Source organism: Bradyrhizobium sp. SZCCHNS3002, assembly GCF_032377435.1.
Lineage (GTDB): Bacteria > Pseudomonadota > Alphaproteobacteria > Rhizobiales > Xanthobacteraceae > Bradyrhizobium.
Genome location: NZ_JAUHHY010000015.1, coordinates 1 through 56847, shown reverse-complemented (window position 1 = coordinate 56847; position 56847 = coordinate 1). Strand labels below are relative to the sequence as shown.

Sequence of the window (56847 nt, the reverse complement as noted above, 5' to 3'; positions counted from 1 at the left end):
CCGGCATGAGCGTGACCAACGTCTTCGGAGAGCGGATCTGGGTCGAAGCCGCGGGCAAGGGCGCGGATGAAGATTGGCAACGCTGGTCGATGTTTGCGCTGGCGACGAAGGGGAGCGACGACATTCCCGCCGATCTCAGCCTGTTCGTCGTGCCCAGCGTGCCGAAGATCCAGGAGAGCGAACCGCTGGAGTCGGTGGAACTGTTCCGCGACGAGATGGCCAACATGGTGTGGGGCGTCGAGTCGCGGGTGATGTTGGCTTCGGGCGACAGCAAGAGCGGACGCAGCGCTGCGCTCGACACCCGCCGCTATTTCCGTCGCCTGGTGGAGGAGAGCCTGCCGCCGGCCCCACTACCTGCGCCGCCGATCGAGAACGACGCCGCGATCCGCTATCGGCTGATGAGCGAGATGCCGGAGAACTGGATCCCGTTCATCCCAGTGCACATCGACAACGACAGCCGCGAGATTCAGCTGCGTCGCGCCGCGCTGCTGCGGGTCATCGACCGCGACCCGGATCCGCCGGTGCGCGTCGAACCTCGCACCGATCTGCTGCGCCACGGTCTCGACCTCCCGCAGCAGCAGGGCTACAATCTCCATGAGGAGGAGGTGCCGCGCGCGGGCATTCGTGTCACCCAGAGCTTCCAGCGCACGCGCTGGTACAACGGCCGCACTTTCGTCTGGCTCGGCATCCGCAAGGAGACCGATCGCGGCGAGCGGTCGAGCAAGCTCGCTTTCGACACGATCCTTCCGAAGCGGAAGGCATGAACGCATGAAACGTCACCGTCGAATCTGGCGTGGCGCGGCCGCCGGCGGTGGACGGGCGCGGGTCATTCCCAAGTCGGTCGTTTCTCGCGCGACGGCAGACGCTCGGTGCCCCAAGACTACGTAGTGGCCGGCGAGTCTGACTATCCGAAGGCCCATTCCCGACCTGAGCGCTTCCTTCATGACACAGCAGGAGCAACGGAGAGCGAGCACGAGGAACACCGTTCGAGGTTGAGCGCGGAGAGGTTCGCATTGATTGTGTCGAATCTGAAGCTGCTGCGTTATTGTACGTTGCGGCCCGAGCCTCTTCGGCAGAGGCCCATAGCCATAAGGACAGAGATCACGCGGCCTCGCTTACGGCATGGGGCAACTGCCGGCTCTGCTCAAACCTCGTGACAGGTAGTCCCACCGCAGGCTGTCAGCCTGGCTCGTGAGTTCTGTGCAGCGCAGTCACCAAGGCCGCGATCACGCTTATCAACGCGTTCGTACCATGGTCGTTCAAGAACGAATCTCTCTGCGTCATAGTTGAAATCACACCCCAGTCTGCCCACGTGGAGCGCGACGATGGTGCTGGTCGGTGACACCGTCGCACTTAAGGGGAGAACGGTGATCGACACTCCGAAGTTTGGATCCCTTGAAGCCGTCGAATCCGCTAAAGCTCGACAGAGATTCGCAGGCTTGCATCGCATTCGTCAATTCAGCACGAGAATTCAGTGACCACTGCTCTTCGTACGCCCCGTGGCTCAACGCCGCGCAAGAACACATCAGCAAAGCGCTCCGCGTCACCAAAGGTCGCCCTGCGGAAGAAGACATCTGTTGCGACAACAACGAAGGCTCCGATTCGGACTGGCATTTCCTCCTCGTCTCCATTGGGCATGTTGGCGCTGTATCTTACTGCGCAATGGCGTGCTTCGGGCCGAGGCGGACTTGTGTTCCTCGCCGAAAATGAGAGCCGAGCCGAGCTGTTGGGTTCGATCATCCCAGTTATCGAGCCGGCTTGTGATGTGCTCGTCTATCCCCGTTTGAACACGCTTCCGTTCGATCAGCTTGAGCCGTCACGTGATATCGCGGGTCGGCGGAGCTCCGTCTTGAGACGCCTTGCCAGGGCAAAGAAGCCGATCCTGCTGATCACGACGGTGGAGGCCATAATGGAACTCCTGCCGTTGCCTGCGAACTGGTCTCGTATCGGATTTCCACTTCGGACCGGGGCCGTCTTTTCCGAGGAAGACCTTGAGGCCCGTCTGAAAGCTCTCGGGTACGACCTGGACGACAGTCCGGATTATCCCGGTGGAGTTTTATTTCACGGCAACACCTTCGAGATATTCCCTGCCGGCGCGCTCGGACCTTTTAGGATCGAGCATTCCGGAGGGAGAATCCGGCGTATTGCAGCGATCAATCCGATAGACCAGGAGGTGATTTCCGAAGCGAAGGAGCTCCTGATTGACCCGATGTCCGAGCGGCTGGCGTTCACGGGCCGGGCGCGAAGAAGGTCCAGCCTATTGGACTATTGTGCGCGCGCCAAATGGATCGCCGACAGCACCGTGCCCAGGCACGCCGAGACCTGGTTGAGCACGATCGACGATGCGGCCGCCCGCAGTGAGCGTGACCGTGCCTATCTCAGCCGGCGCGAATGGGAGCTGGCGGCGAAGAAGATCACTGTCTTGCCGCCAACCACTCCGTATCGTGCGACGCCAGAGTTCTACAAGGCAGCCTCTCCGCGGAAGGCCCTCCGTGCATTTATCGAGGAAGCCCAGCGCGGCAGCGCACGTGTGCTCTTCGTCGCTGCGGTCGAAGCGGATTTGCGTGTGATGGCCCGGATGAGCGCGATCAAGGCCGAGTGCGTGCCCGATTGGACGCACGCGACCGCAAGGGGCAGGCAGCAGGCCGCATTGCTGGCAGGCTTCGATGCGGGCTTTGTCGTTCCTGGAAAGAAGCCGCTCGTGGTCATCACTGCTGCCGACGTGCTCGGCAGCAGGGCGCACCAGCCGCAACCGACGAACTGGGCGTGGACGCCCGGCTTCGATTCGGGAGATCTCCCCGAACTCGGATCCGTGGTCGTTCATCTGCAACGTGGACTCGCACGCCTTGGCGGCTTGCGATCCATGGGCGCGGGCGATCTTTCGGCGCGCGAGATGGTCAGGTTGGTATTCGCCGGAAACGACGCCGTTCTCGTCCCTCTCGCAGAATTGGCCCTGATCTGGCCCTACGCCGCCGAGCTCGGAGACACCTCGCTGGACAAGGCCGACGGCAGCTCGTGGCGGCCGCGGCGAACGGCTGCCGAGACGGAAATTCACGTGGTCGCAAAGGAGCTGGCCAAGCAGATGAGTCAGCGCCGGCGGCGCCCAGCTCCGAAGCTCGTGCCGCGTCCTGCTGTCTATGAGAAGTTCGTCGCGCGGTTTCCCTATTTCACCACCCCCGATCAGGCGAAGGCCATCCGCGACGTTCTGGATGATCTTGCATCGGGGCACCCGATGGACCGGATCGTCTGTGGAGACGTCGGCTTTGGCAAAACCGAGGTGGCGCTGCGAGCAGCGGCAGCCGCCGTGCTGGCCGGAAAGCAGGTCGCTATCGTCGTGCCGACGACAGTGCTGGCGCGACAGCATGTCGAAACCTTTCGAAAGCGCTTTGCGCCTCTTGGCATCGATGTTGGAAACCTGTCGCGGGTTGCCTCGACCGCCGAAGCGCGAAAGGTCAGGGAGGGCCTCAAGAGCGGAGAACTCAGGATCGTCGTCGGGACCCTCTCGCTCGCATCCAAGGAGGTGAGATTTGCCGACCTTGGTCTGATCATCATTGACGAGGAGCAGCATTTCGGCGCTGCTGAGAAAGCCATGCTGTCGGGCCTCAATAAGAACGGCCATCGGCTCTGGATGAGTGCGACACCGATCCCCCGCACACTTGCAGCGGGCTTGACGGGCTTGCGGGACCTCAGCGTGATCGCAACCCCGCCGGTCCATCGTGTTCCGGTTGCCACCAAGGTGGCACCGCTCTCGGACATAGCTATCGCCGCTGCCCTGGTTCGTGAGCACAGACGTAACGGTCAGAGTTTCGTCATTTGTCCGCGGATCCAGGATCTCGATCCCATGCTCGCCAGGATCCACGCGCTGGCGCCGGAACTACGTATCATGACCATTCACGGCAAGTTGCCAACCGACGAGATCGACGAGAGGTTGATGGGGTTCGTCGAAGGTCGTGCCGATGTACTACTTGCAACCAACATCGTGGAAAGTGGCCTCGACATCCCACGTGCAAATACCATCGTTGTGTGCTGGCCGGAAAAATTCGGCCTGGCACAATTGCATCAGCTCAGGGGGCGAGTAGGACGGGGCGGCATCCGGGCGTTTGCGCATTTCCTGACGGAAGGCGGCTCCGAACGCTCGGAAAAACGGCTTTCCGCTCTTGAGGAATTGAGTCGTCCGGGCGCTGGCTTCGCGATCAGCGCTCGCGACCTCGACCTGCGCGGTGGTGGCGACCTTCGCTCCGATCGACAATCCGGCCACACGCAGGTGTTCGGACCGACGCTTTACGGCCACCTTCTGACGCTTGCCCTGGAGGGAGACCGCGATGGAATGTCCGCGCTCTGGATCCCTGAGTTGAATCTTCCCATCCCTGAGCTGCTTCCCTCGAGCTATGTGCAATCGGAGGCGGTCAGGCTGGAGATCTACGCTCGAGCCGCTCGGTGCCGGAGTGATGACGATCTGGAGGAGCTCGAGGATGAAACGCACCGTCGATTCGGCAAGCTGCCATCCGAGGCCAGCAATTTCTTTGCTGTCGCCAAGCTCAGGGTAAGTTGCAGGCAACGGGGGATCATGCGTCTCGATGTCGGTCCGGATGCAATTGCCGCAACGATGCTCGCAGGGAGGATCAAGAAGTCACGCTCACGGTCGCTGCAGCGCGAGGGCGATCGCGTCGTCTACCCCGGGCGCAGCGATGAACCTGCTTTACGAAGGGTCGAGCAGTTCTTGGATCTGTTGGACGAATGACGAGGGATTCGTCACTCAACTTGAAGCGATGTTGTGTGCCCTCCTCGGGGGCCCCGAAATGAAAGCGATGGCGCTTCACCCTTGGCAAGGACGATTGAGAGAACCCGTGTTGCGGGACACAGAGACGATCGTTCGAGCTGTTCTGAACCGGCCGGTCGGATGCGGTGGATCGTTCAAGTTCAAAGCTGCGCTGGCGGCCGACCCAGCCCGGATCCCAACAAACGAATGAGTCAGCGACAGAACCAGCTTCACCTTTTTGCGGCTTTGGTGACCACCAGTCCTCATAATATGCAGAAGGACGCTATTTGGGTTTTGGCCCAATCAGCCCCATCTGAGCGGATGTCGCCGGCTCGTCTGTTCGAGTTCCTGTTGCTGAACGGGTGCACGCGTCGACCCGCGCGGTAGCGCGTCCGCGGCGAAACCGGAGACGTGCGCCGGGCGGATAGGCTCGCGCCAGCTGATTGTGCTCGATCCGGTGTTGCATCATGTCCCGTCGGGTCTGGCGCTCGTCGAGCATCAGGACCAGATCCGAGCACGGCTTGGTCGAACACAGCAGCAGAAAGCCGGCTTCAGCGTCCTGAGGGTAGACCGTCAGCGCATCGGAGCGGTCCACGGTGCCCGACACCAAGCGCGCGGCGCATGCGAGACACCAGCCCTGCTCGCAGATGTAGGGGGTCTCGATGCCGGCGTCGATCATGCTGTACAGCAGATATTCGTCGGATGCGGCGTCGAATGTGAACGTCCCCTCCGGACGTTCCAGCCGTATGCGAAACCGCCTGGTGCCGCCTTCATTGGTCATGGCCGAGAGCTCCGTCATCGCTCACCACCGGCTGTCGGGCAATGCGACGTCGCCGATGCGGCCGCTGGCGTAGCAGTGCGCGGCCGCGATGATCCGCGCCGCAACCGCCAGCTCGCTTCGATCGCGCGGCGCGTAGACCACGAGGCTCTGCGGTGGCACGGCGCCCGCCATGTAGCGTGCGAACGGATGCACCGTGCCCCAGCCTTTGGCCGCGACCTTCTGCGCCCATTCCGGTCGCAAGGTCAGGTGCAGCGACCCGTCGGGGCGAACGATGAGCCACACCGGCGCGAACACGAAGGCCTCCGGCTGGCCCATGGCATGGATGTCATCGAGCGCGAAGGCGCGGCCTGCGGCGTTCAGCGGCGCCGGCACCTCTTCGACCCCGGCCAGCGCGCATGTGCAGGACACGAGCTGTGCGGCGTATCCGGCGGGCGAGGTGCCGTCGAGCTGGTGGCAGGGCCATGTCGGTGCGAGCCGCGGTGCGCTGCCGGAACGTGTGGCGAGACGACGCAGTCCCGGTGCCATCGCCCAGACGGGTGCAGCACTGCGCAAGCCTGCTCTAGCCGAAGCTGTCATAATGAACCCGCGTGATCGGAACATCGACGGCGCGCAGCAGCGATCTGACCGCGTTCACCATGACCGGCGGGCCGGCGACATAGAACTCGGCCGCCGCGTGATCCAGGACTGCGCTCTGGATGACATCGGTAACGAAGCCGGCCGCATGCGGCCAGTCGGATGGCGCGTGTTCGACCACGGGCAGGTAGCGCCCCTGCGGAATGCGCGCGATCGCCGTCTCGAGCACGTCATCGGCGGCGAGATCCGCCGGTGTGCGGGCGCCGTAGATGACATCCACGGGCGATCCGAAATCGAGGCGCGCCTCCGCGGCCTCGCGCAGCATCGCCAGGATCGGCGCGATGCCGGTGCCTCCCGCCACGAACACCTTGCGTCCCTGCTGTCGACGCAGCGTGCAGGCGCCGAATGGCGCCTCGATGGTGATCTGTGCGCCCGAGGCCAAAGCGGCGAGCGCGTTGCTGCCCTTGCCGCCATCGTAGCGCTTGGCAATGAACTGCAGGACTTTGCTGCCCGGCAGGTTGCACATCGAGTAGCAGCGCCTTAGCTCTTCGCCGAGATGCAGGATCGCATACTGACCCGGCCGGAAGTCGATCGGCTCGGCCGTCTCGAAGCTGAACTGGCGGATCTCCGGCGCGAGATCGGCGACGTCGCGCAGGATCGCCTGTTGCTCGACGCATCGCGGCGCTGGCGCGGACCATTCTCCGGGACCGCGCGCGATGGTGACGTCCGAGATCGCGCGGGATTGACAGGCTAGGATACGGTTGCGTCGCGCGTCGCGCGGATTGATCGCCGGAGCGCCGGGAAAGATCGGATCGACCTGACCGTCGACGAGCGTCACCTTGCAGGCGCCGCAACTGCCCCAGCCGCATTCGTAGGCCAGCGCGATGCCCCGGCGTCGTGCTGCCTGCAGGATGGTGTCATGGTCGGCCGCGTCGATCGCGACGCCGTCGGGCTCGATGCGGAGTTGTCGGGTCATCCACGCCATCCTTCCAGTCCCGGCGGTCGGCGCAGCACGCCGACCGCGCCTGCCAGACTACAAGCCGCAATCCGCGATCAGCCTCGCCTGGGCCGTCATGGTCCGCTCCAGGATCGCCCGTGCACCGTCGGCACCGGGCGCGGTCGAAAGTGCCTCGCTGAGCCCGCGCGCGGCGCGTTCGCCGAGCGGCATCCACTTCGCGACCCACTCCCGCAGCAGAACCGCGTGCTCCGGGACCTTGCCGGTGGCGTAGCGCACCAGCGCCTTGGTGGTCTCGACCGCATAGGCTTCATCGTAGTTGCGGAAGTCGTCGTGCAGCAGCGCCAGCAGGTCGTCGTCGTTCGTGCGCGCCAGATCGGCGATCTCGCGATTGAAGACGTGATCGAAGATCGGCCGCAGCACCAGATTGCGGGACACGAACGCCTCGCCCCAATCGTAGGCGATCAGCTGCTTCTCGATCAGCTCGCGCAGGCCCTGCCATTGCGGCGCCTGCGTCCAGACGGTACGGGCAATTCCGCTGTCGGCGAGCTCCTCGCGTCCGGTGTCGAGCGCGAGCGCCTTGGCCAGATAGGCCTGGCGCTGCACCCGGCGCATCTCATTGCCCATCTGGAAGTAGAAAGTGTTGGTCACGAACGCCGACGGCGCCATCTGCGCGACATAGGCCGCGCTCATCTGCATCGCGTGTCCCGGGAAGCGCACCGGCAGATAGGCCTGGCCGAGGAAGTCGAGCCACGGTGCAGACAGCTTACGATAGATGTCCTGGCGCTCGAACTCGTCGATCAGGTTGTCGCAATACACCTCGCGGTCCTTCTGATCGCCGACGTAGCGGCGATAGGTGTAGGTGAGGGGATCGCGATAGCCCTCCCAGTCGTCCAGCGCGAATTTCGAGCCTTCGCGATTCCTGAGGTAGAACTGGTTGATCGACCAGTTCTCGGACAGCTCGAATGGCGCCGGCGCGCGGCGAAAGTGGCTGTGGAACTTGTAGGTGACGGCCTCGTATTCCGACGGCAGCCGGCGCTCGGTCCACAGGCTCCAAGTTTTCTTCTGCTTGCGCGCAGCCGGCTTCGCGGTCATTGCGGTCATGACGTGTCCTCCCGGGATTTGCTATGTGTGGATGGTCCAGACCCACTCGTCGTCCATCGATTCGAGTCGCCCGCCGAACGACACCAGGCTCGGCTCGATCTCGGCGAGCCGGAACGGCCGCCCCAGCGCCGCCTGCATGCTCTTCTGCGTCAGGCGGAAGTTGCGGTCGGCCTGGACGCGGACGTAGCCGCCGCGGTCCTCGATGACGATCTCGACGTCCGGATTGTCCTGCTCGCTCGCCGCGATCACGGCGTCGATGATGTCCTCGTCGACGCCCCTGATGACGGGGCCGACCAGTTTCGGAGCTGCTGTCGTGGTCATGGGCTTGTCCTATGCGTCCTGCTCGGTCTTGTGACGGAGGCGGCGCAGCCGGCCGTCATTCGGCACGCCAACCAGAATGGCTTCACCGTCTTTCTTCACGGGGTAGCGAAAGAGGCGGCAGTCGCGCGGGTTGAGGCCGCGGCCGTCATCCATGCTGAATTCCCATTCATGGGCCGAACATGTGATGGTGCCGGATTCGAAATCGACCTTGCCGTCCGCCAGCAGGATCTCCTGGTGCGGGCACATGCCCTGGAAGCAGCGCAAGTCGCCGCCGGGCAGATGCATCACGATCACTTCCTCGCCGTCGACCTCGACGCCGATGAAATCGCCTTCCCAAAGATCGTCCAGCGTTGCGACCTGCGTCCATGTCACGTCGGCATCGTCAGACATAGGCCACCTCGATCCAATCCATCGGCTGGATGCCGGATTGCGCCACCGTCATCGTCGACGGCAGCTCGCGACCGTTGTAGTAGACGCATTTTGGTGCCTTCTGCTCGGCGACGCGAAGTCCGACCGCGTGTTGTGCGACCTTGTCTGCCACGATGCTCATGTCGTCGCCGTCGTCGACAGGGATCAGCAGGACGACGAAGTCGCCGCGGAAATTGGCTTGGAGCGGAAACAGGGCCATGTGTGCCTCCCGGATTGTTGTTATGTCGGTGGTCTTTTCGATTGGAGACGTCGCTCGCGAGCGGCGCCCCTTTCCGTGCTGGCCGTCCGTCCGGCCGGGTCACTCCGCCGCGAGCTGCGACGCGCCATCCCAGGCATAGGCTTGGGCATCGTTGCCGGCGACATCGGGGGTGATGCCCATATATTGCAGGGCGCCTTCCAGCGTCGGTGGCTGGATATGGCCGGCCAGGAAGCGGTCAACGACCGAGAGATGGGTGTCGTAACGTTCGGGCTGGCTCTTCCACACCCATTCGCAGACTTCGCAGCAGAAGTTCAGCTTGCGTCCATTATGCGTGGTGATCCGCGGCGCCTGGCCGATGCTCGGGCTGCAGATCGGAATGTGGCAGCAGTTGCAGACGATCGGCAGCGTCGCCGGATAGGTCTTCTCGATCCGGCCGGTGCGGACATTGTCGCCGATCACGTCCCACAGCTTGCCGAATCGATCGTTCCAGCCGGGATACTTCTGCTCGAGCCAGTCGCGCTCGGCGGCGGACACGCCGGCGTCGGGATTCCACCACACCGTCGGCCGCCAGAACCAGACGCCCATGTGATAGGCGTGATGGACCCAGTCCAGCTCCGGCAGGAAGTGCTCCTCCCAGTACCATGGCACGTTCATGCCGAGGTCCTTGAACTGGTCCATGAACTGCCGGCAGATCCAGTCCTGCATGAACTCCTTGAACGACATCGTCCGGCTTTCCAGCGGCGTGTAGTAATCCATGGAGATGCCGGTCAGCAGCGCGAACAGCTTCCACGACCGCCAGAACATCTGGTCGACCATTTTCTGCGCCTCGGCCTTCTTGCCGTTCTGGATCATGATCTTCAGCGTCGGCTCACCCTGCTGCGAATGCCGCGCCTCGTCGGTCTGGATCGAGGAGATCAGCGCACCGAACTCGATGTCGCCGACATGCAGCGCGTCGGAGGCCATGCCGAGGAACTGCAGATTGGTGAAGCCGGTCTCGAACGTAAATGTGAGCTGGATGGCCGTCGACACCGCATCATTGGCGGTGAACATGTCATCGAACAGGCTGCGCGCCGCGATCACGCCCCATTCGTTGGTGTGCATCGCCTTGTGAGCCCAGTCGAATTGCGGGTCCTTTCCGAGCAGGCAATAGGGGAAGTAGATCTGCGCCTGGCCGTGGCGGCATTCGTCGAGCGTCCCGAACGCGGCCATGTTGCGCCAGGCTGCGGCGCGGCCGAACCGTGCCATGCGCGCCTCGCCGATCGAGGCGAAATATTCCGGAACCGGGATCGCGCCGTAATGCGCCTTGATCGCCGACTTCCAGCCGGCGTCGAGATTGTCGTACAGATTGGAGCGCGCGATCGTCGAGCGGATCGAGTAGATGCCGTCGTCCTTGCCGGCCTGGTTGTGGACGTATTCGCGATAGGTCAGCTTGTACGGCTCGTCCCAGACCCACCATTCCTCGCCGTGGATGCCGAAGCTCTTGGACAGCTCCTCTGGAAAGACCTCGTCCTCGCTGACGTAGGAGAAAGCCCAGTTCATGTCGCGGGCCGTGTCGTAATAGTCCCGCCGCTGCAGCTTCGGCATGCGTTGCTCCTCCCGAGCTATGTGATCGCGTTCGTTGCTCTTCGTTGCGGTCCGCTGCCGCCCTTGATGGGCGAACGTTGTGCGGCGCGTGGCGATGGCGTACGAGTCAGGCGGTTGGACCTGATAGATCGTCGCGCGATGTTGTACGATCCAGTGTAGGACGCATTCTTTGGTTTTTCTTTAGGTCGCGGATGCGCACGAACATCGAGCGTATTCGGGCGCGATCGGGAGCGCAGGCGACCGCATTCCTGCTGCTACGCAGGTGACGAGATGATGCAATGCGAAGGGAAGGCGGCGGCGAGGATCGGCGCGGCCGTATCGACCAAGCGGGCCGATCTGTTCAAGCGAGCAGCTCGATGCCCGTCATCGTCCCGCTGCCGATGATGCGTGCGGCGGGATCAAAGACCGGTGCAACTCTCCGGCCGTTCAACGGCCGAGGCCGACGACCTGAAGCACCAGACCGTCGAGCTTATCGGTGATCGAAATCTGGCACGCCAGGCGGCTCTCCGGGCGCACGTCGGCGGCCTCGAATTCGAGCAGGTCGGCCTCGATGTCACCGGCGGGGCCGACACGGTCGAGCCAGGCCTTGTCGACGTGACAATGGCAGGTGGCACAGATGCAGGAGCCGCCGCATTCGCCGATGATGCCGTCGACGCCGTTGCGTTTCGCCGCCTGCATGGCGCTTTCGGTGAGCTCTGCATCGACTGTCCGTACGGTGCCGTCGGGCTCGATGAAGGTGATCCTGGGCATGAATCTTCGGGTCCCTAGATGAACTGCCGGCCGCCGTCGACGATCAGGGTCTGGCCGGTGATGAAGGCCGCGGCGTGTGACGCGAAGAACAGCGCACCGCCGACCATGTCGTCGACATCGGCCGCGCGCTTCAGGGCGCCGCGGGACACGCCATATTCGGCGGCGTTCTCGATCAGGCCGAGGCTGGCCTCGGTGAGCGTGAAGCCCGGCGCGATGACGTTGACAGTGATCTTGTCGTCGCCGAGCTCGCGCGCCAGCGCACGGGTCATCGCGATGACGGCGCCTTTCGATGAGACGTAGTGAAGCCACATCGGTGATCCGCTCATGACGGTCGCCGACGACACGTTGACGATCGCGCCGCCGCCGGCGCGCCGCATGAGCGGCGCGGCCGCCTTGCTCATCATCCACACGCCCTTGATGTTGACGCGCATGACCTGGTCCCACTCGGCTTCGGGGATCGCCTCGAAGCCGCGACGCGCGAGCCCGGCATAGATCGCGGCATTGTTGACCAGCACGTCGAGGCCGCCCATGCGCGCAAGCGCGAATTGCGCCAGCGCCGCGGTGGACGTCTCGTTGGCAACGTCGACCTCGGCGGCGTGCGCCTTGTGGCCGCGGTCGCGGATCAGCCGCGCGGTGTCCTCGGCGCCGCCGAGACGGATGTCGGCGGCCACGACCTCGGCGCCGGCCGCAGCGAAGGCGAGCGCGAAGCCGCGGCCCAGCCCACCGGCGGCGCCGGTGACGACCACACGTTTCCCATGCAGCTGGAACGCACTCATGCTGAAGCCTCGATGTGCAGCAGATCCGTCATGAAGGCAGACGCTGTGCCCTCGGCGATCAGTGCCTGGGCCATGGTGGTGCCGGCCTCGGTCAGCATCGACGGCAGCACGAAGCTTTCCAGCATCGCGAGCGTCTCCTTCGGCGGCGTATCGAACCAGCCGCCGATCGTCGCGACCCCATGGCCGGTGAAGCGCCACAGCTTGTCGGCGTCCTTCATCAGCGCATCCTCGTGCGAGATCGCCTTCTTGCGGGTGTCGTGGCCGTCGATGATCGCCAGGATGGTCTCCACCTGCAGCCCTGGAATCGCCAGCCGTGCGAACGATTCGGCCGCGATCTTCACGCCCTCGATCTCGTGGGCGCGCTGCAGCTCGGGATATCTGGGATTGGGACCGACGGCGGCGGCGAGCTGCTCGGGCGGGAATTTCTTCCAGCCGACGTCGTGCATGAGGATCGCCGGCAGCACCACGGAGGCGTCCGCTTCGGGATGGATCCGCAACAGCGCCTGGCCGAGACGATAGGAGATCAGCGTATGCTCGTCGTTGGAGCGCACGTCGAGCCACGGCCGCGCCGCGAGCCAGACCGGCCAATCCTGGTCGCGCAGAAAATGCATCACCGCAGCTCCGCGTCGTAGGTGAGATAGATGGTCTTGTATTCGAGATAGTCCTCGATGCCGTAGCGGCCCTTCTCGCGGCCGATCCCGCTCTGCTTCATGCCGCCGAACGGCGCGCGCTGGTTCGAGCGCTGGATGTCGTTGACCCACACGGAGCCGGCTTCGAGGCGCTCGGCCAAGGTCAGTCCTGTCGCCAGGTTGCGCGAGAACACGAAGGCGGCCAGTCCATAGACTGTCGCATTTGCGAGCCGCAGCGCCTCGCTGCGTTCGTCGAATGGGGCGACACCAAGCACAGGACCGAACGTTTCCTCGGTCATGACGAGCGCGGAGGGGGGCGCATCGGCGATCACGGTCGGCGGCAGGAACCAGCCCTTGTCGTAGAGTCCGCCCGTCAACCGGGCACCGCCGGTCAGCACGGTTGCGCCATTGGCACGGGCATCGGCGATCTGCCGCTCGCTGTTGCGGTAGATCTTCTCGTTGACAACAGGTCCGAGTGCGCAATTCGAGGTCAGCCCGTTGCCGACGTCGAGCTGCGCGACCTTGTCGGCGAGCGCAGCGAGAAAGGCCGCGTAGATGGGGCGCTCGACATAGACGCGATTGGCGCGGTAGCAGAACTGGCCGGAATTGGCGAACGCGTGACGGGCGATCGCAGCGGCCGCTGCGCCGATATCGGCGTCGGCGCAGACGATGGCCGGGCACTGGCCGCCGAGCTCGAGCGTGATCCGCTTCATCGTTCCTGCGGCTGCAGCGGCAATCGCCTTGCCAGCTCGGGTGCCGCCGGTGAACGCAATCTTGCGCGGTGTCGGATGCGCGATCATCTGCATGCCGAGGTCGGGGCCGCGGCCGGTGACGACATTGAAGCAGCCCTCGGCAAAGCCGGCGGCATGGAAGATCTCGGCGAGCCGCAGTGTCGACAGCGGCGTGTCCTCGGCAGGCTTGGCGACGACGGTGCAACCGGCCATCAGTGCGGCGCCGAGCTTGAAGCAGAGCAGCGTCACCGGATAGTTGAAGGGCGTGATCGCGACGACGACGCCGACCGGCTCGCGGGTGATGACGATCTTTTCGCCGGCCACACCCGTCAGCGGCATCTCGGCGTGCAGGCGCAGGCCTTCCTCGGCGTAGACGTCGAGCAGTTCGGCCGAGCGCTGAATTTCGCTGATGGCTCCCGCCAGCGGACGGCCAAGCTCCCTGGTCAGCAGGCGGCCGACCTCACCGGCACTCTCGCGCATCAGCCGCGCCGCGTTCTTCTGCAGGCGGGCGCGCTCTGCCACGGGCGTCGTTTTCCACGATTGGAATGCGATCTCGGCTGCGTGGATCGCGGCATCGACATCCGCGGGCCCGGCCTCCGGAACGCTGTCGATCGTCTCGCCCGTTGCCGGATCGACGACGTCGAAGGTCGCGCCGCCTTGGGCTGCAACCCAGCGGCCGCCGATGAACATGTCCATGTCCGCGCCCCTCGCTCAGATCAGGTCGAGCATCAGCGCGGCCCGGGTCTCGCCCAACGCCGCCTCGGCCATCAGCCGTCCGGCTTCGGTCTCGAGCACGGCGAGCTGGGTCGTCAGGCGCGACGCATATTGACGTGGCGTCATCTTGAACCAGTCGCAGGCCACCGCAACGCCGGTGGTCGTGTAGCGCCACAGCTTGTCGGCGTCGCGCACGATCCGGTCGTTCAGCGAGCGCGGGTAGGGACGGGTGTCGTGGCCGTCGATGATCTCGCCGACCGCGACGATGACCGACTCCGGCCAGTCGGCCTGCTCCAGCACCTCGCGCGACATGCGCACGCCTTCGCTCTCGTGCAGAAAGCGCACGTCTGATTGCATCATGTTGGGGCCAAAACCCTTCTCGATGATGTCCTTCATGTCGATCGCGTACCAGCCGATGTCGTGCAGGATGATCGCGAGCGAAACGATGTCCTCGTCCGCGTCCGGATAGTGCACGAGCAGCTTGCGCGCGTAGGCATAGGACAGGGGAATGTGGACGTCGTTCTTGCGCGCGCGCATGTACGGCTCGCTGATGCGCCAGACCTCGTCATAGCGGTTGCCGACATCGGACCTATCGAGCATTGCAATGTTCCATATGCGGAGAGAGGCCGGCGCTGCCGGCCTCTCTCGATTGGGTCAGGACAGGATGGTCACTTCGCCGGTCGAGCCGTTGACGCGCAGCATCTGTCCGTTCTTGATCGAGGAGCTGGCGCGTCCCGTGCCGGTGACGGCGGGCAGGCCGTATTCGCGGCACACGATCGCGGCGTGGGACATCATGCCGCCGATGTCGGTGACGATCGCGTTGATCTTGCCGAAGATCGGCGCCCAGCTCGGCGCGGTGACCGGCGCGACCAGGATCTCGCCCTGCTGGATCTGGCCGAGCTCGTCAGCGGAGCGCACCACGCGGGCGCGGCCCTCGACGAGGCCGGGGGAGGCGGCCATGCCGGACAGCTTGGTGGTGTTGGCAGCGCCATCGAGCCATCGGCCGATGCTCTCCGTGGTGATGCCCCACAGCATGATCGTGAACGGCTCGGTGATGACGTCGGGCGGATTGTTGAGCGCGGGCTGCGGCGGTGTCGTCGCGAGCGCAGCCAGGATCTTCTTCCGCCGCTCGATCTCCGGCGGCCAATAGGTCGGACCGATCGCCGGTGCGCCGACGGCCCAGCCATTGCCGTAGTCGAACAGCGCGTCGCGGACCTCCTGACGATTCAGATAGAACAGGTCGTCGGCGTCCTTCCAGAAGCCGGCATCGCGGAAGATGGCGCCAAGCTCGCGCATCTTGCGCCAGAATACGCTCATCGACCAATGCTCGATGTAGAAATTGTGGTTCTCGACATAGGGAAACACGGTCCGGGCCAGGCCCAGCTTGCCCTCGAAGGCGGCGCGTGCATCGCCGTCCAGCATCTCGGCATATTCGGACGTGATGCGGTCGCGCTCCTTGGCGATGGCCTCCGTCGGCCGGTCGATCTCCTCGCCCCGCTGCACGCGGACGACGTAGTCCCTGACATAGCCGAGCGGGATGTCGAGATGCTCGATCCAGTACTTGTCGGTTGAGTAGAAGCCGTTGCCGGAGGTGAAGTTGAACCAGGGATCCTGCGCCTCGCTCCAGGCCTTCAGCCATTCGCCGCCGTTCGGCGCACGGCCGACCGCGGCCAGCGCCTCGTCGACCGATCCGCTCTTCAGGGCATCGGCGACACCGAGCGTCACGGCGAGCTTGGCGAGCTTCTTCAACTCGTCGTCCGGACGAAACAGGTCGACTTCCACGCCTTGTACCATCTTGGCGATCGCCTGGTCGGGAATGGTGGGGAATTGCCCCTTCATGAAGCTGAAGAAGTCGAGATAGGCCGCGTAGCCGAGATTCAGGAACTCGAAATGATACTGCCAGGTCTTGTAGAGCAGCTGGATCGCCCGGTCATAGGTCTCCATCAGCGCGTAGGTGTTGTCGAGGCCGACTCCCGCCGTGATCCACTCCAGCGGCACGGCTTCGGGCAGCGGCTCGAAGTTGAGCGCCTCGAGATCGGCGATGTTGGCTCGGACCTTCTTGTCCCAGTTCGCCAGCAGGCGATCCCAGTTCTGGAAGTAGTAGCCGGCGCGCTCCATGAAATGCGGTACGCGGCCTGCGATCAGCTCGGGCGCCACCGCCACCGGGCTCATGTAGCAATAGCCATTGTGGATGCGGTATTCGACGCCGTTCGCCGGCGGGATCAGATAGTGCCGCGTGTTGTACTGGCCGAGGCACTTGACCGCGAATTCGACCGTGACGGCGTCGAACGGCTTGAACGGGCTCGGCCAGTGCTGCGAGTCGCAGAACCAGAACTTGCCGTCCTCCTTGTCGCGCAGGCTGTTCTGGAACTGGAGATAATAGGGGTAGAGCTTCTCCCAGCCCTCGGCGCCGACCGGCGTCTTCAGGTCATAGGGACTTGGGAATTTCGCATGCGCCGTCATTGTCGTTTTCCCCTCGGTTATCTGTTGTTTGTTGTCGTGATGCTCACCGCTTGGCCTGGACCGGGGCCAGCAGCGTTCCAAGTACACCCGCAATCCCGGTCTCGTAGATCGCGGTCGACTGCTTCTTCCTCTGGCTCCAGACGGTCTCCGGCCGGCTCTGCAGCGCGACGAGGTTCTCGTCCTCAGGGAGATCGGCATCGATCGCCCATTCGACGTCCTGCGGACAGCCCATGCTGCGCTCGAGCGACTTGGCGAGCCTGGCGACGGCGAGCACCTGGGTATTGGACAGGGAGGGCAGGGTGCGACGTTCCGGCGCGATCACGCGCTCGACGGTCCGGCGCTCGGCGCGATCGGCGACGAGCTCGAAATCCTTTTCGGCGATGCGCTGCTTGATGACCTGCAGAAGCACCTTCTCGACGACGAAATTGTCGGGCGTGATTTCGCCGGAGACCACGGGCTCGCCGAGCCCGAAGGCGGAATCGATCACGATCTTGGTACGGTCGCCGTTGATCGGATCCAGCGTCATCGCCACGCCCGCGGCGGCGGCGTTGACCATCTTCTGGACGCCGACCGACATCAGCACGTCGATCTGGCCGAGCCCGTTCTCGGCACGGTAGGAGATCGCGCGCGCGTTGAAGAGACTGGCCCAGCACGCCTTGACCTTCTCGACCACGGCGTCCTCGCCGACCACCCAGAGATAGGTATCCTGCTGGCCGGCGAAGCTGGCGTCGGGCAGGTCCTCGGCGGTCGCCGACGAGCGAACCGCCACCGGCAACTGACCGTCGGGCGACATCCGGCGATACGCCTCGCGGATCGCCTGCTCGACCGAGCCCGGCATCGGCTGCGCCATGATTGCGTCGCGGATCTCGTGCGACAACTTCTCTTCGTCATCGACATCGTCGAGCACGATCCGCGACAGGCGCTCGCTGATCGTCGCCTCGAGTCCGTTGCTTCGAAGATGAAGGGCGTAGGCGTCGGTGGCGACCGCAAATCCCGCGGGAACGCGCACGCCCTGGGCGATCATGCGCGCCAGGCTCGCGCATTTGCCACCGATGCGCGGGAAGTCGTCCTCGCGTGCGGCTTCGAACGGCACGATGAAGGATGCGGCTGCGTTGGCGCCCATGCGTCTGTTCCCCACCTTATGGCCCGGATCGGCCCCGGACTTGTTGTTGCTTGTGAAACGCGGCCAAGTGACGATCGTTGCGTCAGGCCACGTCCCATTCGATCCGAAGCGCCGTCGGCACGCGGAACGAGATGTTGTGAACGAAGTCGATGGTCTGGTCGGCAGCGAGCCGGAGACCAGGAAGCCTGCGGGTCAGCTCGCCGAGCGCGATCGCGAATTCGATGCGGGCCAGCTGCTGGCCGACGCAGGTGTGAATGCCGTAGCCGAAGGCCAGATGGCTTCTCGCGTCGGTGCGCCGGACGTCGAAACGGGTCGGCGCGGAGAACACCGCCTCGTCGCGATTGGCGGAGCCGATGAGCAGGAGGATATTGGAATCCTTCGGCACCGGCACGCCGCCGATCTGGGTGTCATTCAGGGCGCGCCGGCGCCAGGCCACGATGGACGGGCTGAAGCGCAAGCATTCCTCGACCGCCTTCGGAATGAGCTGCGGCTCGGCGATGATGGCTTCCCAGTTGTCGCGCCGCTGCAGCAGCTCGCGCATGCCGTTGGCCATCAGGGTCGTCGTGGTCTCGTGGCCGGCGAACAGTACGCTGTAGAGAACGCCGGCGATCTCCTCGTCGCTGATCTCGGCGCCGTCCTTCTGCAGTCGGACCAGATCGCCCGGCAGATCGTCGGTCGGATCGTCGTGGCGCTGACGCACCAGCGCGCGGCAGTAGGTCCAGTATTCGACCATGTTGCGCGCATGCACGATCTGCTCGTCGTCGCTGAGGTCGCCCCACGTCAGCAGCGCGCGGCTCACCGCCCAGGACTTCACGCGCGGCACGTCCATATTGGGAATGCCGACCAGCTTGAACAGCACCAGCGCCGGCACATCATAGGCGAACTCGCGGAAGAAGTCGGCATGTCCGCGATCGGCGAAGGCATCGATCGCCTGGTTGACGATCGCCTTGATCTCCGGCTCGATCGCCCTGAACCGGCGCGGCCCGAAGCAGCCCTGGACCAGCTTGCGGATGCGGGTGTGATCGGGCGGTACCCGCGCCGACAGGCCGGAATAGGCGGTGAAGCCGCCCTCGCGCATGATGCGCTTGCCTTCCTCGCACATCGGGCGAAGCGGGGCCTGGGCGTTCTCCGAGGAGAATGTGCGCCAGTCGTCGAACACAGCCTTGATGTCGGCGTGGCGCGCCACCACGAAATATTTCAGCTCGTCGGAGAAGAAGACAGGCGCCTCGGCGCGGGCCCATTCATAGAACGGGAACGGATCGCGCATCTCGAAGGGATCGAAGTCTTTGGCGGCGTCGCTGTAGGGACACCGCGCCAGCTGAGCTGCCGAACCTGGCATGTCGTCCTCCCATTCGCCGCCCTTGGTGGCGACGTTGTCATGGGCTCACTCTAAGCGGCGGCCTTTGGGTTTTCTTTAGCCCTTAACTCTATGACAATTTGAGACAAATCGTCAATTATGCGGGCGGCGGCAGCCCCATGGCGCATGGCCTGGCCGGCAAAGGTCGTGTTGCCGAGCCGGTCGCGAACGAGCGGCCTTACGCCGTGAGCTTGCGGTGCAGCTCCTGAAGCGAGGCGCTCTTCGGCCGGTTGTCGAAATGCTTGAGCGAGTCGAGGTACAGCTTGAACTGGCGGTCGATCGCTTCGCGTCGTCCTTGCGCCTTGAACACCTGCATTGCCTCGGCATGCGCCATCTCGCACAAGGGATCGATCGCCAGCGCCTTCTGGCAATGCGCGAGCGCGGCCGAGTGGTCGTTGCGTTCGAGATAGATCCGTGCCGCGTCGCGTTGCACCTTGAAGAACATGTCGCGCAGCCAATAGCGCTTGCTCCAGCACCAGTCGCGCTCGCCATCGTCGGCGTACTCGACCGGAATGTCCTCGAACAGGTCTCCGGTGTACAGACGGTCCGCCGCCTGCAGACAGATCAGCGCCTCGTCGCTGGCGCCCGCCTTGATGTGACCCTGGGACTGACGGCAGAGCTGCTCGAAGGTCGAGATGTCGAGCCAGCTGCGCTCCGGGGGCACCAGCACGTAGCGCGATCCCTCGCGTCGGACATAGTTGCGCGTCTCGTCGCGTCCGTTGGGCTGGCCGAGCGCCAGCCGCAGATAGCGCACGGTGTGATAGAGGCGGTTACGCGCGGCCTCAATGTCCTCGGCGTTGGGCCAGAGCAGATCCGCAAGCTCGTCGGTGGCTGCGCCATGGCCGCCCTTCTGCAGCAGATAGGCGAACAGGGTCTTGGTCTTGCGGGTCGCTCCGCCGGGCGGGTCCCAGTTCACCTGGCTGCCGTCGTTGCGATAGATCCGCAACCGTCCGAAGCAGCGGATCTTCCAGCGGTCGCGGCTGTCGAGATGAACTGTACTGGGCTCTTCTGCCGATCGCCGCAACAGCCACATGGGGTCGGCGCCTTCGGCTGCGTGCAGCGCGGCCGCCGATGTCCCGATCCGCAACTCCGGCGCGATCGCGCCGAGCCAGAAATCGACCTGCTCACGCAACGCGCCGCGCGTCTGCAGCCGCGACGGCAGCCAATGCGGATTGTCCACCAGTCCGGCGCTGGTGAGGATCTGCGGATGGCCGCGCAGCGCGACGAGCAACTGCTCGTCGATCAGCACCCGGCGGTTATAGAGAGAGGCGATCGAGACCTCGGACTGCTGGGTGAGCGTTTCAGCAAGTGCGGGCCAACCCTCGAAATTGGCCGTCGCCGAGTTGGTCTCGAGGCCCCAGCTCATGTCGACGACGAGCAGGGCGGGGCCGTGTCTGCGGGTCGGCGCCACCCACCTCTCGATTCGGCCTGCGACATCTCGAAACGAGATCGGCACCCGCAGCAACGCCATCTCGACAAAGCTCTTGCCCTCGACGAATCCGCTCTTGTTGATGCGCTTTGCGAGCTTCTCGACCCGCGCGACCGCGTTGACGTCCGCCGCGATCACGAAGATCCGGCACGGCTGTGCGACAGTCTGGTAAAGCTTGAAGAAGTCCGCAAAAAGAAGCTTTTGCTGCGTCGCGAATAGGGCGAGGTTGACAGAACTATTCTTGGTCATGGGTCCTCACCCGCGACAACCCCATTGCCGTCAGCAGACTGGAGGTAGTCTAAGAGCGGCCGCCGGAAGGTTGCAAGGCCCTGTTTCGCGAGCATTCCAGCAAGCTGGCGAGATCCAAAGGCCGTGAAATGCGGCAGCGAAATGAATAGCCTTCAGCGACGATGCATGTTCGGGTTCGAGGGAGGGGGATGCGGATCGAGCAAGCCAGCGGAGCTGATTGTCTCAACGCGAGGCTCCTCTAGACCGGCAGGCGCTCGTGGATTGCCGCTCCATGACCTCTCGGATGAAGGGGGACGCCGCTAGAACTGTCGGGCTGGCAGCGAGTTGATGATTGATGTTCGATGGAGGCCAGCCGCGGGATAGGCTTTATCCCTCAGCTTGTCATATGAGAAGTCTGGCTCCGTTGTCTGCAGCTTGCGAACCATCTCGAAAGAAAGCTCACGGTGCCCATTATGGGCATAGAGAGCTGACAAATATCGCAAGGGTGGAGCAAAGGTCGGAGCAAGAGCATGGCTGGCTTCTGCAAGATGGACGGCCTTGTCCAGTTCTCCCGCCATGGTCCCCGCAATGCAGCTCAGGGCATCGAGCTGAAAACGGAAAGGCGCCGCACCAGCGATCGTACGGGCAAGCAATGTGTGCTGAAAGCCGTCCTCTGGTTTGCCGAGATAGCTCTTTGCGATTCCCAGACAGGCCCAGGCGATCGGGTTGGCGTGGTTCAGTTCGCGCAGCCACCCACGTTCCATCTGCCACCTTCATTCGATGGGACCGAGGGGGCGAACGAAGACCGTGAGTGGTGCGCTCAGTGTTATCGCAGCCGAGTCTGCAGAGCGCAGCATTGAGCGTATTGTCGCCAATCGGGCGACGATAGGCGAAGCGCCAAAGTCGCGGTGGCGAGCATGAAAAACCCGCCTTCATCTCAGCGTTTGTAATCCTTGTCTGCCGGCTTCAGGTGCTGGAGATACGGGCGGACTCGGCCAGTTCGATTCCACCCACGACTCGCGATACCATGACCTCCGCGAACTTCCATCAAGAATACCGGCAGAGGGGGCGGACGCCAGCGATGGGCAAATGCGGCTTGTCTTTGATGTTGAGGGGTAAACGGCCGACGGCGGATGCGGGCGAACGGTCCAAATGGTGCCCTGGCCGGAATCGAAGCACCGCGAAGAATGCTGTAACCAAGGCTTCCTGGAAGCACCCGAAGTCGGTACTCACAGCCTTACTCACATGATTTATGATTCCATAGGCCATTCGGCTCTCTTGATGGAGCCGTCCACGGCGGTTCATCTTCATCAACGTTGTGCAATGAGGATTAATGAGCTGCGTGGTCAGCATACCGGCGGACTTCAACGTCATCAAAGTTGTCTCGCCGGCAACGAATCGATGATCGATGACCGATGCAGGCCGGCCGCAGGATAGGCCTTGTCGCGCAGCTTGTCGTATGAGAAGTCCGGTTCGCTGGCCTGCAATCTCCTCACCATCTCGGAAGAGAGATCGTGCTTGCCTTCGTGCGCATAGAGCGCTGAAAGGTAACGCAAGGGTGGTGCGAAGGTCGGCGCCAGCGCATGACTGGCCTCCGCCAGATGGACGGCCTTATCGAGTTCGCCCGCCATCGTCCCCGCGATACAGCTCAACGCATCCATCTGGTATCTGAATGGTGCAGTTCCGGCGATGGTGCGCGCAAGCAGCGTATGTTGGAAGCCCTCGTCGGGCTTGCCGAGATAGCTCTTGGCGATTCCCAGACACGCCCAGCCGATCGGATTGGCGTGGTTCAATTGGATGCTGCGTTCGGCCAGTTCGTATGCGGCGACGTAGGACCGCCGCATCATGGTCTGAACGTGCGCGCTCAGGCCAGCGACATAAGAATTGTGAGGTTCGAGTTCGAGGGCGCGGTACATGAAGTCGAGGGCCTCGGCTTGCAGTGTCTGACGGCAACTGAATTGTCGTTCAGCAAGTAGAAAGGTTCGCAGATACGCCCGCCAAGCAAGATAGATCCCGCGTGATTCAATATCGAATGCGGCCGCGAAGAGCTTATCGGCCGTCGCAAAGTTGATCTTGCCGAGCCTGAAAAGATGCAGAATCCCCGAATAGCAGAGATCGGAGGCTACCTCGGCATCCGGCCCTCCCGAACGGACCGTGATGAACTGATCGATGGCGACGTTGACGACGAGATTGACGCACCGCATGACATCCGCATCGTTCAAGTCCAGCGCCTGAATGCCGGGTAGCTGCAGCGTGGACGACCACTTCAGGGAATGTTCCGGTCGCTGCGACAATGCGAGGCGGACGATTTGCCTCGTGTGGCCTCCGAACACGTCCGAATGTAGCGAAAGCGTCTTGCGCGGCGCTGCGCCCTTGTCGTCGCAAGCCGGGTCCATCGTATCCCGACAATCGATGACCTCGGCGACGCCGAGTTCCTGTATGGTTTTTGCTACCGAGTCGATCAGGCTGTCCGCGAGCAACGATGCGTCGGACTCTCCAGAACAGGAGTTGCGAACCAGCACGATCCGATTCCGTGGAATCGAACGTCCGCGCACCGGTTCTTCGAGGGCAATGTCCGCAGGGCGATCGGTCCTTGCTTGGCGCGTAGTGCGGCGATCGCTGAAGTTCTGACGTTGCGATCGAAGCCAGTCCTCGAAACCATCTTCGCCAATATCGATGCCTTCCAGGAGTTCGCCGGAGTCGTCCGCTTTTGTGGCAAGATCGAAATCCGTATCAAATAAGGTCGGATCGAGCGCCAGCACATAGCTGTCCGCAAAAAGCACTCCGTGATCGTTTCCAAATGCCTTTCGAATTTCTGACAGGCTTTGGCGAAGGCTTGCCGCGCCCTGCTCCTTGCCTCGACTGCCCCACAGCTTATCCTGGATCCAGACGCGCGATCTTTTGTTTTCAGGCGATAGCGCCAGCATTGCCAGCAGTGCGCATGCCTTCCGTCCCCGCGGCGTGCAATCTTCACCGTTCGAATTGATGATCTTGGGCGGACCAAATAACCGAAGATGCACCTTGGCTGTCGAACTTCGCATGGATCGCTCTTGAGGGTCCTGCCCTGTCTTTCGTAGCCCGCTACCCTCAAAGGTAGCGGAAGACGTTTCTCAACCATGGAGTGAAATCCTGCGGCAAACACCTGTCAACGTGAAATATGCGTGAAATTGCGTTAATTCCGACTGCGGACGACTTGACCGTTCAGGGCTTCGAACTGAGCATCGCGACGTACCTGAGGTTGTTCGTCGGGTTTTCCCGGGGAGGCGCAAATGGCGCGGATAAGCGGCGAGAGCGGTGAAAGTGGCGAGAGTGGCGAGAGCGGCGAGAGCGGTGAAAGTGGCGAAAGCGCGCGCTCCCGGTCGTTCACGGCAGCACGGGCGCTCATCTCGGGTCGCGAGGGCGTGGTGGGGATGTGGCGGGATGTTGGTACCCCTCCGGCAAACTACGAAGCCAAACCGTACGCGCTGGACCGCTGGTCGACGCCGGTGCGATTGCGAACCCTGACCGCCGAACTGTTATCCGGAATCTACTACGATGTCGGAGATTGCAACGAAACAAGCGAGTCCGTTTGCGTCGAATATCGGGGGCGCGGCGAAGACGGTACATGTGCGTTGATTCACATGATCAGGCCAAGTCCATCCGATTTCGCCAAACAACTGATCTTTGTGCATAACTATGCGGCACTTCGGATGGAACGCAGCGGCGAGATCATGACGGAGATGACGGACATCCTGTCGTTCCTCGGCTCGGTGGGCTTCCTACACCCGGATCGAACTCGGCGGACGTTCGAGCTGCTGACGCTGGTCCTGAACGTGACCGGCCTAATCGAGATGCGGGTCAAGCATGCGCTGACCTGCCGGCGACCGGTCGAGTACTCGCCCCAGATCCAGCCGATGATTCCAACGCCCGGTCACGGCTCACTGCCAAGCGGGCACGCGACGGAATCCTTTGCCGCCGCTTTCGTGTTCTATGCGTTGCTGTCGCAAGCCAGAAGCGCACGCATCAAATTCGATAGCGACGATCCGACTTTCGAGCAACTGATGCGGATTGCCGAACGCATCGCCATAAACCGGACGGTCGCCGGTGTTCACTTCCCAGTCGACAGTGTAGCCGGCATGAAGCTCGGTCTCGCCTTGGCGGAGTTCTATATTGCGCGTTTCTGCGGCGGCCGTTTTCTGAAGACGCATGCTTTCGATGGGCGAGGATTCGACGGCGACTTCTGCTACGAAGATTGGATCTCTGAATTCGTCGACGACCCCCAAGAGCGAAAGGCCAAGTCCGACAGCGGACGCAAAATATCTGGAAATACGCGCGCCGAAGTGCCGAAATCCTGTGATCTGAACCATCTCTGGGACCAGGCGGTCGCGGAGTGTCAGTTGATGATCGGAGTGGTAGGCAAATCGCGATGAAGCTTCATTGGAAAAAGACCGCTTGCGACCGTCCCGATCCCTATCTGGACTGGGAATTCCGGACCCGGCGCAAGCCCAACCCGGATCCCTGGTGCTCTGTGCAAATCCAGATCAGGCCGTTGCGCAGCGCTCTTGAGAGCCTTTACGAGCTACAACGCGCCGTCGATGAGGGCTACGTGCCTGACCACGACGTCCCGGCCGAAGCGTTCACCATTCGAATGAGCGATGATGAGCGAACTCTCCTGCGCGGGTGGATCAAGGCGCTAGAAGGGCCAAAGCCGCCAAAGATCGATGAAGTCGACATGCAGTTCTTCATCTATCGCAAGGAAACGTTCATCTATCGTGGCGGCAGATTCCGCGATCCCGGATTTTATCGCTCTCTTTTCGTGGGGCCGCCGATCATCGGTTTGCAGTTCAACGACTTCAACCCCCAGCCCGATCCGACCAGCTTCGAACCTTCCTTCCTGGCGGCTACCAAGGTTGCTATCGGCATCATCGACGACGGGATTGCCTTTGCGCACGAAAGATTTCGAGATCGCCGTATGGTCTCGAAGATCGCGGCCATGTGGCTACAGGAGACGGAGAAGCGGAGTCCGGCAGACAACGCCGTGGTATTCGGCCGCCGCCTTATGCATGACGAGATCAAGCAGTTGTTGCAGGAATCCAAAAGCGAAGACCGCATTTACCGGAAGGTTGGTGCGACCGATTTCGGCAAGACCCGCGCCTACAATCCACTGGCCGCACGCGTCAGCCATGGGACGCATTTGCTCGATCTGGCTGCTGGCGGAGGTCGGGGCAGCGAAGGAGTTTCGATCCTCGCTGTCCAATTGCCGTCGGTGGCGACGATCGACACGTCGGGGCTGACGATGGGAAGCTATGTGCTGCAGGCGGTCAGGATGATCATGACGTGGGCCGATGCATTGAGCGAAGCCGGGAAGCCAATTCCGCTGGTCATGAACTTCAGCTATGGCCTTTTGGCGGGTCCTAAGGATGGCACTCAGTATCTCGAAAAAGCGCTCGCCGGCATGGTCCGCCACCGCAACAAGCGCCATCAAAACCCCAATCTGACCCGCCTGGTCATGCCGGCGGGCAACAGCTATCGCACCCGCGCCGCCGCAAAACTGGAGCTCAAAAAGGAGGTCGAAACCCTGGATTGGGTCATCCACCCCGATAGTGCAGCAACGAACTACGTCGAGATTTGGCTCGATACCGGCGCCGAAGGCAAGCCGGGACAGGCACCGGTGGAGATCTGGCTGACCGCACAGGACGAGAGGACGAGCCCACCCATTCGGCCTAGCGAGGGTTACATTCACCAGGCGACGATCGGTGGCGGTCCGATCGCTGGGATTTATTTCGACCGCATTCAGCACGGAAAATCCGTACGCGAGCTGATCCTGCTCGCTGTCAATCCGACCGTGCGCAACGACGACTGCCGCGAGATCGCACCTTCCGGTCGCTGGAAGCTGTCTCTTCGGAATTTGACCGGGACGGCGATCACGGCACATGTCTACGTTCAGCGCGACGATACGCCGTTCGGCTACCCGCGGCGCGGCCGCCAATCTTACCTCGATCACGCCGGTGCTTATGACCGAGATCCGCGGACCGGCGACTATCGGCTGCAGAGGGACGGTTGGCCAATTAGGTATGCCGACACCCTATCGTCGATTGCAACCGGCTCGATGAATGAGAGCGACCATGTCATCGTTGTCGGCGCCGCCGAGGCATCGGAGGGGCATCCCCCTTCCGACTATACGTCGAGCGGGCCCACGTTGGTTCGGTCCGGGCCGGACTGCTCGGCGTTCGCTGACGAAGGCAATGCGCTCTGGGGCGTCCTCGCCGCGGGCACGTTCAGCGGCTCGGCTGTGAAGCTCAACGGCACCAGCGTCGCCGCGCCTCAGATCGTGCGGAAGGTGGCAGACGAACTGCGGGCGATGGCTCATCCGGCTGCCGACAGTCCGGATGTGCCGGTTGGCATCAATTCGGCGGTGACTAATCCGGTCACGATTCCCATCGATCCACCCGATCCGCGGCTCGGAAAATACATCTTCCGGCCCCGCTCCGATCGACACATTCCGAGGCGTCGATATCCGGCGGTGAAGGAGCCAAAGGAGAAGAGGCGGCGTTAGATTGCCGCCGACCGACAAAACAAATCACACCATTGTTGTCTCCGCCGAGGCATCTGAGCGTTGTTGGCTAGCCGACTGCATTGCCCGCGGCGCGATCAAACCGAGGCCGTGTTCCGATTGTTCAGCCATTGCTGATGGTGATACGCCCTGGAGTCGCGCTGTTGCGGGAATATTCAGTGGGCGGGGATCAGGACGAAGGCATCATCATGGTCGCCGCGTCGCATACGGCAGGGCAAACCGCCAACGACTTGGCGCAATAGACAGAGTGAGAGCTTGCTGCGCCTTGCAAACCTGCCGCGAAGTCTGGTTCTCCGTCGAGCTCAATCCCGGCTTCGGATAAGAACCAGCCGCCTCTCGTAGCCCAACTGAGTGCCGGACATTCGGTTGGGGCGGCCGGCTACCTCGGTGGTGATAGAAAGTATAAATAATTAGTTGGCGGCTAAGTGAAATCACGAGGGTGTCGTGTCGCTTGCAAGGCGAACGCCGCCGACGGTCATGTCCCAGTTTTAAGTATGCGATGGTATGTGGAATAGATTGGGGCGTCTAATGGCTGATATTCATGAGCGGTATCGTAACGCTGATTGTCGCGCTGTTTGCTGTCGCCAAATATCTCCATGTCAACTGAGTTTTCACGGCGAACTTGCAGCTGTCTGACGCTCACTTCACGCCGGTCAGGCAGAATTTTCCTGCCCGTATTGAAGCGGTGCGACCCAACTGGAAGTAAGGAGATTTATCATGTGCGATAATAGTTGCAATTGTGCGGGATCAAAGCAGCCTTCACGTACTAATATGGAAGCTATCGGCGCCCTCAAGAAGCAAGCTGAGACGAAATTTCAGTCGAAGTTGGCGGCTAGCGATGTGCGGGTGTCGTTGTTGGACGCACGGGGCAATCCTGCGCTGGAAATTCTCAGTGACAACCCATCCGATAAGCGTAGCTTGCTGATTTTCCAGCGGCTTGGGAGCTTTGGCGGTCTCGAGATCGAACTTAAGAAGTTCGACATTTTGTACCCGAAGGCTGACGTCGTTCTATGGTTCAAGTTCGATCCGCTAGACAACGGGGTTTTCAAGGTTGAAGGCACCATTACAATTCACTGCGACGACGTTACGAAGCCAGGCAACTGCAACGTGACCATTGACCTCGGGAAGACGGCGAAAGAGATCCGCCCGTTGATAAATTGGGATTGTCTTAAGAATTGCGCGCCCCAATGTATTTCCTGTGGTGGCGACTGGCAGTGCTGGCTGGGCTGTGCCGGCGGTTGCATTATTCAGTGCCTTTGAACCCGAACGAAGGGAGGGCGAACACGCATTCGCCCTTCTTCGTACGAGCGCGCCGAATACGTGTTGGTTGATGGCCGCCAACCAATCGCGCAGTCATGGTGATGGTGCACTCTTCTACCAACGCCTCTAACCCTCACGCATCCCAGCCTTGCGCAAACTGCCCGTCGTGCTACTCGGCCGCAAAAAATCCCCTTGCGCCGTCGGGCAAATCAGCTCCACATCTCCGGCCATCCCGCCCGCACTGAGAGGGGCGTATCGCGATCGTCACGGGACGTTGCGGCGGGGAGCGGTGGCCGCGGGGCGACGCAGCATCTCATGGAGGTGCGGACGAACGTCGTTTTGCGGACGGTCAAGCCGTGTGGTCCCGACACCCCGACGCTGGTGTCTTGATTGGCGACGATTGCCGATGACGGGGGCAAGCAAGCCCGGTCCCCAGGGAGAGCGCGGAGCAGCCGTTCAAACCATCGCGCAGGGAAGGCCGGGTTGTTTCCGGCTGAGCCTGTGGTTCCTGCCCCGTGCATTTTTTCCGCACGGGGGCCATGGGTGCCAGTCGGCACTCGGCCTTCCCTGCGCCCTCTCAATTCAAGAGGACGCCAGACTGCAGCAGAGCTCGGGCCTGACAGGTCGCGAGATCGCGGTGGCATGGGCGTCAGTAGCTGCGACGAGCGCAGGCTGTTTGACAGGGTTGATGGGAAATCAGAGAGCGCGGCTCAAGCGAGACTTGGGGGGCTCAAACGTCCGGCTTCGCCAAGAGGCTTCGCCGGACACGCTTCGCCCTGCGGGCTACTCGCGCGGCTGCGCCACGCGTAGCCCGCAGGGCGAAGCGTGGTGCCCCTGGCCGGAATCGAACCAGCACTCCTTGCGGAACTCGATTTTGAGTCGAGCGCGTCTACCAGTTCCGCCACAGGGGCATTCGCCGGGCCTGTGCAGGAACCATAGCGAAGCGGGCGGACTATAGCGGGCGGTCGGGCCGGGTCAACCCGCACGGACGTGATGGGCGCGCATCTCGACAGCTTTCGCGGGCCGGAGTAGGAGCCGGAACGGCCCGGCATGGGACCGGAGGCAGCCCCGTTCGGGAGGACCGATGACCAATACTTCTGTGATGGCGCGCCCTGCGGCGGGGAGCATGAGCCCGGCGGTGGCGGCGGCGCTGCTCGCGGCCGGCATCGCGGCGGCGGCCTTGGCCGGCGCCTGGTACATGCAGCTGGTCTGGGGCCTGCAGCCCTGCGAGCTCTGCCTGAAGCAGCGCTGGGCCTATTATGCGATCGTACCGCTCGGGCTGCTGATCGCGCTCGCCGCCAAAGGCGGCGCACCGCGCGCGCTGGTGCTCGCGGGGCTCGGCGTGGTCGCGCTGGCCGCGCTCGGCAATGCCGGGCTCGGCGTCTATCATTCCGGGGTCGAATGGGGCTTCTGGCCGGGCCCGACCGAATGCACCGGGCCGATCGGCAATCTCGGCAGCGCCGGCAGCCTCCTGGAGCGGCTCGACAGCGTCAAGGTCGTGCGCTGCGACGAGGTGCAATTCCGCTTCCTCGGCCTGTCGCTTGCCGGCTACAGCGTGCTGATTTCGCTCGCCATCGCCGCCATCGCCGGCTGGGGCATCACCCGGAAGCGCGCCTAGTCGTCGACATCCTCCTGCGGCCGTCCGAACAGATGGACGATGCCGGGGGTGGCGATGGTGACGAACACGAAGCGCGACAGGTGATGCGCGCCGACGAAGATCGGGTCGATGTGCAAGGTCAGCGCCAGCGCCATCATCGCGTCCATGGCGCCGGGCGCGAACGCGACGATGGTGTCGGAGAAGCGCACATGCGTCACCAGCACGATCACGGTGACGAACAGCGCCGAGATCGCCACCGCGATCGCGAACGAGCCGAGCGCGGCCCTGATATGGCCGACCAGGGTCTTCACCCGCATCCGGGCGAAGCGGCTGCCGATCAGGGCGCCGATGCCGACCAGCGCCACGCCGCGCATCCATTCCGGCAGGCCGCCCTCGACGAGGCCGGTGCCGTGCAGGAGGCCGCTGGCGACCATCGCGCCGAACAGCCAGCTCGCCGGAAACTTGATGAGCTGCATCAGCATCGCCGCGACCAGCGAGGCCACGAGCAATGCAAGCAGGCCGAGCGGCGAGGCGACGCTCTGGCCGAGCGAGATCGGCGCGGCCGGTGCGACGCCGGCCACGGCCAGCACCAGCGGCAGCGCCGCCGTCAGGATGATCACCCGCAGCGTCTGCACCACGGCGATCGCCGGCAGGTCGGCGCCGCGCTCGACCGCGAGCATCGTGATCTGCGACAGCGCGCCGGGACTGCCGGCGAGCAGCGCCGAGGTGCGGTCCCAGCCATGGACGCGCTGCAGATAGAGGCTGGAGCCGAAGGTCGAGCAGAACGTCGCGAGCGCCAGCAGGCCGATGGTCACCGGATAGGCGCTGACATGGTTGATCAGCTCGCGCGAGACGACGGCGCCGATCGAGATGCCGAGCAGCAGCAGAACGGTTTGGGTCAGGATCGGCGGCATCGCCAGCGGGCGGCCGGCGATCGCGGCGATCGCGGTCGCGATCATCGCGCCGGAGATCAGCCCGCCGGGCAGATGGGCGACGAGGAAGATCAGGCCGCCGGCGGTGCCGAGCACGAGGGTCTCGATCGCGCTCAGGGTCTTGGCGCGGCTTGGCAGGTCGAAGGGGAGGGAGGAGATGATCTGGCGCACGGCGCCTTATGCCAAAAGCTGCCTGCGCGAACAATTCCCGCCGTTGCGCAGGCGCCATGCGCGCTTGCGTCCGCGGGCGCTGGTCATTTCGGCTTGTCCGGCGTCGGCAAGGGAGCGGGCGCGGGTGTGGTCGCGGCGGCGGCCGCCGCCTTGTCGCGCTTGCAGGCCGAGCGGAATTTGCCGCGTGCCTTGCCCTTCAGCCCCTGCTCGTCGGCCTCCTTGGAGCAGGCGATGGAAATCGTCCGGCGCGCAGCCTTGTCCAGGGTGGCGAACTTGTCGGTGGCGGCATCGGGCCGCGACGGCAGCGTCAATCCGGGTTGCGAACGGGCGGGGCCCGCGGCCGACAGGGTGGCCATTGCGATGGCCGCAATCGCCGCCCGGGCAGTTACTCTCATGCTGAAGTCCTCGAACGAAAGGCATGGTGCGATGTCCGGCGATGCTGAACCCGCAGTGAATGGAATGAGCCGGATCGCCGCGCGAGGCAAATTATATTTTCGCGCGGCCACGCTCCCGCCTGCTTTGTCGGTCGCAGGCGTCTCGCTAGAATTACCGTCCCATTCAACATGCTCCACAGGGAGATCTGGGATGAGTTTTCACGCAAAATCATTGGTTGCTTCATCACTCGCCACGCTGGCCGTGATCGGCCTCGCGACGTTCGCCGCGGCGCCGGCGCAGGCGCTCACCGCGCAGGAATGCAGCGCCAAGTACAAGCAGGCGAAGGAGGCCGGCACGCTGGGCGGCCAGAAGTGGAACGACTTCCGCAAGGCCCAGTGCGGCAGCGATGCCACCGCGGCCGCGGCACCGGCGGCTCCGGCCGCACCCGCGGCCGAGGCCAAGCCGGCCAAGGAGGCGAAATCCGACGCCAAGGAGGCCGCTCCCGCGCCGACCGGTCCCGCCGTGTTCCCCAACGCGGTGGACCCGAAATACGCCAAGGAGAAGCCCGGCAAGGCGCGGCTGCAGACCTGCGTCGATCAGTACAATGCCAACAAGGCGACCAACGCCAATGGCGGCCTGAAGTGGATCCAGAAGGGCGGCGGCTACTACAGCGAATGCACCAAGAAGCTGAAGGGCGCGGCCTGATCCGGGTTGACGTGACGTTGCCGGCGGCCGGGGGCATCATGCGGCCGGCCGCCGCTCTCGACGCCATGCATCGCCGCGAGACCGCCGGCCGGACCGGGCTCAACGCCGGTCGCGCGGCGGTCCTCGCCGGTGGCGGGGCATTGCTGCTCCGGTGATTTTGGGGCTTGCCTTCCGGTGCGGGAAATGACCCTGCTCTCGCCATGATCTCTGCTGTCCAAGGTGTGCTCGGCCTGGTTTGCGGCGCGATGGTCGGGTTCTCGCTCGGCCTCGTCGGCGGCGGCGGCTCGGTGCTGGCGGTGCCGCTGATGGTCTATGTCGTCGGCGTGCCCGAGCCGCACATCGCGATCGGCTCGAGCGCGATCGCGGTCGCGACCAACGCTGCCATCAATCTCGCCAATCATGCGCGCGGCGGCACCGTGATCTGGCCGATCGCGGCGCTGTTCGCAACGGCGGGAATCGTCGGCGCCTTCACCGGCTCGCTGCTCGGCAAGATGGTCGACGGCCAGAAGCTGCTGGCGCTGTTCGCGCTGGTGATGATGGTCATCGCCATGCTGATGCTGAAGACGCGCGCCCGCATCGGCACCCCCGATGTGAAGATGAGCATGGCCAACGTCCCGGCGATCGTCGGCTTCGGCCTGGGCACCGGCACGCTGTCCGGTTTCTTCGGCATCGGCGGCGGCTTCCTGATCGTGCCGGCGCTGATGGCTGCGACGGGCATGCCGATCATGAATGCGGTCAGCTCGTCGCTGGTCGCGGTGACGACCTTCGGACTCACCACCGCGGCGAGCTATGCCTGGTCCGGGCTCGTCGCCTGGGATCTCGCCGGACTGTTCATCGCCGGCGGGATCGCGGGTGGCCTTGCCGGCACGCGCCTGGCGCGCCATCTCTCCGAACGGCGCGGCGCATTGAACGTGGTGTTTTCGGTCGTGATCGCGGTGGTGGCGCTGTACATGCTGACACGCAGCCTGCTGCATATCTGGAGCTGACCTCAATGAAGCGCGTCCCCTCGACTGCTATCATCTCCGCCAGCAGCCGGCGTGACGTGTTGACGCTTCTTGGCGCAGCCGCGGCGCTGTCCTTGTGGCCCCGCGACAGTCGCGCCGAGGATGCCGATGAGCCCGACGAGGGCGCGGTGCTGCGCGATCCCGATGCGCCGGTGCTCGGCAATGCCGCGGGCGACATCGCGATCGTCGAATGGTTCGACTACAATTGCCCGTATTGCCGCAAGCTCGATCCCGAGCTGCAGCAGGTCATCCATGATGATGGCAAGGTGCGCTGGGTTCTCAAGGAGTGGCCGATCCTCGGGCCGACTTCGGTGGTTGCTGCGCGGATGGCGCTGGCCTGCAAATATCAGGACAAATACGCCAGGGCGCATGACGCGCTGATCGGCGTCAGTTCGAAGCTCACCGAGCCGCGCATCGACGAGCTGCTCGCTGAAGCCGGCGTTGATATCGACCGCGCCAAGCGCGACCTCGCAGCCAACGCGAAGGCCATCGACGCCATGCTGGCGCGCAACGACAAGCAGGCGCGGGGATTGCGTTTCCGCGGCACGCCGTCCTTCATCGTCGGCAAGTTCAGGGTGCCCGGCGTGCTGACCATGGCGCAGTTCGAGCAGGTCATCGCCGACGCGCGCAAGGCCAAGGCGGCCAAATAAGGCGGCCAACTAGCTGGCAAAGCAAAGGCGCCTCGACCGAAGCCGAGGCGCCCTGAAAACGAAGCGTCTTGCGCGTTACTTCGACGAGATGCGAACCCAGTCGTCATGCGCGCGGGTCTTGAGCGAATTCCAGCTGTCCGCCGCGACGTCCCAGTTCACGATGGTCCGGCGCGACTGCGCGCTCGGTCCGTTGGCGACCTCCGAGGTCTGCATCGAATCATGGATGTAGACGCCCAAACCCAGGATGAGGGCCCCCAGGATCATTCCCACGAATGTCCGCATGTCATGTTCTCCAGTGTGACGGCCAACAACGCCGCGGTCGAAACTTGGTTCCGCGCTCGCCGCGGTCCCGGTCCACCGCGATCAGAACATCCTAACTGCGCGATTTTTCAGGCCGCGATTCCGGCAGCGAGGTGACGAGATTGAGGGCTTTCATCTCGTCGGGCTTGAACGTGAACAGCTGGTCATGCGGCGTCTCCATCGCATGCACCCAGACCTTCAGATCGATGCCCATCGCGGCGAGGTGGCGCTGGCATCGCGCCGAGATGTTCTGCGCAAGGCTCATGTCGTCGCCGGACCTCACGGTGGTCCCGGACGCGGGGACTGCGGCGATCTGATGCACGCCGATGATTGCCCGCTCGCCGGCCCGGCGCTCGACACCGCCGGCGAACACCAGCGGGCACGACGACGCGCAATATTTTCCCGCCTCCACTTCGGTTGTGAATTTCCGCGCGCGGATCAGTCGCCCCATCGCCAGCGCGTCGGCGACGGAGCCGCCGGGCGAGTTCAGCACGATCGTCCGGATATATTCGCCATGACGTTCGACTGCGTCCGCGAAGCTGCGCGCGCTGCCGGGCGTGATCGTGCCGGTCGCGAACAGCCGGCCGCCGCTGCGCAGCTCGAACTGAACAGGCTGCTGCAAGGCACGATCCCCCTGGGGCAGCGGCATCAGCCGCTTCATCAGGGGCGCCAGCACCGATGGTGATTCGGCCGGCATGTCTGGCGCGTCGCGCCGAATGTCGAGCTGAGACGGGGCTGCATCCGATGGCACCTGCGGAGCATTCAGCTCGAGCAGGTCCGCCGCGAGAACTGCGGCGGTGACGACGAGGATGCTGCGGAAGACCCAACGCAGAATGCTCTCATCGGGATTGTCCGCGAGCCAGGCATGGACGCGTCGGTTCAGCGCCGAAGCCACGGGACTACTTTCCAAGCCGAGCCGACGACAGCGACGTCACGTTCTCATCCGCCGCGGCCGGCGCCGGCTCGATGGCTGGCGCGGAAGGCTGCTCAGCAGGCGTTTCGGCAGGCCGTCGCTCGGCCGCCCGCCTGGCATCCTCGACCTCGCGCGCGATCTGCAATGCGGTGACGAGATCGCTGGCCGTCAGGCTGGAGGCGCTCACGGCGGGCAGGCCCTCACGGCGGATGGCGGCATGGACGACGCAGAGGATCAGCACCAGCACCGCCGGCATCAGGTCGATCGAGATCGCGCCCGCCCAGCTCGGGATGAAGTCGCCGGCGTAGCGCAGCACTGCTTCGGCGGGCGACAGCGTCTGGAACCGGGTCGGCTCGATCCGCGGCAGCGCCAGGATCTTGTCGGCGGCGTCGGCGAGCGAGGCGGCCTGCGTGGCGATCGCGCCCTCCACCTTGCCGACGACGGCGGTCTGGCGCTCGGCCAGGTCGCCGCTGCGTCCGCCCGGGGCAGGCGCGATGAATCCGGCCGACAGCGACGTCGCGGCGCGCTTCACCGCAGGGGCCACCGAGGTCTGCTGCAGATTGGCGATCACGCCCATCAGGTTGAGCGACTCCGTGGCGAAGGCATCGCTGCGCGTTGCGATCGGGCCGCGGTCGGAGATCAGCTCGCGCATCCTGGTGAGGCTCTTGCCGCCCTGCTCATAGAGAGCGGAGACGCGCTTGCCCGACTCCTGGACCTGCTGGCCCAGTCCGTCGAGCTGCGTCGACATCTGCGCGAGAAGCTGGACCACGGTGCCCGATCCGGAGGTGCCGGTGAGCGAGCCCGCGCGTTCGGCGTCCGCCAGCTTGGCGAAGCGGGAGGAGGCGAGCTGGATGTCGGGCAGCAGGCTTTGCGCAGCGATGGCCTGGCTGTTGGCCCGGTCGAGGTCGCGCGTGTAGTTCTGCACGGTGATCGCAAGATGCTGCTGGATCGCGGCGGCGCCGGCCAGCGCCGAGGCATTCAGCCAGGACGACATCGCGACGATCATCAGCGAGCCCAGCAACATGCAGCCGGCCATCATCAAGCGCCCGATCGTGCTGGTGACGTGCGGCATGAACTGCATCATGAACACCCAGAAGGCGTAGATGCCGACCGAGACCGCGACCGAGTAGATGACCGCCGCAAAGAACACCGTGGTCGGACTGCCGTTGAGCAATTCGCGGACGCCGAGATAGGTGTAGACGCCGGCGGCCAGCGCCAGGATCGCGGTCGTGAGCTTCAGCGTCACTTCGAGACGGCTGACGCCATTGGCGAGCACGACGGAGGTGGAGGAGCGGGCGGAGGAGACTTGCGCGACGGACGCAGGAGACGAGGGCATCAGCGGCGAGGGCATGAGCGGACCTTCGGCGGCCTCATGGCCGCCCGTATGCAGCGCCCCCGCTGTATGGCCGAGCAGAACCAGTGCGGACAAAATCCGCCGACATTGTGTCGGCGGCATTACCGATCAGCCATGTCGTCGGGAGACGCTGGCTCAGCGCATCAGCCAGCGCAGCAGCTCGACATTGGCCTCGCGCGGATAGCAATGGCTGAGATCATCGATCTCGCGATAGGCGACATCGGCGCCCGCCTTGGCCAGGGCGTTGGCGGTATGCCGCGCGATCTCGACCGGGAACATCCAGTCGAGCCGGCCGTGCACGATCTGGATCGGCAGCCCGCGCAGACGGTCGCGGTCGGCGATCTCAGCCATCAGCGGATGGAACGTCGCGGCCACCGGCGCAAGGTGCGTGAACGGCGAGCCTGCGGCCAGTCCGCTGACGTAGCAGAACGTGCCGCCGTCGCTCATCCCGGTCAGCAGCATGCGGGTGGGATCGATCGCGACGCGGCTGCGGACGAGGTCGAGAATGCGCAGCAGGTTCGGCGTATCAGCGTCGTCGCCCATCAGCGCCCAGGTCGGTCCGGCCGCGGTGGGGGCAACCAGGATGGCGCCGAGGCTGCGCGCGGCCCGCAGCCAGCTCCAGAGGAAGTCGCGGCCGTTGCCGCTGCCGCCATGCAGCGCCATGACCAGCGGCCAGGCCCGGTCCGCCGTGTAGTATTCCGGCACATACAGCGAAAAGCCGCCGCGATTGCCGATCTCGTTATGGTCGTGAAATACGGCGTCCTTGCCTGCAGAGGACGTGGCCAGCAACCGGCGCAGCCCGTCGTCGCCGTCGACGGCGGGATCGAGGAAGAATTCGCTCAGCGGCGGCAGCGTCGCGGCGAGCGGAAACAGCGCCTCGAGCGCGCGCGGCAATTGACGCAGGGCCCTGAACACGTCGACCAGGTCGCCCTCGCCGCGCTGAACGGCGCGCAGGCCGGCAAACGACATCAGCGCGGCGTCCGCTGCGGTGTCGAAGGCGATACGGATATGGGCGAAGTCCGCCGGCCACGACGTGAGATGAATCCGCGCCGTGTGCAGCGCCTGCTCCGGATCGCCGACATCAGCCATCACGCGATCGAAATCCGGCGGATTCAGGTAGCGCGCGACGTAGGACAGGGCTTCGAGCGTCTGCAGCAGTGGCGGCAACACGATGAGAATGTCATCCACCACGGCATCCGTCATGCAGGTCTCCTTGATACGCGAACCGCGGGTCTGGCCGTCTCGTCTGTTTGCCGGCGAGCGCTGTCATGCAACGCAAAATCGGCCGTCCGGGCAATGACCATTTTCCGAACGCGTGTTCGCTCCGCGAAGCCGCAATCTCGCGATGCGGCTCCCGCAAGTCAACATGGTGCGGACGTTGCCGTCGCGCGTGACAGGTGAGTCGCGCGCGAATACACGCGCAGACGATAGTTGATTGACAAAATTCGGGCGCGATGTCGCACTTGGTGAGAGCCGACGGCGCAGCGGAGGGTTCCTCATGGATCACCGCCTTGGGTCAAAACTGCCGATCGGTTGCCGAGGGGGGATTCGCATCATGACCAAGTCGCCGTCGGCCGCGTTGATCAACGCGGTGCTCGCCATGGACGTCTACAACAGAGGCGTCAACCCGACGCTCGTGGTCAATTTCAACCGTATCGGGAGCTATGAGCTGGTGGCGGCGAGCGTGACGTCGACCGCCGACAATTTCGAGGCCGCGACCTATCAGCTCGCGGGCGATCCATCGACACGGATCATTTCGTTTCGCGGCACCGACAGTCTCGCCGACGTGCCGTCGTGGCTCGGCGGCGCCGGTCTGGCTGGCTGGCCGACGCAGTTCCCGGATGCGGAGTCCTACTACAAGACATGGGCGACATCGAACGTCTCACTGACCGGACATTCGCTCGGTGGCGGACTTGCCGGCTACATCGCGGCGCTCAACGACAAGGTGGCCTATGCGTATGACGCGATGCCGTTCGAATTCGCGGCGGAAGTCCGTTACGACCAGTTGCACGGCTTCTGGGGCGCGCTGACGTCGCACCCGGTCGACCGCTATTCCGACATTCACATGGTCTCCCTTTCCGGCGAGATCCTGCAATATGTGCGGGCAGCGGCGCCGGTGCTGGAAGCGCCGCTGGCGCTGCTGCAGCTCGGACCGGTCGCCGGCGCGCTCGCCATCGCCGATGCTGCGATCGGCATCTCGTCCGAGCAGAAGACCGTGCTCGGCGCGGGCGCAGATCTCGGTCTGGATCCGGTCAGCCTGCACTCGATCGCGCTGCTGACGATGATGCAGTGGGCGAGCGACAACGGTGCCCAGGATTGGAAGAAGGCGGCGGCTGTGCTGCTGGCGCCGCTGGAGGATGACGCGATCGCTTCGGCGGTCGGCATTCCCACGGCCGGTTTGAGCGGCGAAGGCGCGCCGTCCGACAAGATGAAGGACATGATCGCCTATTCGACCGTCACCGATGCGAGCGGCTACGGCAACAGCGCCGTTCAGGCCCTGTTCAATAGCGGCGGCGTGCTCGGCAACAGCGTCAGCGCCGACACCGCGGCGACCTACCTGAAGAACGGCGGGGTCGAGAAGGCGCTGGCCGAGATCGTGGTGGAATATTCGGCGCTGCTGGCGCAGAACCACGACGAGGTCACGGCGACGCCCGGCGTGATCGGCCATGAGCACGGCATTTTCTATCAGGATACGGCCAACAACCTGCTGGTTGCGGATCTGTCGTCCGACCTGTGGTCGCACACCGACACCGGATCTACGGTGGACATCCTCGGCAAGCTCGCGCTGATCGATGCGGTTGCGAGCTTCGAGGGCGATGACGCCAACCTGATCGACATGGCGATCGGCGTGCTGTGGGGCGGCAAGACCGACAATCTCGACTGGCTCAGCGCGGCGCTGAGCGATGCCGCGACCTCGGTCGCGGTCGATCCGGTGCCCGGCGCGATCATTGCCGCCTCCGACGGTGCGCTGCTGATCGCCGGCGGCGGCAACGACACGCTGGCGGGTACCGCCAATGACGACCTGCTGATCGGCGGCGGCGGCAGCGACGTGCTCAAGGGCGGGGCCGGCGACAACATCCTGGTCGGCGGCGTCGGCGCCACCTACGTCTATGCGCCCGGCGACGGCAACGACGTCATCATCAACGGCGTCGCCTCGCTGTCGAAGCCGACCGGCACGCTCGATTTCGGAACGGCCTACACGGCCGACAATTTCTGGTTCGTCAAATCGGGCAACGATCTCGAGATCGACATTCTCGGCACCCATCAGCAGGTCACCGTCGCCGACTGGTTCCTTGGCGGCTCGTATCAGCTGCAGGAGATCAAGGCCGGCGGTCTCGAGATCGATACCCAGGTGTCGCAGCTCGTGCAGGCGATGGCGACCTACGCCCAGGCGCATCCGGCCTTCGATCCCACGGTAGCATCACAGTTGCCGACGGATGCGCAACTGCACGACCAGATCGCCGCGGCCTGGCACGTCAACGCGTGAACGCAGGCCCGCGGCCGCCTCAGTGCAGCCGCGGCGCCTTGAGCAGCTTGGCGCGGTCGGTCGAGGCGATGGTGACGTCGAAGGTGACGCCCTCATGGTGCACCGTTAGCGGCACGTCGACGCCGGCTGCGCCGAGCGCCCAGAGCTTGCGATAGAACTCGCTCTGGCTCGTCACCTTGTCGCCGTTGATGCCGAGGATCACGTCGCCCGCCTTCAGCTCGGCGCGGGCGGCCGGGCCATTGTCGGAGACGCCGATCACGACGACGCGATCGTCGACCTCGGTCGCGTACATGCCGAGCCAGGGGCGTGCCGGCTTGTTGACGCGACCGAAGCGCCTGAGATCATCGATGATCGGCTTCAGCAGATCGATCGGCACGACCATGTTGACGTGCTCGTCCTTGCTGTCGCGCTCGCGCTCCAGCTGGAGCGACCCGATGCCGATCAGCTCGCCCTTGGCCGAGAGCAGGCCGGTGCCGCCCCAATTCGGGTGGGCGGGGTGGGTGAAGATCGCCTCGTCCAGCAGATATTCCCAATAGCCGGCGAATTCCTGCTTGGCGATGATTTGGCTCGCGACCGATCGCGTCCGTCCGCCGGCGCCGCCGAGCACGACGTGATCGCCGACCTTGGTTGCCGCCGACGAGCCGAGCGGCAGCGCGGGCAGGTCGAGCGACCCGAGCGCCTGCACCAGCCCGAAGCCGGTGGTGAAGTCGAAGCCGAGCACATGGCCCTCGACCACGCGTCCGTCATTGGGGTGCAGCCAGACGGATTCGGCCTCGGTGATCAGGTAGCCGATGGTCAGCACCAGCCCGTCGTCGATGACGACGGCATTGCCGGCACGCTCGGTCCCGAGCGTTTCCGCGCTGAAGGCGTCGGACGGAATGATGGCATGCAGGCCCACGATCGAGGACAGGGCTTGATCAAGATCGTATTGATAGTCTTCGGCGCGAGGCTGGAAGGCGGAGGGCACTTTCCATTCGGTCAAAGAAGGCATTTCGTTCTCCTGCTCTGTCGATACGCCCGGATGTATCGACCAAGCTTCTGCTTCGTGTCGCGTGACGGCCACAGCGTGAACGCGAGCTTAACATCTTTGGGCGGCTGCGCCAGTTCCGCGGGCCCCGCGCCGGCGCTGGGAGGAACTGCCCGTGCCGACTACCCGCGGCCGCAGCCCCTGCCGATCAGGGGCCAGACCAGCCACGCGCCGGCAGCATACAGGCTGCCGACAGTCGAGGCTCCGGTTCTGGCCGCGATGTGGAAACGTCCGGCATCGAGCAAGGCTCCATCGGAGGCGACGATCGCCGAGATCATACGGTCGGACGGGCCGAACACGACCACCGCATCCGGCTTGATCACCAGGGCCATGGCAGCCATGCCCGCAAACCAGGCGAGGGCAACGGCCAGCACGCCCTTCAAGGGAAGGGCGCGGGACGGGGGAGGCCGGTCAATAGTCGTAGGCATGCTCGAACGTATATCCCGCGGCTTCGAAACGGCCGATGTCCTGAACCAATGACCGCACCGGTACGTCGACGCCGATGCGGCGGGCACCGGGACGCGACTGGATCGGGACGCTGAATATAGGCAGCCCATCGAAAGCTGCCAGCCGTCCGTCGCCCGGAGGCACCATGATCGTGACCAGGATGCGGTGGTTGCCCGCGACCTCGCCGAGCGCGGCGCCGTCATGACGGCCGAGCTCCTTGGCGAAAGCATCGAACTTGGCGTAGCGCTCGGTCTCCACCAGCACGCCCTTCATGCCTTTGGCGTCCGTGACCTCACGGATCACCTTCACGCCCGGCATGACTGCAAGCTCGGCGGCAGGCAGGCCGGTGACGACGCTCTGGATGGCCAGCACGGCCGGATCGTAGCCCGCCGCATAGCCGATGACGGCCGCATAGGCGGCGCGCCCGGCATATTGCAGGCTGAGCGAGACGCGCCGCTCCACGGCGCGGAACGACGGCACGAAGGGCGTCTCGCGCCAGAACTGATCGAGCTTGGCGACGAAGGGATAGCGATACCAGGGGGTCTGATACAGGAATGCCGCGTAATCCTTCAGCAGAGCGAGGTTGAAGACGTCCTCTGCCGTCTTGACGCCGTCCGTGGTCTCCCAGCTGATCGCCCCGATGCTCTTCTCGTAAGCGCCCTGCAACGCCATCTCGGCGGTGAAGCTGAAGCCGATGATGTAGTTCGTCAGCTTCTGCTCCGAGGTGGCGGGACCGGAGCCGGCCGCCTGGCGCGTGGCCCGGCACAGGCTGCGCCAGAAGCCGGAGACGCTCGATAGATAGTGGAAGTCGGACTCCGAGGCCTGCCCGGTCACCGCAGCGAGGTCGGCATAGGCGTGGACGATGTACCATTCAGGAAAGGTCAGGAAGCTGTCACCCTGCGACCTCGCATAGGCGGGATCGGTGATGCCGAAGTCGGAGTTCACCACCGGGGTCGGGACGTCGGCCACGCAGACCGTCTCGACGCTGATCACGGTGGTGGCAATGCCTATCGCCGTGGCTGCCAAGACGACGCCGAGAAGATACAGCGCTTTGCGACGCAGGCTCATGCGACGGCAGCCTGTCTACGCCACGGCGACCAGCCGACCGCGATGCCGATCGCGCCGAGCGCGAGATGCGGCAGGCTGGAGAGGACCTTCACCAGCCACGAGGTGTCGCGGATGCCGTCGATGACGATCGAGAGGTCGAGATAGCCCGAGCCGGTGAAGACGCCCATCACGCCGTCCAGGAAATACAGCGAGCCGAACACGCGCAGGAAGAACACCGCGCTGCGGCGGGTCAGCATCGCCGCCAGCGCCCACAGGCCGGAGACGACATGCAGCGCATCCTTGTAGATGTCGAGCTGGAACAGGCCGAACACGCGGCCCTGTGCATCGATGAAGGCGGGGATGTAGTCGGTGGCAGCCGCGAACAACAGCGCCACGGCGAGCGCCAGCGCGGCGATGCGGTAGCGGTCCAGTGCGAAGCCGTCGGCTGCTGATGTATTCATGCGAAATAGGCGTCCCACATCGCGTTGCGGAACAGGAGGTTCGGATCATACTGCCGCTTGGCGGCGACGAAACGCGCGGCCGCCGGATAGGCCTTCTCGACCTGGTCGCGGCGGGCATGCAGACGATAGGGCAGATAGAACGCGCCGCCAATCGCGGTGATGCGGTCGATCAGCGCTTCGGTCGTCCGCAGCATGTCGATCTCGCCTTCGGGCGAGGTCGCCTGCGAGAACGACATGACGGCTGCGATCCGGCGCACCGGCGCGATCGTGAGCGCGGGTGTCTTGTCCTCGGCGACGTAGCGCAGGGTGACGTTGAGGAATTCGGCGCGCGCTTTGGGAATGATCTCGCGGCAGGCGGTGAGGAACTCGCCGAAGCGCTCCGGCGCCACGAAATATTCGTGCAGGATGTCGGTGCGGTGCATGTCCTTCTGCGCCAGATTGGCGACCGGCTCGGCCATCAGCGAGTTGCGGGTGTAGCGGCTGTCGGAAATGGCGGGGCCGAGCCGGGTCTCCATGAACCAGCGCAGGCCCTTGGCGACCTCCCATCCGGTCTGGGCGCGATAGATCGTGTTGGCGACGCCGGTGAGCTTGCCGGAGCTCACGGCCGCGGGCAGGGTCGCCGGAGCATCGGGGGCGGGGCGGAAGGTGACGAGCAGGGCGTCGTCGAAGAACGCCTTGCGCGACACTGACATCCGTCCATAGGCCATCTTCACATTGGCGTCGCCATCGATGTTGCGTGTGAACTGCTCGGCGAATTTCTCCGGCGCCATGCGCTCGAAGCGCGGCTCGAGCAGCAGGTTCGGCACCATCTCGACCTCGAGATCGACGATGAGGCCGAACAGGCCATAGCCGCCCATCGCGAGCCCGAACAACTCGGCATTCTCCGTGCGCGAGCACTGCACCAAGGTGCCGTCGGCGAGCAGCATGCGGATCGATTTCACCGTCGAGCCGAACGGGCCGTACGGCACCGGCCAGCCATGGGCATTGACGCAGAACGTGCTGCCGACGCCGAAATCGCTGTTCGACTGCATCACGGCCGGCGAGAAGCCCTTGGGATCGAGCGCGGCGATCACGTCCCACCAGCGGTTGCCGGCCGCGGTCCGATAGGTCTTTGCCGCCGTGTCGAGCTCGATCGCGCCGCCGTCGAGCGTGATTGCCGTGCCGTCGCGCGGCAGGCTCTGGCCGCCCATCGAATGCCGGGCCACGGCCGCGGTCACCGGACGTTTCGCGGCCGCAGCCTCCTTCAGCTCGGCGCGCAGCCGCGCGATCAGATCGTCGGTGGCGGGCTTGCGGATCACCACATGCTTCGCAACCGGCGTCGGGTTGAGCCGGCTGGCGTCGTTGAGGATGGTGCGCAGCTCGGCCCGCGCCCGCGGCATCCGCGCCAGGGGCAGCGCCGCGGCCGTGGCTGCGGCGCCCAGAAACCGTCGTCTCGACATCATGGCGCGGACTCTCCTTCCCCTGACGGAGTCTACGCCGGCATCGTAAACGTTCGAAAAATTTCCGTGCGGTCAGTCTGCGGCCGGTCGTGCCCGGGTGGGTGCGAGACGGAAGTCGCGGCCATCCTTGATCCATTCCGCGCGCTCGTCGCGCAGCAGGGTGCGGCGCACCTTGCCGGAATCGTCGCGCAGCATGGTGTCGACCAGCTCGTAGCTCTCCGGGTGCTTGTAGCGGCTCAGCCGGTCGGCGAGGAACGCGCTCATGCCGTCGACAATAGCCTGTGCGTTCCTGGCCCGGTCGATCTCGACGATCGCATGCACGCGCTGGCCGAGTTCCGGGTCGGGCAGGCCGACCACGACGCAGGAGCGGATGTCGGGATGCGCCATCAGCGCCGCCTCGACCTCGGCCGGATAGATGTTGGCGCCGCCGCGCAGGATCATGTCGGCGAGGCGGTCGCCGAGATAGAGGTAGCCGTCGGCATCGAGCCGGCCGATGTCGCCGAGCGACTCCCAGCCGTCGGCGCGCCGCTTCGGCTCGGCGCCGAGGTAGTGATAGGTGCTGCCGGCGCCATCGGCCGGCAGGAAGTAGATCTCGCCGCTCTCGCCCGGCGGCACGTCGTTGCCTTGGGGATCGAGGATGCGCAGTTTGCAGGACTCGTCGATCTTGCCGACCGAGCCCTTGTGCTCAAGCCATTCGGTGCCGGAGATGACGGTGCGACCCTGGCGCTCGGTGCCGCCATAGAGCTCGTAGACGCGCTCCGGCCCGAGCCACTCGATCCATTTTTCCTTGAGCCATGGCGGCATCGGCGCGGCCATGTGGAACACCATCTTCAGGCTCGACATGTCGTAGCTGTTGCGGACCGCCTCCGGCAGCGCCCAGATCCGGTGCATCATCGTCGGCACGAAGTTGACCCACTGGATGCGCTGCGCCTGGATCAGCCGCAGCGTCTCCTCGGCATCGAACTTCACCATCCCGGTCAGGCTGCCGCCGGCGAACAGCGCGTAGTGCGACACGATGAACGGCGCGTTGTGATAGAGCGGTCCGGGATTGAGCAGCGATGCGCCCCTGGGGATTCCGAGCGGCGGCTCGGCGGCGGTGTCGGTCACCGCCGGCTGGTGATCGAGGATCACCTTCGGCCGTCCGGTCGAGCCGCCCGAGGTCATCGCTTTCCAATAGCGCGACACCGGCGCGGCGAGCGGCGCGTCGGAAAAGCCGTCGGGCATGAAATCGGCCGGCAGCGCGTTCGGTGCATTCCAGTCGGCCTCGCCCCCGACGACCAGCGACGGCTTGAGGATCTCGAGCACCGCGGCGGCCTCGCCGCGCGGCAGCCGCCACGACAGCGACGTCGGCGTCGCGCCGCATTTCCACACCGCGAAGCTGGTCTCGAACAGCGCATTGCCGTTGGGCAGGCCGATCGCGACGAAGTCGCCGGGCTTCACGCCCTTGGCCGCGAAGGCGCGCGCACGCGCATTGGCGCGGCGCTCGAGCTGCTCCCAGGTCAGCGTATCGGTGCCGTGCCGGACCGCGACGCTATCCCTGGGTTTGCGCTCCGCATACCAGCGCGGCACGTCGGCCATCGGAATCAGCATCCATTCCTCCACATCGTCGGCCGCCTCGCTCGGGCGCCCGTTCTTGGTCTGCGGCTCGGGCCGCCGACGTCAGTGACGAGAGGTGTTGTGCCTCAACCGAACCGGGTCGTCCATACGCGCGCGGCGCCAGGTTTCGGATGGCAGTTCTGCGAAATGGCGCTGATACGCATGAGGCAGGAGTGAAAGGCTGGAAGCCGTGACGCAGGTGGACTGATAATTCCGTCACGCGGATCGTAAGACGGTCGAGGTCGCGCCACGGGGAACAGGTCAGGCATCGCACCGAACGGCGCGGCGATAAGAACCTTTGCAGCCGATCTTCATTGTCGCTCGCGGGGTCCAACGGACAGGAGCTCCCATGCACGCTCAACAGATGATCGAAACCCACCCGCACGTCCGCGGCCGAGTCGACGATGCACTCGTCCGCTGCATCGAGGAGTGCTACTCCTGCGCACAGATCTGCACCTCCTGCGCCGACGCCTGTCTCGGCGAGGACAGCGTCGCCAGGCTGACGCAATGCATCCGGCTCAATCTCGATTGCGCCGACGTCTGCAACGTCACCGGCCGGCTTGCCACGCGGCGTACGGGCTCCGACCAGGAGATGATCAGTCGCATGCTCGAGGCCTGCGCGGCGGCTTGCCGGCGATGTGCCGAGGAGTGCGAGAAGCACGCCAAGATGCATGCCCATTGCCGGATCTGCGCCGAGTCCTGCCGTCGCTGCATGAACGCCTGCGAGGAGGCGGGACGCAGCACGACGCACTGAGAGGCCGGTTGCGGCGCTGCTCCATCGAAGAATGGAGGCCCATTAAAAAGACAAAGGCCGGGCGCGAGGCCCGGCCAGTCCGACCATGGCGACCGGATTGCTCCAGTCCTGAGAACGCCATCGCAGACAATCGATCGGTCAGCCGCCGTTCAGCTTCGTGGTCAGGGTCGTGAAGATGCCTTCCAGGGTGAGTCCGAGCTTGTTGAGTATGGTGATGATCGCAAGGGCGATGCCGGCCGCAATCAGGCCGTACTCGATCGCGGTTGCGCCCGATTCATCCTCGTAAAATTTGAGAAGCAATTTCCTCATTAATTCCCTCCGCCGTCCAACGACAGGACCGCCGGACGATGTCCGCGAAACTACGGAATGGAACCTAAGGTAGTATGAACGAGGTCGAGCCAAGTTTCGCAGCTGTGCCGTTCATGTCGAAAATTCCAGTTGCAACATGGTCCACTGCACGCGAACGGGATCATGGCGGCACACCGGCTGCGCGCAGCGCCTCCGCATAGGTTGTGGCGAGCGTCCCGGCCGGAAATGGGATCCGTTCGAGGAACTCGGACACCGTGAGATGCGGTTCGAGGCTCAGAAGCTGACGGGCGACGTCGCCGGCGCGCGCCATCTCTCCGTTCCTGACCAGGGCGACGATCAGGACGCGAAGCGCGACGGCGAAACGCCGGTTCTGCGCCAGCGCGATCTCCGCCCATTGAATGGCGGCAGCGCGATCGTCCTCCGCCACCGCGCAGATCGCCAGCGCTCCGGCTGCGAACCATCCCCGCGGATCGCGCGGGTTCAGCCGCCGCGCCCGTTCGATCATCGCGCGTCCCGCAGCCGTGTGTCCGGCCATGATCTCGATCCAACCGCTCAAGGTCAGCGCCATCGCCGAGTTCGGGTTGATCACAAGCGAGCGGCGGAACAGCTCTCGTGCCGGGGCGATGTCCTCGGCCATGTTCCAGATCGCGAAGGCCGCCATCCACAGCACCTGCGCGTCACTGGGCGCATGCTCGCACGCCTGCCACGCCCGCGCCACGGCAGCCGTGCGATAGTTCTCGTCCGGCGCGCTCCAGCCCTGGAAGTGGCGCAGCGCCTGGCAATAGGCCCAAGCCGCCATCGCGGGTGCGCAGGCGGGATCGATCGCCAACGCCTGGTCCAGACAGACGATCGCCGCAGCGAGGCTGTCGGGCGTGAAGGCGTCACGCAGGCTGGCGGCGCGCAGCAGCAGGTCGTAGGCGTCGGGATGCAGCGGCGGCGTCGCCCGCCGCCGCTCGCCTTCCGCCAGTTCGAGCGTCGGTTCGATCGCGGCCACGATGCTTTCGGTGATGCGGTCCTGCAGCGCGAACACGTCGTCCAGCTGACCGTCGAAGCGCTCCGCCCATAGATGGGCGCCGGACGCCGCATCGATCAGCTGCCCGTTGATGCGCAGGCGGGACCCTGCGCGGCGCACGCTGCCTTCGAGAACGTAGCCGACGCCGAGCTCGCGTCCGACCGCCCGAATATCGACGGCCTTGCCCTTGTATATGAAGGAGGAGTTGCGGGCGATCACGGCGAGGCCGCTGCAGCGGGACAGCGCGGTGATGATGTCCTCGGCCATGCCATCGGCGAAATAGTCCTGCTCCGGATCGCCGCTCATGTTGGTGAACGGCAGCACGGCGATGGCGGGGCCGTCGAACGCGGGCGCGGCCGACACCGCCGGCGTCTGCACCGCTTCGGCCTGCTCACGGACCTCGCCGACGAAGCGGACACCCTTGCGAGGAATGGTGCGGATGAGGCGCTGCGCCTCGCCGCTGTCGCCGATCGCGCTGCGCGCCGCGCTGATGCGGCTCGCCAGCGTCGCCTCGGAGACGATGCGGCCGCCCCACACCTCGGCGAGGATGTCGTCTCGGCTGACAACGCGGTCCCGCGTCTTGATCAGGAACGCGAGCAGGTCGAACACCTGCGGTTCCATCGCGACCAGGCCGCCGCCGCGGCGCAGCTCGCGGCGGTCGGGATCGAGCACGAAATCGTCGAAGCAATATACCACATGCACCGTCCTGGCCGCCGGCTTCACCTTCGCGTCACGCGATCAGCAAAATCAAGCCGGCCTCAAGGAAAAATCAATGCCTCCTCCAAGCGCCGCGCGGGCGCAAGGCGCACAACAACGGCACATCGGAACCAGGAGCCTCTGCCATGCCGACCGTTCTTCGCCCCAGCCGACGCTGCTTCCTCACCCTTGCCGGAACCGCCGTTGCGGCCCTTCAACTCGGCTCCAGCGCAGGGCAGGCGCAGGGCTTCAAGTCGGCGTCGAAGCTGCCGGAGATCCCCCCAGGGGCGGGGACGTCGCTCGGACCGATCAAGCAGGTCACGGCCGGCGAGGTCAGCATCGGCTATGTCGAGACAGGTCCAGCCGATGGGCCCGTAATCATCCTGCTGCACGGCTGGCCGTACGACATCCACAGCTTCGCCGACGTCGCGCCGGCGCTGGCCGCGTTCGGCCATCGCGTCATCATTCCGCATCTGCGCGGCTACGGCACGACGCGGCTGCTGTCGCCGTCCGCGTTGCGCAGCGGCCAGCCGGTCGCCGTCGCCGCCGACATCGTCGCGCTGATGGACGCGCTTGCGATCAGGATCGCAACCCTCGCCGGCTACGACTGGGGCGCGCGCACCGCCAACATCATCGCGGCGCTGTGGCCGGAGCGGTGCAAGGCGATGGTCTCGGTCAGCGGCTATCTGATCGGCAGCCAGCAGGCCGGCCGCATGCCGCTGCCGCCGGCCGCCGAGCTGCAATGGTGGTATCAGTTCTACTTCGCGACCGAGCGCGGCCGCGAGGGCTACGACAAGAACCGGCGCGACTTCGCCAGGCTGATCTGGCAGACGGCCTCGCCGAAATGGACGTTCGACGACGCCACGTTCGCGCGCAGCGCCGCCGCCTTCGATAATCCCGATCACGTCGACATCGTCGTGCACAATTATCGCTGGCGGCTCGGCCTCGCGCAGGGCGAGGCGAAATACGATGCGCTGGAGGCGAAGCTCGCGACCTTTCCTGACATCAGCGTCCCCACCATCACGATGGAGGGCGATGCCAACGGCGCGCCGCATCCGGCGCCAGAAGCCTATGCCAGGAAGTTCACCGGCCGCTACGAACACCGGCTGATCACTGGCGGCATCGGCCACAACCTGCCGCAGGAGGCGCCGCAGGCGTTTGCGCAGGCGGTGCTTGACGTGACGGCGAGCGCGTAGCGCCGACGATCTCAGGCGGGAGCGCGTTGCTTTTCTTGGCGTTGCAGCCACGTCTCGCGCCGCACGATCCATTGCTCGGAGCGGGTCTCGCCATTGTGGTGCGCGACCTCGATGAAGCCGACGAACTCGGCGCCCGTCTTCTGCTTGACCCGCCGTGACGCGATGTTGCTCGCGACGTTGCAGACGGTGAACTGATCGAGGCCGAGCGGACCGAAGGCGAAGTCGTTCACGGCGGCGACCGCCTCGCTCATCAGCCCGCGATTCCAATAGGGCTCGGCGAGCCAGAAGCCGCGATGGCCCTTCGTCGAGTCCATGCGCGGCCGGAAGTGAATGTTGCCGATGGCCTCGCCGTCACCGTCGCGCAGCGCAAGCACCCATTGATACAGCTCCTCGCCGGCCGCGATCCTGTCGAGCTGCAGCCTCACGAAGGTCTCGGCGCCGTCGGGAGGATAGGGCCACGGAACGACGGCTGCGAGGTTGCGGATGACGTTCCAGTTGTCGAACCCACGCTGGATCGCCGGCGCATCGGCGAGCGACAGCGGCCGCAGGATCAGACGGGCGGTCTGCAACGTGGGCGAGAGCATGACGCCATGTTGTCGTTTACCAAGCTCGTCCGCAAGCCGGGGTTGCTCCGCCGCCCGACCCGCATGTCACTGATAATGCGCATCGGGCGTCGCCATTAAGGTTGCCAGGAACTTTCACGCCCGTGCTGGAGCCCGATACTTCCACAACGTTGCATTGCAGTGCATGAATTCGGGCACACGCAACCTGCGCGACTGCAGCGTGCGTACAACCGTCGCAGGAAACTGTGCCGGCTCGGGCTCAGGGTTGCGCCCGAACGTCAACCATTCGTCTGCCGCGAGATCATCACGCAGATCTTGGGCGGGCGCGATTCGGGGTGTCGTGGACATGAAGCGCAAAGCGGCGGATCGTCAGTTACGTCGTCTGCAGGCGGAGCAGAGCTTCGATCCACGCACATGGCGCGATCGGCAGCTCGGCCGTGCCGTTCCGTTCTACGGCTCGGAGCTGTTCCAGCTCGGCTGCCCGCCGCTGGCGTCGTTCATCGCCGCGTTCCTCGGCTGTCTGATGACCCTGCATCTGAGTGCAACCGGGCTGTCGCCGCTGATTGCCTCGGCGGCGGCGGCTTTGCTGCTGTGCGCCTCGCTGATCCTGACACGGACCGCGGATCTGGTGCCGAGCACGTTCTTCTCGTCGGCCTATGGCGGCAGCTTCGTCGGCATGACTCCGGTGGCGCTGTTGAACGCAAGCGTCATTCGCGCCGGCCTGCCGCTCGACGCCGCCTTCGTTCTGCTCTCGCTGTTCTGTGGACTGGTGTTCTGTCTGGGCTGTGCGCTCGACATGTGGCTGCGTGGCGGGCTCGCGCGCGGCTATGGCGGACGACTGGGCGCGCTGGCGGCGGTCGCTTCGTTCCTGTTCGTCGGTCTCGCGCCGCTGCTCGGCACCGAGGGCGAGCTGTTTCCGATCGCGCGCCGCGGCGTGCTGGAGCAGGGGCTCGGCAGCACCGCGCTCACCTTCGCGTTGTGCGCGGTCGGCATGCTGGCGACGATGGCCGCCTTGCGCTGGGCGCCCGTGGCAGGGTCGCGCCGCGCGGTACGCATCTTCGTTGCGGCGTCGGTGGCCTTTGCCGGCCTCGTGGTGCTGCAGCTTCTGCCCAGCGGGGCCCCTGATCTCGACGCCTATTCTGCCGGTTGCTTCGTCGGCATGTCGTCGTCGCGGCGGCTGCGCAGCCTGCCGCAGGCGATGGCTGCGGCGGTGCTGCTGACGGGCCTGTTGATCCTCACCGGTCCCATCCTGCCGAGCGTCGGCGGCAGCCTCGGATACATCGCCTTCGTCTCGGTCATCTTCGTGGATGCTGCGGTTCGTCTGTTCGTCGAGGCAGGGGAATCGCCGTGGCAGACCGTCCTCGCCTGGACGCGGGGACTCGTCGCCACACTCGCCATTTTCGCGGTGCTGCTCGCCAGCGAGCTGATGTTTCAGCCGCCGGTGGCGGAGCCCAACGGTCCGTTCGTGAACGCGGACAAAGCCGCCGCGCCGGTGCGGACCACGATGCCCTTACACGACGAGGATCGGCGCGATGGCGCGGCGTTCGGCGAGCCGGCCTCGGCCGCTGACACAGCGCCGGATCTGCCGCTTCAGATCCTGAATCCGGAGGGCGCCAATCCGCTCGCCCTGCGGCCCTCGAGTGAGCCGGCCCAGGAGTCCGCGTCGCCCGCGTCTGCAGAGCCGTCCCGGCGGATCGGTCGCGATGGTCGGCCGGCGGGCGTCCTGGCTGCGCGGCTGAAGCGCCAACAGACACGGGTGGTGCCGCACGCGACGACCCGACAGCACATCATGGCCCGCCATGAGGTGCAGCAGCCCGTGCCGGAGTGGCGACCTGATCCGTCGACGTTGGCGGGCCCCTGACGGGCCGCGAGCATTTTTGCGGCCATAACCCGACTCGGCCATACCTCCGCACGCGTTTTGCCATGTTTTCACTGCATCGTGCACACAGCGGTGCTTAGCGGATGATGCAGGCCCGTCCGGCTCTTGTCTTCTGCTCGTACGTCAGGACGCAAACGACGTGGGGTCTTTCGCCCGCATCGCGGCTGTCGTTCGGCGTCAGGAGGAGGTGAGGGCCGAGCCGATCCACATTTGGGGGCGGTTCGCAGATGCAGCAGGCCTTTGATGGTGCGCCATACCGGACGGGCCTGCCGGTCCTGTTCCAGCCGCGTCCTCAGCCGCGGCGTTCTGATCTCCCTGTTGCGCTTGTCGTGGCCTTCGCCGGCGCCTTTCTCGGTTGTCTTGCCACGCTGCATCTGAACGCGCTGGGCCTGTCGCCCGCGCTCGCCTCGGCGGCGGTGACGGTCGTGCTGTGCGCAGGCCTGGTCGTCGCGTCTCCGGACAACCTCGCCGCGACCACGTTTTCGTCCTCGGTCTATGGCGGCAGCTTCAGCGGCATGACTCCGATCGGACAGCTCAGCGAAAGCGTCGCTCGTACCGGATTGCCACAGGAGGCATCGCTCTATCTGCTGTCGATATCCTGCGGCCTGCTGTTCTGCATCTTCACTGCGATCGAAACCCGGCGGCGCGTCGTGCTGTTGCAGGGCTATGGTGGTCGGCTCGGCGTGTTGGCTGCGATCGGATCGCTGCTATTCGTCACGCTCGGGCCGTGGCTCGCCGGACAAGGCGGATCGCTCCGTCTGGGGCATCTGAATCAATTCGACCAGGAGCTCGGTGGCTCGCTCGCGATCCTTGCGGCCTGTCTCGCCGGGACGTTCCTGACCATGGTCATGCAACGGCTTCCGCACGTCGCAGAGTCGGGGCGGGCAGCCCGCACCTTCGTCTCGGCCACGCTGGCGTTTGCCGGAATGGCGGTCATGCGAGGGCTCTGGTCCGACGAACGCTGTCTCGTCGATGCCTATTATGCCGGATGTTTTCTCGGGATGTCTTCGCCGCAGCGGCTGTCAGGCCGGTTGCAGCCGATCGTGGCCGCGCTGACGCTCACCGTGGTTCTGGTCCAGGCTTCGACGGTTCTGCCCCTGGTCGGCGGCAGCCTCGGCCTTGCGGCGTTCATTGCGGTGGCCGGCGTCGACCTGGCTTGGCGGACGGGTGGCGCGATGTCCGTTCCCCCATCCACGAAGCTCGCGCTTGGCCGAAGCCTGGCCGTCGCCGTGACGGCGGCGGGGTTTCTGCTGCCGAGCCATGTTTTTCACGGGCTGGCCGACGAGACGGCCGGCGTGGTCCTGTACGAGCCGGATCCGGCCGACACTCCTTCTGCTGCGGTCCAACCTGAAAGGCAGATCGTGGACGCCGTTCCGGACGCAGGCTCGCCGGCGCCGGTCGGGCCTGCCGTGGACCTCGATCCGGCCCCCGCCGCCGTCACCAAGGCCGAGGTCATTGCGATTGACGCCGCGCCCCTCGCAGTCGCTGCTCCCGCGGTCGGCGAGGCCCCGGCACCGCCGGTGCGCGCAGAACAGACTCGGACCCGGCGGACGAGTCGCACCGTGCCAGGCTATTCGCTGCCGCCTCGGGCGGATTCGGGACCCTGGGGCATCATCCGCAGCGGCGATCCCGGGCGGACCGGCGCGGCTGATGCCCGTCCGGTGCGCGCGAAGCCCGCCGCTGTCCGTGCCGTCGTCCCGACATCGGCGGCGCCGCGCCCGGCGCCGCGCGCCCAGCTTCAGAACGCACCGAAGAAGCCGGCGCGGGCGGCCGCGACGGTCTCCCCCGAATGAGCCATTCCTGAAATTGGCGTCAGCCGAACTTGCGCCGCGCGTCGAGCGCGAGCCCGATGCCGACGCTGCCGAGCAGGTCGGTCTCGGCGATGCGCGCCGCCGGAAACAGCGCCAGGATGGCCTGACGCAGCGCCGGCACCATGCTCGAGCCGCCGGTGAGGAAGATGGTGTTGATGGCAGCGGCCTCGACGCCGGCATCGTCGAGCAGCTTCGTCACCGTGCCGACGACGCGCTCGACGGAATCGGCGATGGCGCGGTCGAAATCCTTGCGCGTGAACTTGATGCGCGCCCAGTCGTCCTTCTCCGACAGCACCGAGATCAGCGACTTCGCCGCTGTCAGCGCGATCTTGGCCTGCTCGACGCCGATCGCGAGCGTATGGCCGCGATGCTCCTCCACCACCTTGATGAAGCGGTCGACCAGATCGCGCCGCTCGGCCTCGTAGCGGATCTGGCGCAGCTCGCCGATCACGCCTCTCTTGTAGAGCTGGTTGATGCGGTGCCAAGTGGCGAGCTCGTGGTAGTACAGCGTCGGCAAATTGCGCTTGCCGTCGGCGGTCAGGCTGCCATAGCCGAGATGCGGCATCACGCTCTTCAGACTGAGCAGCCGGTCGAAATCGGTGCCGCCGATATGGATGCCGCCATTGGCGAGGATGTCGTCCTCGCGATGCGCCTTGCTGCGCCGCTCAGGCGAGACGCGCACGATCGAAAAATCCGAGGTGCCGCCGCCGATGTCGACGATCAGCACCAGCTCTTCGTGCGCGACCTGCTGCTCGTAGTCGAGCGCGGCGGCGATCGGCTCATATTGGAACGCGATGTGCTTGAAGCCCTGGTCGCGCGCGATTCCCTCCAGCGCGCTCTGCGCTTCCGCGTCGGCCGCATCATCCTTGTCGACGAAGCGGACGGGACGGCCGAGCACGACCTGGTTGATCTCCCTGCCGAGCCTCTTCTCGATCTGCGTCTTCAGATGCGCGAAGAAGAAGCCGAGGATGCCGGCAAACGGCACCGCCTTCTGCCGGATATAGGTCTTCTCGTGAATCAGCGCGGTGCCGAGGATGCTCTTCAGCGCGCGCATGAAGCGGCCGTCGTGGCCGGTCAGATAGCGCTCGATCGCGTTGCGCCCGAACTGGATGCCGTGATCCTCGAAATCGAAGAACATCGCGCTCGGCAAGGTCCGCTGCTCGCCCTCCAGGGGGATGAGCTGGGCTGAGGCACGATCGCTGAGGCCGACGGTGGTGTTCGAAGTGCCGAAGTCGATGCCACAATGGGCCGCTGCCGCCATGCTCGTCTCGTTTCCGTCCGGGGGGCGGTCCGCTTAGCCGTTTCGCACCGCAATGTCATGTGCGAATGTGAGGCATGACTGGCATGAAAAACCGCACGAGGATTTCGCAGCCATCGTGTTCGTTTCCCTGGCTGCCTGGCCCATCACGCCGCGGGCCTGACGGCCGAACGTCAAGGCGCCGCTCTACGTTCCATCGCCGCCGAGGCGGCTGCTCCTCACCGTGGGCCGCGGTCCCCCCGAGTACGGGCTCGCGGTGGTGATGCGCGCTCGTGCGGATCGCTGCCGAAGCTCAGGCTGCTGATCGCTCTGCAGTTGAGACCGGGAACGAGAGTGTCGCCGAGGATGACCTGGAGAAGCCGAATGAACGCAGAACGTCCTGACAGGCCCATCGTCACCGTTCGCCGCGCCGCGAGCGATTTCGACCGGTGGGAGCAGGTTCGTGCGCTGATTCTCGAAGCGTTCGCCTACATGGATGGGCGCATTGATCCGCCATCATCGGCATCGCGTCTCACGCCGCAATCCATGCGGGATGACGCTGCAAAGGGAGCGCTGCTTCTGGCGGAGCACGCGGGCGAGCTGGCAGGTTGTGTGTTCGTCCGACCCAAGGGAGAGGCGCTTTATATCGGCAAGCTTGCCGTTCGTCCGGATCTGCAAGGGGCAGGCATCGGTCGACAACTGGTACGAGCCGCCCGCGACGAAGCCCTCCGGCTCGGTTTGACGATGCTCGAGCTACAGACCCGCATCGAGCTCATCGACAATCATGCTGCGTTCGGCCGCATGGGCTTCGCCAAGGTGGCCGAGACTGCGCATGAAGGATACGACCGGCCAACGAGCATCACCATGCGTGCAAGGGCGTAGTGCGAGCAAATTGGAGCAGAGGTGGCGCTGAGCAGGTGCCGTCGGACATGCTGCGGGCGGTTCAACTGACCAGACCCAAGCTGACTCGCAGCGGCAAGAAAGTCCAAGCAGGTCTTGCCGCACGGAAGGTCATGCGACCGAGCGTGAGCAATGTCCGCTCTCCAGGCTCGACCGGACGTAAGCGGCCGGATTATGGAAAGGCTGCTTGTGTGAAGGGTTTCGGATGCCGGCCGCATGATTGACGGCGCGGCATATTCGGGCGGCCGGCGTCCGAAAGCCTCCAAG

50 protein-coding genes and 1 tRNA gene (1 of these 51 only partly in view) are annotated in these 56847 nt (G+C 64.9%); 15 read left to right on the top strand and 36 right to left on the bottom strand.

Features of this window, described 5'->3' with window-relative positions; genetic code table 11:
- Together QW845_RS27120 and QW845_RS27115 are read left to right on the top strand one after the other, a co-directional pair.
- On the top strand, positions 1-764 hold the 3' end of the coding sequence (locus tag QW845_RS27120) for a hypothetical protein (RefSeq protein ID WP_315804582.1). It extends 1120 nt beyond the left edge of the window; 764 of the gene's 1884 nt are visible here — the last part of the coding sequence; its start codon lies beyond the left edge, outside the window; its stop codon occupies positions 762-764.
- A gap of 872 nt (positions 765-1636) precedes the next feature.
- Complete coding sequence (locus QW845_RS27115) at positions 1637-4741, top strand: DEAD/DEAH box helicase (protein WP_315804581.1); 3105 nt, start codon at positions 1637-1639, stop codon at positions 4739-4741.
- A 301-nt stretch (positions 4742-5042) separates the two neighbouring features.
- Here QW845_RS27115 and QW845_RS27110 read toward each other — a convergent pair whose 3' ends face one another.
- From QW845_RS27110 to QW845_RS27020, 19 genes are all read right to left on the bottom strand, one after another.
- Positions 5043-5540 carry a 2Fe-2S iron-sulfur cluster binding domain-containing protein gene (locus tag QW845_RS27110; protein ID WP_315804580.1) on the bottom strand — a complete coding sequence of 166 codons (498 nt, stop codon included), beginning with the start codon at positions 5538-5540 and terminating at the stop codon, positions 5043-5045.
- A gap of 21 nt (positions 5541-5561) precedes the next feature.
- Positions 5562-6092 carry a luciferase family protein gene (locus tag QW845_RS27105; RefSeq protein ID WP_315804579.1) on the bottom strand — a complete coding sequence of 177 codons (531 nt, stop codon included), beginning with the start codon at positions 6090-6092 and terminating at the stop codon, positions 5562-5564.
- 7 nt (positions 6093-6099) lie between these two features.
- Positions 6100-7089, bottom strand: coding sequence for a 2Fe-2S iron-sulfur cluster binding domain-containing protein (locus QW845_RS27100; protein WP_315804578.1), 990 nt, complete (start codon positions 7087-7089; stop codon positions 6100-6102).
- A 57-nt stretch (positions 7090-7146) separates the two neighbouring features.
- On the bottom strand, positions 7147-8172 hold the full coding sequence (locus QW845_RS27095) for a toluene hydroxylase (RefSeq protein WP_315804577.1): 1026 nt from the start codon (positions 8170-8172) through the stop codon (positions 7147-7149).
- 21 nt (positions 8173-8193) lie between these two features.
- Positions 8194-8493, bottom strand: a complete 300-nt coding sequence (locus QW845_RS27090) for an MmoB/DmpM family protein (RefSeq protein WP_315716254.1) — start codon at positions 8491-8493, stop codon at positions 8194-8196.
- 9 nt (positions 8494-8502) lie between these two features.
- Entirely contained in the window at positions 8503-8883 is a 381-nt protein-coding gene (locus tag QW845_RS27085; protein WP_315804576.1) for a Rieske 2Fe-2S domain-containing protein, read from the bottom strand.
- Positions 8876-9121: a toluene-4-monooxygenase system B family protein gene (locus tag QW845_RS27080; protein ID WP_315804575.1), complete on the bottom strand. Its 246-nt coding sequence runs from the start codon at positions 9119-9121 to the stop codon at positions 8876-8878. Before QW845_RS27080 ends, QW845_RS27085 begins: the two co-directional genes overlap by 8 nt.
- A gap of 99 nt (positions 9122-9220) precedes the next feature.
- Positions 9221-10705: an aromatic/alkene/methane monooxygenase hydroxylase/oxygenase subunit alpha gene (locus QW845_RS27075; RefSeq protein WP_315804574.1), complete on the bottom strand. Its 1485-nt coding sequence runs from the start codon at positions 10703-10705 to the stop codon at positions 9221-9223.
- 426 nt (positions 10706-11131) lie between these two features.
- Positions 11132-11455 carry a 2Fe-2S iron-sulfur cluster-binding protein gene (locus QW845_RS27070; protein WP_315804573.1) on the bottom strand — a complete coding sequence of 108 codons (324 nt, stop codon included), beginning with the start codon at positions 11453-11455 and terminating at the stop codon, positions 11132-11134.
- A gap of 14 nt (positions 11456-11469) precedes the next feature.
- Entirely contained in the window at positions 11470-12231 is a 762-nt protein-coding gene (locus QW845_RS27065; RefSeq protein ID WP_315804572.1) for an SDR family NAD(P)-dependent oxidoreductase, read from the bottom strand.
- The gene (locus QW845_RS27060) at positions 12228-12842 is read right to left on the bottom strand and encodes an HD domain-containing protein (RefSeq protein ID WP_315804571.1); all 615 of its coding nucleotides are present in this window, start codon (positions 12840-12842) and stop codon (positions 12228-12230) included. The genes QW845_RS27065 and QW845_RS27060 overlap by 4 nt, the downstream gene beginning before the upstream one ends.
- Complete coding sequence (locus QW845_RS27055; RefSeq protein ID WP_315804570.1) at positions 12842-14287, bottom strand: aldehyde dehydrogenase family protein; 1446 nt, start codon at positions 14285-14287, stop codon at positions 12842-12844. Before QW845_RS27055 ends, QW845_RS27060 begins: the two co-directional genes overlap by 1 nt.
- A 15-nt stretch (positions 14288-14302) precedes the next feature.
- Positions 14303-14905 carry an HD domain-containing protein gene (locus tag QW845_RS27050; RefSeq protein ID WP_315804569.1) on the bottom strand — a complete coding sequence of 201 codons (603 nt, stop codon included), beginning with the start codon at positions 14903-14905 and terminating at the stop codon, positions 14303-14305.
- Positions 14906-14959: 54 nt separating this feature from the next.
- The gene (locus QW845_RS27045) at positions 14960-16768 is read right to left on the bottom strand and encodes a PEP-utilizing enzyme (RefSeq protein WP_315804568.1); all 1809 of its coding nucleotides are present in this window, start codon (positions 16766-16768) and stop codon (positions 14960-14962) included.
- 43 nt (positions 16769-16811) lie between these two features.
- The gene (locus QW845_RS27040; RefSeq protein WP_315804567.1) at positions 16812-17891 is read right to left on the bottom strand and encodes a PEP/pyruvate-binding domain-containing protein; all 1080 of its coding nucleotides are present in this window, start codon (positions 17889-17891) and stop codon (positions 16812-16814) included.
- Between the two features lie 82 nt (positions 17892-17973).
- On the bottom strand, positions 17974-19230 hold the full coding sequence (locus QW845_RS27035; protein WP_315804566.1) for a cytochrome P450: 1257 nt from the start codon (positions 19228-19230) through the stop codon (positions 17974-17976).
- Positions 19231-19426: 196 nt separating this feature from the next.
- On the bottom strand, positions 19427-20926 hold the full coding sequence (locus QW845_RS27030) for a bacterial transcriptional activator domain-containing protein (protein WP_315804565.1): 1500 nt from the start codon (positions 20924-20926) through the stop codon (positions 19427-19429).
- A 299-nt stretch (positions 20927-21225) separates the two neighbouring features.
- On the bottom strand, positions 21226-21669 hold the full coding sequence (locus tag QW845_RS27025) for a hypothetical protein (RefSeq protein WP_315804564.1): 444 nt from the start codon (positions 21667-21669) through the stop codon (positions 21226-21228).
- Positions 21670-22278: 609 nt separating this feature from the next.
- Positions 22279-23946 carry a hypothetical protein gene (locus tag QW845_RS27020; RefSeq protein ID WP_315804563.1) on the bottom strand — a complete coding sequence of 556 codons (1668 nt, stop codon included), beginning with the start codon at positions 23944-23946 and terminating at the stop codon, positions 22279-22281.
- Positions 23947-24174: 228 nt separating this feature from the next.
- On the opposite strand from QW845_RS27020, the gene QW845_RS27015 reads away from it, so the two are divergent.
- The 3 genes from QW845_RS27015 to QW845_RS27005 all read left to right on the top strand — a co-directional run bounded on the left by QW845_RS27015 (position 24175) and on the right by QW845_RS27005 (position 28718).
- Positions 24175-25314: a phosphatase PAP2 family protein gene (locus QW845_RS27015; RefSeq protein ID WP_315804562.1), complete on the top strand. Its 1140-nt coding sequence runs from the start codon at positions 24175-24177 to the stop codon at positions 25312-25314.
- Positions 25311-27440: a S8 family serine peptidase gene (locus tag QW845_RS27010; protein ID WP_315804561.1), complete on the top strand. Its 2130-nt coding sequence runs from the start codon at positions 25311-25313 to the stop codon at positions 27438-27440. The genes QW845_RS27015 and QW845_RS27010 overlap by 4 nt, the downstream gene beginning before the upstream one ends.
- 735 nt (positions 27441-28175) lie before the next feature.
- A complete protein-coding gene (locus QW845_RS27005; protein WP_315804560.1) occupies positions 28176-28718 on the top strand; it encodes a hypothetical protein in 543 nt (180 codons plus the stop codon).
- A gap of 826 nt (positions 28719-29544) precedes the next feature.
- On the opposite strand, the gene QW845_RS27000 is transcribed toward QW845_RS27005, so the two are convergent.
- A tRNA-Leu gene (locus QW845_RS27000) sits at positions 29545-29629 on the bottom strand.
- A gap of 173 nt (positions 29630-29802) precedes the next feature.
- Between QW845_RS27000 and QW845_RS26995 the strand changes: the two genes are divergently transcribed.
- Complete coding sequence (locus QW845_RS26995) at positions 29803-30336, top strand: disulfide bond formation protein B (protein ID WP_315804559.1); 534 nt, start codon at positions 29803-29805, stop codon at positions 30334-30336.
- Here the strand turns inward: QW845_RS26995 and QW845_RS26990 are convergent.
- Complete coding sequence (locus QW845_RS26990; RefSeq protein ID WP_315804558.1) at positions 30333-31418, bottom strand: AbrB family transcriptional regulator; 1086 nt, start codon at positions 31416-31418, stop codon at positions 30333-30335. The genes QW845_RS26995 and QW845_RS26990 overlap by 4 nt on opposite strands.
- Before the next feature lie 83 nt (positions 31419-31501).
- Positions 31502-31813: a PsiF family protein gene (locus QW845_RS26985; RefSeq protein ID WP_315804557.1), complete on the bottom strand. Its 312-nt coding sequence runs from the start codon at positions 31811-31813 to the stop codon at positions 31502-31504.
- 190 nt (positions 31814-32003) lie between these two features.
- Between QW845_RS26985 and QW845_RS26980 the strand changes: the two genes are divergently transcribed.
- The 3 genes from QW845_RS26980 to QW845_RS26970 all read left to right on the top strand — a co-directional run bounded on the left by QW845_RS26980 (position 32004) and on the right by QW845_RS26970 (position 34152).
- Positions 32004-32498: a hypothetical protein gene (locus QW845_RS26980; protein WP_315804556.1), complete on the top strand. Its 495-nt coding sequence runs from the start codon at positions 32004-32006 to the stop codon at positions 32496-32498.
- A gap of 200 nt (positions 32499-32698) precedes the next feature.
- The gene (locus tag QW845_RS26975; protein ID WP_315804555.1) at positions 32699-33484 is read left to right on the top strand and encodes a sulfite exporter TauE/SafE family protein; all 786 of its coding nucleotides are present in this window, start codon (positions 32699-32701) and stop codon (positions 33482-33484) included.
- A 5-nt stretch (positions 33485-33489) separates the two neighbouring features.
- Positions 33490-34152 carry a DsbA family protein gene (locus tag QW845_RS26970; RefSeq protein ID WP_315804554.1) on the top strand — a complete coding sequence of 221 codons (663 nt, stop codon included), beginning with the start codon at positions 33490-33492 and terminating at the stop codon, positions 34150-34152.
- A gap of 75 nt (positions 34153-34227) precedes the next feature.
- Here QW845_RS26970 and QW845_RS26965 read toward each other — a convergent pair whose 3' ends face one another.
- From QW845_RS26965 to QW845_RS26950, 4 genes are all read right to left on the bottom strand, one after another.
- Positions 34228-34434, bottom strand: coding sequence for a hypothetical protein (locus QW845_RS26965; protein ID WP_315804553.1), 207 nt, complete (start codon positions 34432-34434; stop codon positions 34228-34230).
- Between the two features lie 91 nt (positions 34435-34525).
- Positions 34526-35347 (bottom strand): hypothetical protein, encoded by an 822-nt coding sequence (locus tag QW845_RS26960; protein ID WP_315804552.1) that lies wholly within the window; start codon positions 35345-35347, stop codon positions 34526-34528.
- Positions 35348-35351: 4 nt separating this feature from the next.
- A complete protein-coding gene (locus QW845_RS26955; protein ID WP_409997972.1) occupies positions 35352-36716 on the bottom strand; it encodes a hypothetical protein in 1365 nt (454 codons plus the stop codon).
- Between the two features lie 138 nt (positions 36717-36854).
- The gene (locus QW845_RS26950) at positions 36855-37922 is read right to left on the bottom strand and encodes a phospholipase (protein ID WP_315804551.1); all 1068 of its coding nucleotides are present in this window, start codon (positions 37920-37922) and stop codon (positions 36855-36857) included.
- Between the two features lie 352 nt (positions 37923-38274).
- Here QW845_RS26950 and QW845_RS26945 point away from each other — a divergent pair, with 352 nt between their 5' ends.
- Positions 38275-40206, top strand: coding sequence for a calcium-binding protein (locus QW845_RS26945; RefSeq protein WP_315804550.1), 1932 nt, complete (start codon positions 38275-38277; stop codon positions 40204-40206).
- A 19-nt stretch (positions 40207-40225) separates the two neighbouring features.
- On the opposite strand, the gene QW845_RS26940 is transcribed toward QW845_RS26945, so the two are convergent.
- From QW845_RS26940 to QW845_RS26915, 6 genes are all read right to left on the bottom strand, one after another.
- Positions 40226-41197, bottom strand: coding sequence for a S1C family serine protease (locus tag QW845_RS26940; RefSeq protein ID WP_315804549.1), 972 nt, complete (start codon positions 41195-41197; stop codon positions 40226-40228).
- A 158-nt stretch (positions 41198-41355) separates the two neighbouring features.
- On the bottom strand, positions 41356-41661 hold the full coding sequence (locus QW845_RS26935) for a hypothetical protein (RefSeq protein ID WP_315804548.1): 306 nt from the start codon (positions 41659-41661) through the stop codon (positions 41356-41358).
- Positions 41645-42748 carry a hypothetical protein gene (locus tag QW845_RS26930; RefSeq protein WP_315804547.1) on the bottom strand — a complete coding sequence of 368 codons (1104 nt, stop codon included), beginning with the start codon at positions 42746-42748 and terminating at the stop codon, positions 41645-41647. The genes QW845_RS26935 and QW845_RS26930 overlap by 17 nt, the downstream gene beginning before the upstream one ends.
- Positions 42745-43188 (bottom strand): DUF4383 domain-containing protein, encoded by a 444-nt coding sequence (locus tag QW845_RS26925; protein ID WP_315804546.1) that lies wholly within the window; start codon positions 43186-43188, stop codon positions 42745-42747. Before QW845_RS26925 ends, QW845_RS26930 begins: the two co-directional genes overlap by 4 nt.
- Positions 43185-44630 carry an FAD-binding oxidoreductase gene (locus QW845_RS26920; protein WP_315804545.1) on the bottom strand — a complete coding sequence of 482 codons (1446 nt, stop codon included), beginning with the start codon at positions 44628-44630 and terminating at the stop codon, positions 43185-43187. The genes QW845_RS26925 and QW845_RS26920 overlap by 4 nt, the downstream gene beginning before the upstream one ends.
- Positions 44631-44699: 69 nt before the next feature.
- Complete coding sequence (locus QW845_RS26915; protein WP_315804544.1) at positions 44700-46217, bottom strand: AMP-binding protein; 1518 nt, start codon at positions 46215-46217, stop codon at positions 44700-44702.
- Between the two features lie 355 nt (positions 46218-46572).
- Between QW845_RS26915 and QW845_RS26910 the strand changes: the two genes are divergently transcribed.
- Positions 46573-46977 (top strand): four-helix bundle copper-binding protein, encoded by a 405-nt coding sequence (locus QW845_RS26910; RefSeq protein ID WP_315804543.1) that lies wholly within the window; start codon positions 46573-46575, stop codon positions 46975-46977.
- Positions 46978-47115: 138 nt separating this feature from the next.
- Here QW845_RS26910 and QW845_RS26905 read toward each other — a convergent pair whose 3' ends face one another.
- Both QW845_RS26905 and QW845_RS26900 read right to left on the bottom strand, forming a co-directional pair.
- Entirely contained in the window at positions 47116-47286 is a 171-nt protein-coding gene (locus tag QW845_RS26905; RefSeq protein ID WP_315736183.1) for a Flp family type IVb pilin, read from the bottom strand.
- A gap of 160 nt (positions 47287-47446) precedes the next feature.
- Entirely contained in the window at positions 47447-48994 is a 1548-nt protein-coding gene (locus QW845_RS26900; RefSeq protein ID WP_315804542.1) for a winged helix-turn-helix domain-containing protein, read from the bottom strand.
- Between the two features lie 146 nt (positions 48995-49140).
- On the opposite strand from QW845_RS26900, the gene QW845_RS26895 reads away from it, so the two are divergent.
- Positions 49141-50190: an alpha/beta hydrolase gene (locus QW845_RS26895; RefSeq protein ID WP_315804541.1), complete on the top strand. Its 1050-nt coding sequence runs from the start codon at positions 49141-49143 to the stop codon at positions 50188-50190.
- A gap of 11 nt (positions 50191-50201) precedes the next feature.
- Here QW845_RS26895 and QW845_RS26890 read toward each other — a convergent pair whose 3' ends face one another.
- Positions 50202-50774 (bottom strand): GNAT family N-acetyltransferase, encoded by a 573-nt coding sequence (locus tag QW845_RS26890; protein WP_315804540.1) that lies wholly within the window; start codon positions 50772-50774, stop codon positions 50202-50204.
- Positions 50775-51099: 325 nt separating this feature from the next.
- Here QW845_RS26890 and QW845_RS26885 point away from each other — a divergent pair, with 325 nt between their 5' ends.
- A complete protein-coding gene (locus QW845_RS26885; protein ID WP_315804539.1) occupies positions 51100-52614 on the top strand; it encodes a hypothetical protein in 1515 nt (504 codons plus the stop codon).
- Positions 52615-52859: 245 nt separating this feature from the next.
- Positions 52860-54425, top strand: coding sequence for a hypothetical protein (locus QW845_RS26880; RefSeq protein WP_315804538.1), 1566 nt, complete (start codon positions 52860-52862; stop codon positions 54423-54425).
- Between the two features lie 19 nt (positions 54426-54444).
- On the opposite strand, the gene QW845_RS26875 is transcribed toward QW845_RS26880, so the two are convergent.
- Entirely contained in the window at positions 54445-55704 is a 1260-nt protein-coding gene (locus tag QW845_RS26875; RefSeq protein ID WP_315804537.1) for an Hsp70 family protein, read from the bottom strand.
- Between the two features lie 360 nt (positions 55705-56064).
- Here QW845_RS26875 and QW845_RS26870 point away from each other — a divergent pair, with 360 nt between their 5' ends.
- Positions 56065-56562, top strand: a complete 498-nt coding sequence (locus tag QW845_RS26870) for a GNAT family N-acetyltransferase (RefSeq protein ID WP_315804536.1) — start codon at positions 56065-56067, stop codon at positions 56560-56562.
- Positions 56563-56847 lie beyond the last annotated feature (285 nt).

Excerpts from the sequence above, each read along its gene's own strand:
- QW845_RS27115 (WP_315804581.1), top strand. The coding sequence starts at position 1,637 with ATGTTGGCGCTGTATCTTACTGCGCAATGGCGTGCTTCGGGCCGAGGC.
- QW845_RS27110 (WP_315804580.1), bottom strand. The coding sequence starts at position 5,540 with ATGACCAATGAAGGCGGCACCAGGCGGTTTCGCATACGGCTGGAACGT.
- QW845_RS27100 (WP_315804578.1), bottom strand. The coding sequence starts at position 7,089 with ATGACCCGACAACTCCGCATCGAGCCCGACGGCGTCGCGATCGACGCG.
- QW845_RS27095 (WP_315804577.1), bottom strand. The coding sequence starts at position 8,172 with ATGACCGCAATGACCGCGAAGCCGGCTGCGCGCAAGCAGAAGAAAACT.
- QW845_RS27090 (WP_315716254.1), bottom strand. The coding sequence starts at position 8,493 with ATGACCACGACAGCAGCTCCGAAACTGGTCGGCCCCGTCATCAGGGGC.
- QW845_RS27085 (WP_315804576.1), bottom strand. The coding sequence starts at position 8,883 with ATGTCTGACGATGCCGACGTGACATGGACGCAGGTCGCAACGCTGGAC.
- QW845_RS27080 (WP_315804575.1), bottom strand. The coding sequence starts at position 9,121 with ATGGCCCTGTTTCCGCTCCAAGCCAATTTCCGCGGCGACTTCGTCGTC.
- QW845_RS27075 (WP_315804574.1), bottom strand. The coding sequence starts at position 10,705 with ATGCCGAAGCTGCAGCGGCGGGACTATTACGACACGGCCCGCGACATG.
- QW845_RS27070 (WP_315804573.1), bottom strand. The coding sequence starts at position 11,455 with ATGCCCAGGATCACCTTCATCGAGCCCGACGGCACCGTACGGACAGTC.
- QW845_RS27065 (WP_315804572.1), bottom strand. The coding sequence starts at position 12,231 with ATGAGTGCGTTCCAGCTGCATGGGAAACGTGTGGTCGTCACCGGCGCC.
- QW845_RS27060 (WP_315804571.1), bottom strand. The coding sequence starts at position 12,842 with ATGCATTTTCTGCGCGACCAGGATTGGCCGGTCTGGCTCGCGGCGCGG.
- QW845_RS27055 (WP_315804570.1), bottom strand. The coding sequence starts at position 14,287 with ATGGACATGTTCATCGGCGGCCGCTGGGTTGCAGCCCAAGGCGGCGCG.
- QW845_RS27050 (WP_315804569.1), bottom strand. The coding sequence starts at position 14,905 with ATGCTCGATAGGTCCGATGTCGGCAACCGCTATGACGAGGTCTGGCGC.
- QW845_RS27045 (WP_315804568.1), bottom strand. The coding sequence starts at position 16,768 with ATGACGGCGCATGCGAAATTCCCAAGTCCCTATGACCTGAAGACGCCG.
- QW845_RS27040 (WP_315804567.1), bottom strand. The coding sequence starts at position 17,891 with ATGGGCGCCAACGCAGCCGCATCCTTCATCGTGCCGTTCGAAGCCGCA.
- QW845_RS27035 (WP_315804566.1), bottom strand. The coding sequence starts at position 19,230 with ATGCCAGGTTCGGCAGCTCAGCTGGCGCGGTGTCCCTACAGCGACGCC.
- QW845_RS27030 (WP_315804565.1), bottom strand. The coding sequence starts at position 20,926 with ATGACCAAGAATAGTTCTGTCAACCTCGCCCTATTCGCGACGCAGCAA.
- QW845_RS27025 (WP_315804564.1), bottom strand. The coding sequence starts at position 21,669 with ATGGAACGTGGGTGGCTGCGCGAACTGAACCACGCCAACCCGATCGCC.
- QW845_RS27020 (WP_315804563.1), bottom strand. The coding sequence starts at position 23,946 with ATGCGAAGTTCGACAGCCAAGGTGCATCTTCGGTTATTTGGTCCGCCC.
- QW845_RS27015 (WP_315804562.1), top strand. The coding sequence starts at position 24,175 with ATGGCGCGGATAAGCGGCGAGAGCGGTGAAAGTGGCGAGAGTGGCGAG.
- QW845_RS27010 (WP_315804561.1), top strand. The coding sequence starts at position 25,311 with ATGAAGCTTCATTGGAAAAAGACCGCTTGCGACCGTCCCGATCCCTAT.
- QW845_RS27005 (WP_315804560.1), top strand. The coding sequence starts at position 28,176 with ATGTGCGATAATAGTTGCAATTGTGCGGGATCAAAGCAGCCTTCACGT.
- QW845_RS26995 (WP_315804559.1), top strand. The coding sequence starts at position 29,803 with ATGACCAATACTTCTGTGATGGCGCGCCCTGCGGCGGGGAGCATGAGC.
- QW845_RS26985 (WP_315804557.1), bottom strand. The coding sequence starts at position 31,813 with ATGAGAGTAACTGCCCGGGCGGCGATTGCGGCCATCGCAATGGCCACC.
- QW845_RS26980 (WP_315804556.1), top strand. The coding sequence starts at position 32,004 with ATGAGTTTTCACGCAAAATCATTGGTTGCTTCATCACTCGCCACGCTG.
- QW845_RS26975 (WP_315804555.1), top strand. The coding sequence starts at position 32,699 with ATGATCTCTGCTGTCCAAGGTGTGCTCGGCCTGGTTTGCGGCGCGATG.
- QW845_RS26970 (WP_315804554.1), top strand. The coding sequence starts at position 33,490 with ATGAAGCGCGTCCCCTCGACTGCTATCATCTCCGCCAGCAGCCGGCGT.
- QW845_RS26965 (WP_315804553.1), bottom strand. The coding sequence starts at position 34,434 with ATGCGGACATTCGTGGGAATGATCCTGGGGGCCCTCATCCTGGGTTTG.
- QW845_RS26955 (WP_409997972.1), bottom strand. The coding sequence starts at position 36,716 with ATGCCCTCGCCGCTGATGCCCTCGTCTCCTGCGTCCGTCGCGCAAGTC.
- QW845_RS26950 (WP_315804551.1), bottom strand. The coding sequence starts at position 37,922 with ATGACGGATGCCGTGGTGGATGACATTCTCATCGTGTTGCCGCCACTG.
- QW845_RS26945 (WP_315804550.1), top strand. The coding sequence starts at position 38,275 with ATGACCAAGTCGCCGTCGGCCGCGTTGATCAACGCGGTGCTCGCCATG.
- QW845_RS26940 (WP_315804549.1), bottom strand. The coding sequence starts at position 41,197 with ATGCCTTCTTTGACCGAATGGAAAGTGCCCTCCGCCTTCCAGCCTCGC.
- QW845_RS26935 (WP_315804548.1), bottom strand. The coding sequence starts at position 41,661 with ATGCCTACGACTATTGACCGGCCTCCCCCGTCCCGCGCCCTTCCCTTG.
- QW845_RS26930 (WP_315804547.1), bottom strand. The coding sequence starts at position 42,748 with ATGAGCCTGCGTCGCAAAGCGCTGTATCTTCTCGGCGTCGTCTTGGCA.
- QW845_RS26925 (WP_315804546.1), bottom strand. The coding sequence starts at position 43,188 with ATGAATACATCAGCAGCCGACGGCTTCGCACTGGACCGCTACCGCATC.
- QW845_RS26920 (WP_315804545.1), bottom strand. The coding sequence starts at position 44,630 with ATGATGTCGAGACGACGGTTTCTGGGCGCCGCAGCCACGGCCGCGGCG.
- QW845_RS26915 (WP_315804544.1), bottom strand. The coding sequence starts at position 46,217 with ATGCTGATTCCGATGGCCGACGTGCCGCGCTGGTATGCGGAGCGCAAA.
- QW845_RS26910 (WP_315804543.1), top strand. The coding sequence starts at position 46,573 with ATGCACGCTCAACAGATGATCGAAACCCACCCGCACGTCCGCGGCCGA.
- QW845_RS26905 (WP_315736183.1), bottom strand. The coding sequence starts at position 47,286 with ATGAGGAAATTGCTTCTCAAATTTTACGAGGATGAATCGGGCGCAACC.
- QW845_RS26895 (WP_315804541.1), top strand. The coding sequence starts at position 49,141 with ATGCCGACCGTTCTTCGCCCCAGCCGACGCTGCTTCCTCACCCTTGCC.
- QW845_RS26890 (WP_315804540.1), bottom strand. The coding sequence starts at position 50,774 with ATGCTCTCGCCCACGTTGCAGACCGCCCGTCTGATCCTGCGGCCGCTG.
- QW845_RS26885 (WP_315804539.1), top strand. The coding sequence starts at position 51,100 with ATGAAGCGCAAAGCGGCGGATCGTCAGTTACGTCGTCTGCAGGCGGAG.
- QW845_RS26880 (WP_315804538.1), top strand. The coding sequence starts at position 52,860 with ATGCAGCAGGCCTTTGATGGTGCGCCATACCGGACGGGCCTGCCGGTC.
- QW845_RS26875 (WP_315804537.1), bottom strand. The coding sequence starts at position 55,704 with ATGGCGGCAGCGGCCCATTGTGGCATCGACTTCGGCACTTCGAACACC.
- QW845_RS26870 (WP_315804536.1), top strand. The coding sequence starts at position 56,065 with ATGAACGCAGAACGTCCTGACAGGCCCATCGTCACCGTTCGCCGCGCC.